Here is a 45,702-nt window from a genome sequence, read left to right as displayed (position 1 = left end):
CTCAAGCTCCAGGCCGAAGGTGTTGCTCTCCTCGACGGTGACAACACCTTCCTTACCGACCTTGTCCAGCGCCTCGGCGATCAGACCACCGATCGCCGAGTCACCGGCCGAGATCGAGGCGGTGGAGGCGATCTGCTCCTTGGTCTCGACCTCCTTGGCCTGCTTCGACAGCTCCTCGGAGACCCGNTCGACCGCGACCTCGATGCCCTTCTTCAGGCCCAGNGGGTTCGCGCCGGCGGCCACGTTGCGCAGACCCTCCCGCACCAGCGCCTGAGCCAGGATCGTCGCGGTCGTGGTGCCGTCACCCGCGACGTCGTTGGNCTTCTTCGCGACTTCCTTGACGAGCTCCGCACCGATCCGTTCGTAGGAGTTCTCCAGCTCGATCTCTCTGGCGATGCTCACCCCGTCGTTGGTGATCGTGGGGAGACCGAACTTGCTCGCCAGAACGACGTTGCGACCCTTCGGACCGAGCGTGACCTTGACCGCATCGGCCAGCTGGTTCATGCCGCGCTCCAGGNCGCGCCGAGCCTCCTCATCGAAGGCGATCATCTTTGCCATGCGTGATGGGTCCTCTCAGGGGGGCAAGCCTGCGCGGAGAGGTACCAGTCATCGATGGGGTGCCCGGCACCGCGGATGGTGCTCCCGTTTCTGCAGGCACCCGTCGCACCGAGGATTGGCACTCGACCTCGCTGAGTGCCAGCCACTGTATAGCGCGCAGAACCCCCGAAAACGAGGTCACCACCACGTCGGAGCCGGGTCCGCCGTCATCTCACCCCGAAGTGGGGCCTTCNTGCGGAGGCCGATCCGCGGCTGCGGGAAGCCTGCCTGGCCTGACCTGCCTGGCCTGACCGGCCTGGATCAGTCGCGCTGGTGGACGACCAGCACGGCGCCGGGGGCATGGGCGACGACGGAGCTGGCCACGCTGCCGAGCAGGTGGCCGGCCAGCCGGGAGTGCCGATGGGCGCCGACAACGATGAGCTCCGCCTGGCGCTCGGTGGCGGTGGCGACGATGCCCTTCCAGGTCGGTGCCGCCTGGACGGTGGCGCTCTGGGCGCGGAATCCGGCGGCGTCCGCGAGGTGGGCACCGTGCGCGGCGATGTCGGCCGCGGCCTTCTCGACCTCGGCGGCACTGTTCGCGTCGAAATGCTGCGAGCCGACCGGGGTGAATCCGACATCGGCCGGCTGCCAGGCGCACAGGATGAGCGCCTCGCGTCCGGGCGGAAGCTGCGTTGCGGCGTACTGGATGGCGTGGCCGGCGACGTCACTGCCGTCATACGCGAACAGCACCAGGCCGGTGTGGCCAGCTCGGGCATCGGGCTGCACGGCGTCAGTGTGGGGTGAGGTCATGTCAGTCGACGCTTTCCGGGACGGGGAGGGCGAGGTCCAGATCATCCAGGTGGGTTCGGCGGACTCTGGCCAGCAGCGGGGGAGAGTACCAGGCCGGACGCAGCGCACCCAGGAACGTGTCGACGTCGGGGGCCTGCGGGCGGGCACCGCTCAGGGCGTAGATCGCGACGCCGATGGCGCCGCCGACGAGGGCCAGGCCAAGGCCGATCCACAGGGCGATGTTCGTTCCCTCGTTGAGATCGCCGGTCACCGTGGCCGCGAAATGAGCGAAGATCGGTGCGATCATGAAGGCGGCGACCGCACGTAGCAGTTCGACCAGGGCGAACACGCGCTGAAGGTTGGCGGACGGCAGGGAGAAACCGGCCACGAACAACGCCGGAGCGACCGTGGCGCCGAGGGCGAGCCCGGTCAGTGCCGAGCCGACCAGCGCCAGCNGCTGGCTCGCCGGCATCGCGAACCAGAAGACCAGGATTCCGGCGGCAAGCAGGACCATGCCCACGAGCGGCATGTAGTGCACGGAACGCCGGGTGATGACGAAGCCGAACGCGATCGCGGCGATCACCGCGCCGCCGAGTTCGGGCAGGTAGAGCAGCCCGACGCGCACCGGGCCGTATTTCTCCGCGAGCACCGCGGCGGTCAGTCCCGTCGCGGACACCGACGCCGCCGCAGCGAACAGCGCGATCACCACGCCCGCGACCGGGATCGAGCTGGTGAGCATCTCCCGGACCATCAGCAGCGGCTGCGCGGCCCGGTACTGGTAGACGACGAGAATGACGATCAGTGCCAGCCCGCCGAGCAGCGGCGCGATCACCTCGACGTCCAGGAAGCTGTGGCTGGTCAGTTCGGACGCGCCCAGGAAGGCCGCCAGGCTGCCGACCGCGGACAGCGCGATCGCCGGCAGGTCGCGCGGGGCGTCGGGGTTCGCCGGCGGTGCGTCCTCGAAGGTGAGCACGACCAGCAGCAGCGCCAGCACCGAGACCCCGGTGACGACCCAGAACAGCGGTCGCCAGGCGTTGGCGTCAGCCTGCAGACCACCGATGAACGGCCCGAGCGCGACCGCGCCGAAGATACCCATATTCATGATCATGACGGTGGTNCGCAGCTTCTCGCGCGGGTAGCCGATCGCCAGCGCAGGGGCCGCAGCGATCAGCAGCATGCTGGTGGCCAGGCCCTGCAACAGGTGGCCGACGATGAACATGGCGGCGTCCTGCGCCGCCGCCGTCAGCACTGATCCGACGACGAGCACGACCGCGTAGACGAGCAGCATCCGCCGTTGCGGCAGGTGCAGACCCAGCTGGACGGCGAGCACCGTCCCCAGCGCGTAGGCCGCGTTGCCCAGGCCCGAGCTGATGCTCATCGTCTGCGCGCTCATGTGCAGTTGCTTGGCGACGATCGGCGCCAACGGCTCCAGCGCGGCCGACAGAGCCAGGTAGGGAATAAGTGCGAATATCACCATGGCTGCGGAAGCAGCGTATCTGCCAGCAAGAGGACCTTGACGCATCAATACCTTCTGATTTTAGGCGTGCGGGATCCAGGGGAAAGATCGGGATGCGAAAACGGGGACTTTCCCCCTAATACCCTTACTCGTCCTCGGCCGGACGAACAGAGGGGCGGGCGGACTGTGAGAATCGTTACCATCGGCTAAAGGCTGGCTTTGTCAGGAATACCCGACGCGCCTCCGGCATTCGCCTCTCGCCGCCGGCCCGGGCCTCGGCTTCGGTCCTCGCTCTGGTCGGTCCGGGCCTCGGTCCATGGCCCGGCTCTGGTCTCAGCTCAGGATCGGGCTGCGACCTCGGCCTTCGCTCGGCCGTGTCGTCGCTTGGCGGGACGGGGGTCGTCCGGCTGGGCGGTTGGTGGGCGGGGTGGGTGCCGTGTGCATCCGCCAGCGCGGTGACGGCGGACCGAGTGGTCCCGGCCAGCCGGGCCGTTGTCGCCCGGAGCGGAGTCCACGCACGTGGCGCACGGATGGTGGTTATTTAGTGACTTACTGAGACGGTGGTCCGTGGTGTGGAGCGACCACCGCGTCGTCGGGCAGGTCGTAGTTTGCCCAGTGCAGTGCGGCCATCGGTACAACCAGTCCCGCGAACACCGGCAGTCCCGCGAACACCGGCCGACATCAGCGGACCGCGGTTGACCTGGCCGCACGATCGGTGCCGCCTGCGCCGGTCGTGGGTCTATCNCCAAACCCCCGNCCCGCCGGGTAGGGGCGCCGGGCATTGCTGGGATGCTGAACGCCGAGGCTGATGTTCTGCATTGTGGGGTCTCGACCATTGTCTTTGCGTCCGCGGGCGGCGCCTCCGTAGCCCCGCGCTCGGGGCATCAGGTCGGTTTCGACGCGATGCCCTCGTAGGCGAAGCCGAGTTGGGCCGTCCCGCGCATCGGATAGGTGCTGGCCGACTGCAGGGCCAGTCCGGACTTCTCGACCAGGTCGTCGATCTGGCGGTTGAGGCGGCAGCCTCCGGCGATCCTGCTCCAGATGGGTGTGAGCCGGTCCTGCCAGTGGGCGACGGTGGGCCGGGGCGAGCGGCCGTGCTCGGTGAAGTGCAGGGTGCCGCCGGGCCGCAGCACGCGATGGATCTCGCGTAGTGCCCGTTCGGTGTCGGGGATGGTGCACAGTGTCCAGGTGGTCAGGACGTGGTCGACCGACGCGTCCGGAAGGTGCAGCGCCTGACCATCGTCGCCGACGAACTCGACCGTGACGGGTGCGGCGGCGATGCGGGGTGCGGCGAGTGTGCGTCCGGCGGCGGCGGGCTCGACCGCGAGCAGGCGGGTGACTGTCGCCGGAAGGTGCGCGATGTTGCGTCCCGACCCGAAGCCGATCTCCAGGATCTCGCCGGACAGCCCGGCCGTGACGCGCGCCCTGGCCTTCTCCACCGGCCGGCCGAGGACGAGATCGACGATGCGGGGCAGCACCTGGTCGTCATAGAAGCCCATCACGACTCCTTATCGGGGGCCTGGGCGGCCGTTGCGCCGAGCAGTGCCGGTAGGAGGGATCATGCCGGACCTCGCAGCTCCCGCCGGGTCGATCGTAAGAAGCCGGGTTTCGACCCGTGAGCTGGCCTTGTGTGGTCAAGGTGATCTTCTGGGGAAGTAGTCGGGCGGCGATGCGGTACTCGTCACCGAATACTTACTGCGGATTACTGGCTTCCTCTGGTGATTCGTTTCGTCTCGCCTCGGTGAGGCCCAGGCGACGGCGCACCACGCGGCGGCCCAGGTCCAGTACCGAGGGATCGTCGTACATCACGAAGCTCGCGTCGGTGGCCAGGAGCGTGCCGTTGAGCTCCAGGGCGAGCCCCNCCGGGTCCTCGTCGAGCGGCAGTTGCCGAAGTCCGATCGCCGTTCGCACGAAGTCGCGGATGAGCTGGACGAATCCGGAGTGGAACTCGGCGACCTTCTCCTGTACCGGTCCGCGGTGCGTCCCCATCTCCAGCGCGGCGCCCGCGAAGAAGCACCCGCCGGGGAAGACCCGCCGTTCGAGATGATCGAAGAAGGCGTCGCAGAACGCGAGCAGCTGCGGCACCCCCGGGTCGGCCACCACCGCCGGCGCGATGACCTCCGACTGGAAGACGGCGCCGGCCGCGTCGACGGTGGCGAGCTGCAGGTCCTGCTTGGAGTCGAAGTGGGCGTAGACGCCGCCCTTGCTCATGCCCAGGTCCTTGGCGAGGTTGCCGATGCTCAGGCCCTCGAGGCCGTCGACGGTCGACAGCCGCATCGCCGCGTCGAGGATCGCGGCGCGGGTGCGCTCCCCGTCGGCTCGCCGCTGGCGTGTGTGCGCTGCCCTCTCCGCCATGACCCACATCCTAGTTGACGTGCAAGACGATCGTTCGTACTCTAATCTAGTAAACACGAACGTTCGTTCTGACTCTTCCTGAAGGAGGGTTCGCCGATGGCGAGCAAGGCGGTTATCAGCCTGACCACGGGTCTCGAGGACCTGGAGAAGGTCACCGTCGCGTTTCTCGTGGCGGTCGGCGCCGCGGAGACCGGCAAGGAGACGCTCATGTTCCTGACCCAGGAGGCGGTCCGGCTCGCCCTGCCCGGCGACGCGAAGGGTGAGGGGTGTGCTGGCTGCCCACCGCTGGAGTCGCTTGTCGAGCGCTACCGGATCGCCGGTGGCCGCTACTTCGTGTGCCCGATCTGCGTCGACGCCCGCAAGATCGACGCCAGCGTGCTGATCGAGGGCGCGGAGCTGAACGGCACGGTCCCGATGTGGAACTGGATCGGCGACGACGGCGCGACGACCTTCAGCTACTGAGCCGTCGGCCGCGACGGCCACCTCATCGCCCTGTGGGTAGTCGGCGGCGGAGACTGGCGCGGCCTGGCCTGCGTCAGTGACCGAGGAGGCGGCGCAGGACCTGGTCGGCGCGTTGCCAGGCTTCGGGCGGGACGGCGCCGAGCCGGTGCGACAGGCCTGAGGTCGGCATCCAGGCCACGAGCTCGGGCAGCACCGTGCCCGAGACGGGAACCGTGATCCCGACGTCGGCGGCGTGGTTGTCGAACGGCAGCGGCTCACCCGGCACGACGGGGCAGACCACGACTCGGCCGGTGTTGGCGTTGTTGTACAGGTCGGCGGACACGATCAGCGCGTGCGCGGGAGCGTCGGCCCGCGCCCACACCTCACCNTGCCGCACGGCGCCGCAGTTCCTCGAGTCGGGCGAACTCGCCGTTCAGGTACTCGGCGGTGACCCCTAGGGCGGCGTTGCGTTCCTGCCGACGCGTCCGGAAGGTGCAGTGCCTGGCCGTCGTCGCCGACGAACTCGACCGTGACGGGTGCGGCGGCGATGCGGGGTGCGGCGAGTGTGCGTCCGACGGCGGCGGGCTCGACCGCGAGCAGGCGGGTGACTGTCGCTGGAAGGTGCGCGATGTTGCGTCCCGACCCGAAGCCGATCTCCAGGATCTCGCCGGACAGCCCGGCCGTGACGCGCGCCCTGGCCTGCGCCACCGGCCGGCCGAGGACGAGATCGACGATGCGGGGCAGCACCTGGTCGTCATAGAAGCCCATCACGACTCCTTATCGGGGGCCTGGGCGGCCGTTGCGCCGAGCAGCTCCCAGACGAGCAGCGTGACCGTGGCGCTCTGCCAGCGTTCCGGCGACCAGCCGAGGGTACCCGTGGCGACGATGTAGTTCTCGGCGCTGGTGATCAGGAAGGCCAGATCGGCGGCGTCCTCGACGGTGAGCCCCGGGCGGAGGGCCGCGCGGTCGGCGAGCAGGTCGGCGAGAGCGCGGAACGCGACGCGGCGCTGGCCCTCGTTCACGCCCCACTGCGCCGCGAGGTCCGGATCGGTGCCGACGGTGCCGCGAACTACGGCGAGCAGCGGCGCCACCCGCCCCATGATCTCGCGGCTGCCGTTCGTCCAGAGCTCGATCACACNGACTGGGTCGGGCTCGGCGGTCAGCTCCTCGAGCCACGGCCGGTCAAGTAGCGCGACCGGCTCGTCGTCGCCGACGGCGGCCACGTCGAGCGCTTCCTTGAGCAGCGTCGCCTTGTTCCCGAAGTGGAAGTAGACGGTCTGCACGGCGACGCCCGCGCGCGCCGCGACCTGGTCGAGCGTCGTCGCGCCGTAGCCCTGGTCGAGGAACAGGTCCGCCGCCGCGGCGATGATCCGTCGCCTGGTCAGCCTGGTCTTCTCGGCCCGACTCGGCCTGTTCTTGACCCGACTCGGCCTGTCCTTGACGGGATCACTCACTCGCTAGAGACTACTCCAGTAACTCGCTAGAGTCGGCTCTAGCTAAAGGAGGGATCATGCCCGACCTCGCACCGATCCACCACGTGAAGATCCCGATCAGCGACGTCCGCGCCAGCAGCGAGTGGTACCTACGGGTGCTCGGGCTGGAGGTGGCGATCGAGTTCACCGAGGACGGTGAGCTCCGTGGCGTCGCCCTCAAGGCCCCGGACGGCACGACCCAGATCGCGCTTCGGCACGACCCCAAGCGCGCCGCCGCCCTCGCCACCGTCCTTCCCACCCCGACCCCCACCTTCTGACCGGTCCGACCGCGCGGTGCGCGGTCCCTCGACGAGCACTCGGTGACCGCGCCTGCGCCCGCACCGCCCGCACTGCTCACTCCGTATGCAGTCCCCGCCGGCGCNCAACCGATCATGGTGCGGCTGTGCGCCCCGGATCGCTCGACCAGACCGGCTTCACGGGATTCGAACGGTTCGGGCTGGAGCATTCCGCCGTGCTACCCGGCCGAACGCCGTAGGGACCAGGATTTTCCCGCTTGGACGCCGGGTATTACCCGGCCTTTCGGGTGATCTGGCTCGCCTGCTATCATTCTTCCCGCAACGGACTCTGTGCCGGGTCCGCTGGGAGCCGGGGGAAAGCGTGAGAAGCGCGAGAACACGCCGGCATGGCCGAATGCGCCGGTACGCCCTCGTCGCTGCCGTGGCGGCGGGGCTCAGCTGTCTGTCCACGACGGCTGCCACGGCCGCGCCCACGGCGCTGGCCGGCAGCGAGACGCTGTGGCCGAGGCAGAGCATTCATTCGCCGGACGGCGTCTGGGAACTCACGATGCAGGACGACGGAAATGCCGTCCTGTTTGGCCGCGGGCACGTCGCCAGATGGTCGACCGAAACCGATGGAAATACCGGCTCCACGCTGGAGATGCAGCCGGACGGCAATCTCGTCGTCTACGCGCCGGGCCACCGGNCCATCTGGAGTACGGGTACGGACGACCACCGCGGCGGGCAGCTGGAGCTTCAGAACGACGGCAATCTCGTCCTGTACGCGCCTGGCCATGTCGCCGTCTGGGCGACCGACACGCACGCTCCTACGACCTATGTCGCCCTCGGCGACTCCTATTCCTCTGGCGAGGGCAACCCACCGTTCGACGACGGCACCGCGACCACGAAGGATGACTGCCACCGCAGCCCGCAGGCGTGGCCCCGTCTGCTCGGCGTCGACGGCTCCGGCAGCATCGCCGGGAATGGTCATCTCGCCTGCTCGGGGGCCGAGATCGACGATGTCCTGTTCCGCGGCCAGCACCCGGGCGGACTCGACTCCACCTCCCAGGTGTCCCGGCTCGAGAAGATCAACCGGGATAAGCCGGTGGGCGTGGTGACCGTGACCATCGGTGGAAACGACCTCGGATTCAGCTCCACGCTGGAGACCTGCTTCGTGTGGCAGTGCGTACAGCAGCCGGAGAAGGAGGAGCGCAAGATCGACGACGTGGCCGCCCGTGTTCAGCAGGAGGTGATTCCCGCCATCCATAAGGCCGCGCCGCAGGCCCGCGTCGTCGTGGTCGGCTATCCGCGGCTCTTTCCGCGGCTCATCGCGGACACGACGCGCTGCGGGTGGCTGACGCCCACCGAGCTGACCCATCTGAACCAGGTGCAGGACTACCTCGACGGCCGCCTTCGGGTCGCCGCGACCACCGGCGAAGCCACCTACGTCTCCGTGGCGGACGCGCTGAACGGCCACGAGCTGTGCAGCCGCGATCCGTGGATCTACGACCTCGGCCGCAACGGCGGCAACCTGCGCGGCCACCCTCTCGCGGACGGCCAGCGCGCGATAGCCGCCGTCGTGGGTGCCAGCGCCGGCGCGCCGCTCCGCCCGCCCCCGGTGGTCCCGACCTTCTAAATCGTTCGTGCCAACCCTGATCGAATCATGGTTCGAGTGAGTTCCGTGGACCAGATCGTGTCGGCGCGACGTCGCCGGCGGCCGGGACGTCCGCACCGGACTGGCGTCCGTCGACCCCTCGACATCCGAGACGGGTAGCCCGAGAGCCGTGCCAGTGGCTGGCCCGGGAAGGCCGGCGAAGATCAGCCTGGAGACGGTCGGCAGGGCCCCTTCAAGATCCCTAACGTGATGGTTGTCCGATGACGACGCCCTGGGCCCGCTCCACGGTTCGGCGTCGACGGCGAGCCCCGCCAGCCGAGGCGATCCGGACGGCCCGTCGCTCATGTCGTCCGGATAGGGATGACGACATTCGTGGGAAAGCAGCATGACAACCCCGCTGCCAGGTGTCGTTTCCCTATCTTCCGACCGCGTACGATCGGCGGGCATGGTCCGTCCGGGAGGGGCGATGGTGCGCGGCATCCACCGTCGCGGGCGTTCCACGTGACGGCCTGGTCTCGGGGGAATGGTGACGGACAGGTTGACTGAACAGGAGGTGCGGGAGCTCGCGCGTGCTTTCCACCTTCCGGAAAACGCCAGGTCCCTGCTCGAGCAGGCCGGGTTGGAGCGGTCGCAGCAACCGGTGTGGACCTCGCAGCGTCCGCTGGACTATTGGCGTGAGATCAACGTGCGCCTTGGCTGCGGGGCAGTCGTTGACGGACGGCGCCAGATCCTCCTCGCCGCCAGCCGGGTCTACCCCGCCAACAAGGTCTTCGCCGCCATAGCTGCCAAGGCCCGCGATGCCGAAGCCGGCGCCGACGGTGAACCGGCAGCCGACGCCGCNGCCACGCGGCCGGCGTCCGGTCATGCGGACGATCCTCCCGACGGCGCGCAGACAGCCGCCCCGGCGAATGTCGACGGGGTCTCCGGGCCGGTGCCGTTCCCCGGCCGGCTGTTCTCCCCGGAGGCGGTGCGAGCCGGCTCGACGAGCGCGTCGCACGGCCGCGGCCGGCCGACGCGGCGTGGCGTTCTTCTGATGGCGGGGCCCGTGGTGGCCCTGGGGGCGACCGTTGGCGCTGTGGCCCTGACCAGACAGGGTGGCTCCGGGCAGGCCGCCGACCTTCCCGACGTGCAGAACGCGGCAGTTTGGGCGGCGCCGGTGCGTGGTGCTCGCCCGCTCGGCCCGACGCTTCACGGGCATTCGGAGTCGGTGTTCTCGGTCGCGTTCTCTCCGGACGGCACGACGCTGGTCAGCGGCAGCGACGATCACAGCGTGCGGCTGTGGGACGTGCGCCACCCGGAGACCGCTCATGCGCTCGGTCGACCCCTGACCACGCACAGCGCGGCGGTGACCTCGGTTGCTTTCACTCCGGGCCGGCCGATCATGGCCAGCGGGGGAGCGGATGGAGCCGTCGAGCTGTGGAGCCTNGCCGACCCGAGCACTCCTCGGCCACTCTGGGATCCGCGCCAGCCACTGGCCGACCCGGACAATCCGCTGTTCGCGGTGGCGTTCTCGCCGAACGGGACCATCCTGGCGACCGCAGGGCAGGACCATTCGGTGCGACTGTGGGACGTCACCCGTCCTGCGCAACCCCGCCCGCTCGGCCAGCCGCTGCCCGGACACGACGACACCGTGCGGGCGCTGGCGTTCTCCCGTGACGGAAAGATCCTTGCCAGCGCCGGCGCCGACCGCACAGTGCGGCTCTGGGATCTTGACGACCGGAAGAACCCGCGGGGGTTCGACACGGCGCACATCACGCACGACGACGCAATCTGGACGGTGGCGTTCGACCCGCGGGGACGTTTTCTGGCCAGCGCCAGCGGTGACGCGACCATCCGCCTGCACGCCCTGGAATAGCCGCCGCACGCCTGGGTGGCGAACTGTCATGACCCGTCACTCGGTCTGTGTGTGGGTGCGTAGCGCATCGCGGCTGGGCGCCCGACCCATCATGAGTTCAGCCCAGCCAGCGGCCGAAGGGCTGCATCGTGTGGTGGGCGGCCATGGCGGAGCCGGCGGGGCCCATCAGGGCCTTGTAGCGCTGCCAGCGCCGGTGGAACAGGACGACGAGTTCGGCGTCGTGGCGTCCCTCGTCGGCGAGGACGAAGTTCTCCAGCGCCGTCTCGCACTCGTCCCAGTTCTTCGGCGCGTGGCCGGTGAGCCGGGCGAGGTCCTCCCGGTCGGCTTCGGTGACGGCCGCGCCGATCTGGTCGGCGCGTTCGAGGTGGCGGGCCAGGCGGAAGGCGATGCGGATCTGGTAGGTGACGTACGGATCCTCGACGGAGATCGAGCGCAGCGAGCGGGACAGGTGCTGGTGCGGGGTGGAGACGGGCGAGGACACCGGCTCGGGGATCTCGACGGGTTCGAGGTCGATGCCCAGGTATTCGGCCAGGGTCTCGACGGCGTGCAGGTTCGTCTCGCTGACCCACTGGGCGTAGGTCATGTAGTCGGTGTCCAGGGTCGGGCGGGCCAGCGGGTTGTGGAAGGACAGCTGGTTGGTGAGGGTGAAGAACAGGTGGTGCCACTGGATGGCGGCGAGGTCGACGGGCCGGCTGGTCAGCTCGGCGTACCGGTCGTACAGCGTGGTGAACTCGCCGTAGGGGATGACGGTGTCGCGCATCCGCCAGGCGGCGAGGTCCATCATCGGGTCGCCGATGTGGCCGATTTCGACGTCGACGAGGGCCACGAGGTGGCCGTCGGCGTGGTGGAACTGCCCGGAGTCCCAGACGATGGGGGCCTCGCGGTCGGAGGCAGGCAGCGGGTGGCGGCGCAGCCAGCCGAGGACGAACTCCATCAGCGGGTCGGGGCGCACCTTGCTCGATCGGTAGTGCTGCTCGAACCGGCGTACTCCGATCATCGCGGAGTCGTTCGGCGACGTTCCGGAGATGACCCCGGCGGCCTTGAACGGCTCGACCGGGAGCTGGTGCATCCGCGCCAGGGCCTGCAGGTACTCGTCGACCACCACGCGGCGCTGCTCGGTGGTCGTGTCGGCGAAGTCGGGTCGGCCGGGGACGGCGGCCATCGCGTACGACCGCGGTTCGTCGCACCAGCCGTGCACGTGCGGGACCGGGATACCGTGCTCGTCGAGAAGTCGCTGGAACAGCATCTCGTGTTCGAGAGGGAAGATCAGAGACGTGTCGGACCGTTCGCCACGCACGACGACGCGTTCGGTGGCGCCGCCGCGGTCGATGTCGACGAACCACATGGGCCGCCATCTCGGCTGCCGCTCCCACGACACGACCTGGNCGCCGAGCAGGGACTCCAGCCAGGCGATGACGCGGCCGTCGTCCTTTAACTCCGTGTCGCGGGCATCCGATGCAGCCATGATCGTCCNTCCGGTGTCCAGCAGTCCTCGGCGCGGCTCCCCTCACCCTCGCACGGGCAGTCGCGTCGGTCTCCTGACATGCGCGCCCGGCACGCGCCGGCGGCTCGCCGACGACAGTAGCCTAACGATTGTTAGGCTGCTAGCCGGAGCGGAAAGGTGCCTCCTGCCGGCCACGTACCCCGGGCGGGCCCGGAGGTGAGCCAGGTAGCGGGCCGGGTGAACAAGCGCGACGTGGTGCTGCGGGAGAGCGCCCGCCTGTTCGCCGAGCGAGGCATCGAGGCCACGACGATGCGCGTCATCGCCGATGCCTGTGGCATACAGGCCGCCAGTCTCTACCATCACTTCGCGTCGAAGGACGAACTCGTCGCCGCCATTCTGACCCGCAGCGACGCGCACATCACCGGCCTCTACGACGCCATCCTCGACGCCCCGCTGGAGCCTGCCGACCGGCTTGAGGCGATGATCCGGGCGACGCTCGACAACTTCGTCCACCACCGGGACGCCGCGCGGATCTACTACCGCGACCGGGCGTATGTCGCCCAGTCGCCGCTGCTCACCCGGGTCCGCGACAACGCGGTCGCCCATGACGAGCTCTGGGATCGGTCCATTGAGGCGGCCCTCGCCGCCGGGCGCGTCTCCCCGCGGTTCGCGGCCATCGACCTGCGGAGACTTCTGCAGGAGCTGATGTGGTCGACCGCCCGGCTGCGCGGAGACGCCGTGAGCGCCGACGACATCGTGCACGTCCTGCTCCACGGGATCCTCGCCCCGGAGCCCGGCCTATGACGGTTGGTGGTGCGGGGCGGTCAATCCTTGCCTTCGAACGGCGTTACTCGGCTCGACTCACAGACGCGGAGTTCGACCGACTCGCCAGGCAGGTGGGAAAGGCCGCCGCGGGCCGGGAGCCCGCAGCGTGCGAGCTTCTGGGGAAATGGCTCGCCGATGAACAGTCGGACACCCGCAGGGTCGTCATTCTCGACGCGATGGCCGCATCGTCGTGCCTGCAGGCGCCGAGTGACCTGTTGGTCGAACTCGTGAAGGTGCGCCATGCCGACCTCGCCTCGGCCGCCGCACGGCTCCTGGTCCTCTCGGGCGCGGAGGGCGAGGCAGCTCTGCTGCGTGCGCTCCCGNCCATAGGATCCTATGCAAGGTACCGCTGTCTTTCTACTTTGCTCTACGGCCGGGAACAGNTGGGCGAGGAGGCGGTGCGGGCAGTCGCCGACCTGACGGAGTACGGGGATCGTGATCTGAGAACGGCCGGATTGACTGTACTCGCGTTGCGGGGGGACGGTTCCTGCACCGATCGGCTGATGGGGAGTCTGCGGCGGCGAGATCCGGCCACCCGCGAAGCGGCGCTGAAGGCCCTTGCGGTGGTCGGCGACAGCCGTGCCGTCGACGCCGTGCTCGCGCGGCTCGAGAAAGATGTGGTACGTGGCTCCGATCCGCACTCGCCCATGATCGATCTGGAGTTGACCTACCTCGCGCGGCACGCGGAGCTCCACCCGGAGGCATTCGAACGCGCCTGCGCCGCAGTCGCGAAGAACTGGCGACGGCGCGACAGTGCCGAGCTCGAGTGGATCCGATCCTTCCTGCACCAGACCACGCCCGAGGGTCTGCGATCTGTCGGTATTCCTGCCGACGCCGAGCTCCAGCGGATGCGCGGCCACGTGGTGGACGGAATGCGAGTGAGGGAATTTCCTGGGACAATCGAGGAGATTGATAGCTGACGTCATCGTGGGCACCGTACCCGTGGGTTGTACGGCCGCCCAGCGGCCGGCCGCGCAACGGTCCGAGGGGTGAACCTCGCGTAGTTGCCCGACCGTACTGCCCGGCTGGATGCTGCTTACACTGATATTTTGTGATGACGAGGTTTCGCGGCCGAACCACAACAGTTATGATCACTGCCTGTGCGCTGCTGGGCGTGTTCTCGGCGGCTGGTNGCTCGGGGCTCTTNGCTTCATCACCGGAGGTCGGGTGTACGGACAGGAGCGCGCGGCTCGCCGGAAGGCTGGACGACCTCGCCGTGCTCGAGCTGCGTCCGGCTGCCGCGAGTCTGCGAGAGCAGGGCTCCGGCTGCGATGCGAGTTCCGGCAGCTCACACGCGGAGCGTGTCTACCGCTTCCCCGGCACGGCCGACGAGGTGACGAACTTCTACCACGACGCTCTGCGCGCGGCCGGCTGGAAACAGTGGGTCGCCGACGGTTCCCCGAACGACCCTCATCAACTCGCCATGGCCGGCCTGTGCTTCTCCAGGCCCATCGAAGGCACCGCCACGCTTCTGCACGTGTCGTTTCGGAGTGAATCCGGCGAGGCCGACAGGTCCGACCCGGGTATCCGCGGCCTCGCCTTGACCGCGACGGCAAACAGCGACCACGACATGCGATGCTAGTTCTTCGGCAATGGGCATCTCGCGATTCCGTCCGTCTGCGCCCAACCCGAGCGCGAAGGGTTGGGCGCCATGACGACCGGCTGGTTGTCAGCCGACGTGGGTGGGCGGTAGGCCGCGGGAGGCGACCTCGGCGCGGACGGCCGGGATGATCTCGTGGGCCACGACCTCCTGTTCGGCGACGGTCGGGATGGCCAGCAGCAGGGCGGTGAAGCCGACCGCCACGATCTGCAGGAGCTGGTCGATCACCTCCTGGACGCCGCCGGTCACCGCGCCCGAGCCCGGCTGCGGCGGCGGCCCGACGCGCACGATCACATTGCAGGCGCAGGTGATCGCGGCGGGATCGCGGCCTGCGTCGCGGGCGGCCGCCAGCACGGACTCGCGCATTCGGCGGGCGCCCTCGAGGCCGATCCGGCCCACGGACGGCAGCCAGCCGTCGGCGAGCTCACCGGTCAGCGCGAGCGCCCGCGGCCCGTACGATCCGAGCCAGATCGGGATCGGATGGTCGGGTCGAGGCTCGATGNGGGCGCCGTCGACGGAGAACTCGCGGCCGTGCACGGTGGTCGACTCGCTCGACCAGAGCCCGCGGATGATCCCGATGGCCTCGCGCTGGCCGGTGATCTTCTGTCCGGGGGTCCGTTCGGTCAGTCCGAAGGCACGGAACTCCTCGTCATATCCGCCCCCGCCCAGGCCGAGGACGAACCGGCCGCCGGAGAGCCGGTCCAGCGTCTCGGCTGTCTTCGCGACCACCGCCGGCGGCCGGTAGGGCAGCGCGAGGACGTTCGTGGCCAGCTCGATGCGGCGGGTCTGGCCGGCCAGCCAGCTCAGGGCGGCCAGCGGCTCGACGGTCCGGCTGTGACCGTGCAGGTGGTCGCTCAGGCTGAACAGGTCGTAGCCGAGCTCGTCGGCGCTCTGGGCGAGGTCCAGGGTCTGCGACGCGGACAGCCCGCTCACCGCACCGCCGGCGCCGAACACCAGTCGGGACCCGTCCAGGCCGCTCACTGTCCATTCCCCCAGACGGGGTGGTGTCGAGCTCGCATCGCGATCATTTTTGTTTGTAGCACGTATAGTATGTATCACTAATCAATAAGGTCGGCAATGCAAACTGCCGGCGGTACAGTGTCTGCACGGCGACGCGAGGGGAGATCCGCGGTGGGCGCGACGTTCACGACACCGGTGGCCCTGGTGCGGCTGTCCTACCTGGTCAACTCGATCTACGCCGACGTCTGCGCCGGTCACGGGTTGTCCGTGCCGCAGGCCCAACTGATGTGTGTGCTCAAGGACCAGTCCCGCGGCATGGGCGAGATCAGTGTGATGCTGCGGCTGGACAAGTCCAGCGTCACCGGCCTGGTCGAGCGGGTGGAGCGCCGCGGCTACCTGCGTCGCGCCATGTCGGCGACCGACCGGCGCGCCATCACCGTCTCCCTCACCCCGGACGGCAAGCGGCTCACCGACGCCTTCTACGACGAGGTCAGCCAGCGGCTGGCCGACCTCGTCGTCGAGGTCCCGGCGGCCGACCGAGCCCACCTCACCCGCATCGCCACCGGCATCGTGCTCGATGAGGCCGTCCCCGACGTCTTCGGCGCCCTCGTCTCGTAGCGCCGCGGCGCAGCCGGCCGGCTGGCGACGGAACTGCTGACCCCTACCAGGCGGGAATTCGACGGCATCGCGTTGCGCCGTCAATTCCTGTTGCCCTGTCGATTCCTGAGGGTGGCCGGCTCGAGGGACGGGGGCGCCGGGAACCGGGGACGAACCTCTCCTATTGTCGGCATGGGCACCCGTGGCCGTTGGCGCCGATCGGGGCGGATCAGCGCAGTGGAGGGCAGTGGAGGGCAGTGGTGAACACGGAGATCGGCACGGATCCGCACGGGTCCGAGGGCTCGGAGGAGACGCCGTGGTGGCGGTCCATGGCCGACGACCCGAAGCCGGTGGACCTGCGGGTGGACCTGCCTCACCCGGCTCGGATGTACGACTACTACCTGGGCGGGAAGGACAACTTCCCCGCCGATCGGGAGGCCGCCGAGCAGGCCCGGGCTGTCGCGCNGAACGCGAGCATCGCCGCCCGTGCCAACCGGGCGTTCATGGCCCGGGCGGTGCGCCACCTGGCCGGCGAGGCCGGCATCGACCAGTTCCTCGACATCGGCACGGGGATCCCGACCAGCCCGAACCTGCACGAGATCGCCCAACAGGCCGTCGAGGGCGCGCGGGTCGTCTATGTGGACAACGATCCGATCGTGCTCACCCACGCCCGCGCGCTGCTCACCGGCACCCCGGCGGGGCGGACCGCCTACCTCGACGCCGACGTGCGGGACGTCAGGCGGATCCTGACCGCCCCGGAGGTCACGGACACCCTCGACCTGTCCCGGCCGGTGGCGCTGTCGCTGCTCGCGGTGGGCCACTTCCTGCCCGACTCCGACGACCCGGGCGGCATCGTCCGCCGGTTCGTCGACGCCCTGCCGGCCGGCAGCTACCTCGTCCTGTCCCATCTCACTCCCGACCACGACCCGACGATCGAGGCCGGCGCCAAGGCCTACCGCGCGCGTGGCATCCCGTTGCGGCCCCGGACCCGGGCCGAGGTCGAGGCGCTGTTCGCCGGGCTGGAACTGCTCGACCCGGGGCTGGTCTCCGTGCACCGCTGGCGGCCCGACGCCGCCGTGCCGGCCGACCTGACCGACGCGCAGGTCAGCGCCTACGGGGCCATCGGCCGTAAGCACTAGCCCGCCTGCCGCCGGCAGCCCCGCCGCCCACGCCCGGCCCGGCTCGGGGCGCGGGGGTCAGCAGGGGCGCAGCGTGGTGAGGCCGGAGCCGCGGGGGAGGGGACGACCCGAGGGGGCGGTCGCGGTGACAGGAAGGCGGCCGCGCGGCGGGGCGGTGCCGGTGAGCACGGCGGCCAGGGCCGCGATGGAGGCCGGATCGGTGGAGTAGACGGCCAGCCACGCGGCGGCGGCGGTCGGCGGGTGGTAGGGCGTGGCGGTGGAGACGACGACCGTGCCGGGGTCGGTGCGGGCGGGCGGCCCGGCGCCTCCCGCGAGGACGATCGTCACCGGGGCGGATCCGCCGGCGCTGCCGGGCCCCGTGGCGGCGGATCCGCCGGTGGTGCCGGGGGGCGTCGCGGCGGTCCCGCCGGCGGCGCCGGGTGCCGGGGCGACGACTCCCCGGGCGGCCAGGGCCGCGCGCAGACGGGCGGCCGCGGTGGACGAGCCGGCGACCGTGACCGGGGCGCCCGCGCGCAGGGGGAGGATCCCGCAGTCCTGCGTCAGGAGGGTGACGGACCGGGACGCGACCCGGGCGGCCACGGCGGGTCCGTCGCCGGCCGGAGCCGGGGTGGCATGCGCGAGGCGCCACTTCAGACGTAGCACGCGCCGCGCCGAGTCGTCGATGCGGCTGGCCGGGATCCGGCCGCCGCGCAGCGCGGCGAGCAGGCCGTCGCGGGCCTCGACCAGCCGCGGTGGCATCAGCAGCAGGTCGTCGCCGGCGAGCACGGCGCGCACGGCGGCCTCGCCGGGCGAGTACCGCTTGGTGATCGCCGCCATGTTCAGCGCGTCGGTCACGACCACGCCGTCGAAGCCGAGCTCCCGGCGCAGCAGCGAGGTCACCACCGCCGGGGACAGCGACGCCGGGGACTCGCCGTCCAACGCGGTGGCGAGCAGATGCCCGACCATCACCATCGGCGCCCCGGCGGCGACGGCGGCCCGGAACGGCGCCAGGTCGACGGCGTCGAGCCGCTCGCGGGACGACGCGACCACCGGCAGGTCGAGGTGGCTGTCGACCGATGTCGAGCCATGCCCGGGGAAGTGCTTCGGGGCGGCGGCCACCCCCGCCGAGGCGAACCCGCTCACGGCCGCGGCGGTGAGGCGGGCGACCGCGGCCGGGTCGTCGCCGAACGACCGCTCGCCGATCACCGGGTTGGCCGGGTTGGTGTTGACGTCCGCGTCGGGGGCGAAGTCGACGTTGATCCCGAGCGCGCGCAGGTCCGTGCCGGTCACCCGGGCGGCGTCGCGGGCGTCCTCGACACGGCCGCTCGCGCCCTGCGCCATCGCGTCGGGCAGCAGGGTCACCCCGTCGCGGATCCGCATCACCGGTCCCTGCTCCTGGTCGGCGGCGACGAGCAGGGGGATGGCCGCGGCGCCCTGCAGCCCGGCGGTGAGGCCGAGGACCTGGCCGGGGGCGACGACGTTGTCAGGTAACGCGCCCGGCCCGGTGCCCCCGGCGTCGAACAGGACGACGCCGCCGAGGCCGAGATCGCGCACGGCGGCGGCGGCCGTGTCCGTGCCCGCGACCGTCCGGTTGCCGGCCAGCGCGCTCGGCGCGCGGTCATCCGCCGACGTCCCGAACACGTAGCCCATGAGCAACTGGCCGATCCGCTGTTCGGGCGTCATCCGCGCGAGCGTCGACTCCACCCACGCCGTCTCCGCATCGTCGACCGTCGGCCCCGGGGAGGGGCTCGCCGTTGCGGAGGGCGCGGGGGACGAGGTCGGCTGCGCGGCCCCGACGGCCGCGGCGAGTGCGTCCCGGGTCGGGGGCGTGGCGCCGCGGGCGCCGTCTCCGCCGGCCCGCTCCGGACTCCGCCCGAGGCAGCCGGCGACCAGCAGGAGGCAGGCCAGCAGCGCGATGACGGCCCGCGGCGGCCGGCGCTGCCGTCCGCTCACCACAGATCGGGTCACCACAGATCCGCTCAGCACAGAGCGGGCCTCGCGTCCGGCGGAGCACCGGGGCTCATCCCATCGATGAGTGATCGACCGCCTTCCTGATCATTTGGGTGAACGAGGACGGCCGTGGGCCCGCCCTGCGCGGGCCGACCCGACGTGGTGGCTCAGGTACTGGGGTACTCGGGCTGGCTCAGGTACTCGGGCTGGCTCAGGTACTCGGGCTGGCTCAGGTACTCGGGCGCAGGCCGCCGTCGACCTCGATGACGGTGCCGTTGACGAACGACGAACCCGGCGCGGCGAGGTCGCGCACCACGGTGGCTATCTCGGCGGGCGCCCCGCCGCGGCCCACCGAGATGCCCGCGACGATCCGTTCGTGCCACTCGGCCGGGATCGCCCCGGAGTACAGCTCGGTGTCCGGCACATAACCGGGGGCGACCGCGTTGACCGTCACCCCGTCGGGGCCGTAGTCGTTGGCGAGGCCGACGACGATCCGGTTGAGCGCCGCCTTGGTGGCGGCGTAGCCAGGGTCGCCGCCGGCGCTGCGCGCCGACCTGGAGCTGATCATGATGATGCGCCCGCCCGGCCGCCGGATCGCGGGGCCGAGCGCCTGCGTGACCAGCAGGGCGCTGACGACGTTCTGCAGGTAGAGGGTCGTGTGCCTTGCCGCGAGGTCGCGCAGCGAGGTCACCGGCGCGGGGTGGGTGCCGCCCGCGTTGTTGACCAGCACATCCAGGGTGCCGAACTCGCCGGTCACGAACCCGGCGAGGCGTTCGACCTGGTCGGGATCGGTGACGTCGGCGGCGAAGGGCAGGACGGGCGGCCCGCCGACCTCGGCGTTGATGTCCTTGGCCGCGGATTCCAACCGATCGGGGCGGCGCCCGACGATGACGACCCGGTCGCCGCGTTCGGCCAGCGCCCGCGCGATCGCCCGGCCGATCCCCGTCCCGCCGCCGGTCACCACGGCCGTCCCCGTCTGCTCGCTCCCCGTCTGCTCGCTCGCTGCCCGCTCGCTCATCGCAACGCCTCCTCGCGCCGGTTTGATGTCGCAATGCATCGGCTTGTACCCAGACGTCTCCAGTCTGGTCGATGCCCCGACGCGGGGCGCCCGTCACCCCCCGGCGGCCGCCGGGGTAGCGGTGCGGGTGGGGGACCGAGGTGATCCGGTAGCGCGGGCGGCGGCGATGATCTTGGCGGTGCGTGGAGGTGGCTGACGCCGCCCGCGTCGGGTGCCGTCAGGCCGAGGCGGGACGGTCCGTGTCGCCGGGGACGCGTTCGTGGAACTGCGGGGCGCGCTTCTCCCGACGGGCGGCGACGCCCTCGTCGAAGTCGAACGCGCGCAGGCCGGCGCGCATCACCGGCACGGTCGCCGCGTAGTGCGCCGCCAGGGGCGAGACGGCGGCGTCGTCGATCATGCTGCGGATCATCGCCAGCGAGTCCGGTGAACAGTTCAGGGCCAGGTCGCGGGCGTAGTCCAGGGCGGCTGGCAGCACCTCGGCGGCGGGCAGGACCCGCTGGGCGAGGCCCAGCTCGCCCGCCTCGGCGCCGAGGAAGACGCGGCCGGACAGCAGCAGGTCCGCGGCGGCGCCGGCACCGATCAACNGGGGCAGCAGCCAGGCCGACCCGTACTCCGAGTACAGGCCCAGCCGGGAGAACGGCAGCGACAGCTTCGCGTCCACGGCGACGAACCGGACGTCGGCCGCCAGGCTGACCGCGAACGCCAGCCCGGCCGCCGGACCGTTGATCGCCGCGATCACCGGAAGGCGCAGCGAGCGGATCATCGCGGGGCCGTTCTCCGGCGAGACGATCAACGAATCCCGACCCTCGACCGGCGTGTGTGCCAGCATGGCGAGGTCCGCGCCGGCGGAGAACGCCCGCCCCGCCCCGGTGATCACCACGGCCCGGACCCGGGGGTCGGCGTCGGCCCGCCGCAGCAGCGCGAACAGCCGGTCGCCCATCGCCACGGTCAGCGCGTTCAGCTTGTCCGGACGGTCGAAGGTGATCGTCGCGACCTGGTCGGTCACGTCGTACCGGACCGGGGCATCGTCATGCTCGAGGGTCGTCNGGGTGTCCACCGGCATCGTCCACCTGTCTCTGTCGCTTCTCTGTGACTCGGTCGCGTTGTCGCTCCGGTCACATCGGGCTGCCGTCCCTTCATACCGCCCGCGATGTTCGCGTGCGCGCTGTCCCGGGGTGCCCGCGAAGCGGTCGCGGTCGGCGTCCAGTGTGAGATGTAGCGCCTGCGGCGCCCGAACGGGGACGGATGAACGACCGCTGACCGCCATCTGGCCACCGGCATGACACCCTGTGGGGAACCGGCCGCCGATGCGGCCGGGCACACGCCGGGGGCCGGCGCCACGAGGCGACGGACGGACCGTCGCCGACGGGCGCGACGGGACCACGGCGGGATCGAGGAGGAGTGGCGACCTATCTGCTCGGCCTGGGAGCCGCCGTGTGCTTCGGGGTGGCCGCCGTCATCCAGCAGCGGGTGGCCTTCCGTGCGCCACCCGGTGACGTTCTGCGGCTGCGGCTGCTGCTGTGGCTGGTCCGCCGGCCGCTGTGGGACTTCGGCGTCGCCATCGGCGCCCTGGGTAGCCTGCTGGCCGGGGCCGCGCTGACCCACGGCGCCGTCGCGCTCGTCGAACCCCTGCAGATCTGCCAGCTCCTGTTCGCCCTGCCGCTCGCCGCGTTGCTCGCGCGCCGCGTGGTGCCGCGGCGGGACTGGTTGGCCGCCGCCGCGACCGCCGTCGGGCTCGCCCTGTTCGTGTTCGCCGGCAACCCGGACGCGGGCGATTCCGAGACCGCGACCTCCGGCGGCTGGGTCCTGACGGGAGTCCTCGTCGGGCTGATTGTGTTCGGCGCGGTCTGGGGGACGCGGGGGCTCGCGGCCGTGCGGCGCGCGCCGCTGCTGGCCGGCGCCGCGGGCCTGCTCTCCGCGCTGCAGGCTGCGCTCGTCAGTGCCGCCGGCCACCTGCTGACCGCCGACGGCGTCAACGCCCTGGCCCGGTCCTGGCTGCCCTGGGCGGTCGCGGCCGTGGCAGTGATCAGTGCGTTGCTCGCGCAGAGCGCCTACGAGATGGCCCCGCTGCCCGCGTCGCTGCCGGCGTCGGTCAGCGTCGAGCCGCTCGCCGGCGTCGCCATCGGTGTGGGGCTGCTCGGGGGCGGGCTGCGGCTGACCCCGCTTGCGATCGCCGGCGAGCTGCTCGGCCTGATCGTGATGACGGTCGGCGTCCGGGCGCTGGCGCGCTCGCCGTTGATCACCGGTCAGCTCTCGCGGCTCGCGGCGCGGCAGGCGCAGGGCCGGTTGTCCCGGCTGGAGGAGCAGGTGCACCACGACCTGGAGCGGCTGCGCCACGATCTGCGGCGCAGCCGGCAGGCTGGAACGAGCGGCCCGGCGGTACGACGCCTGCGCCGGCGACTACAGCGCGACCTGGACCGCATCGGCGAGGAGCTCGCGAGCCTCGCCGACGAACGGGACCGCTTCGAGGAACAGCTACGGCCGCGACGGCCGGCGCGGGCGGTCGCCGCGGTCCGGGCCGTGAGCCCCGAGTCCCACCGGCGGCGCCCGATGCCGCGCGCCGCCGGTGCCGCCGATGCCACCGATGCCGCCGGTGCCGCCGATCTGGCCGGCGCCGGCGTTGCCTGGGCCGGCGCCGGCGCCGTCCTGACGGATCTCGACGGCCGGACCGTGAGCGCCGATGCCCACTCGCCGATGCCGGGTGCCGCGGTTCCGACGGGCTGGGCGGACGCCGACGGGCCGGCCCGCGGCAGCGGACTTCCGACCGAAGCGACCGCGGCCGCCGCCGGGCCGGGCGCGCTCCCGTCCGGTTCGAGCGTGCCCGTTTCCGTGCCCGTTTCCGTGCCTATGCCCGTGCCGGGGCGGCCGCGGGACGCGCTCGGCGGCGATGCGGTGCCGCCGGAGGGCCTGATCGCGGCGCGGCGCGAGCTCGACGCGAGGGCTGAGGAACTGCGGCGGCAGGCCGACCGGCTGCGTCGCGCCACCCGCCGGATCCTCGCCGCCGACGCCGGTGGCCTGAGCCCCGGCCGGTCGCGTCATCGTCTGCAGGGAGCGCGTCGCTAGAGGGTGCTGGTGGCACGGTGGTGCAGGTGCACCACGCCGCTGGCGAACCGGCGCTCCCCGAGCAGCTCCAGCCGGACCCGGACGCCGTCCGGCAGCGCGCGCACGCCCCCGCCGACCACAACCGGCGTGAGGAACAGGTGAAAGTCGTCGACCAGGCCGGCCCGGATGGCGTGGCCGGCGAGGGTGGGCCCGCCGATGGAGACGTCGCCGTCGGCCGACGCGACCAGCCGGCGGACCACGTCCGGGTCGAACCGCCGCTCGATCCGGGTCCGCGACGTGGACGCGCCGTCGAGAGTCGTCGAGTACACCACCTTGTCGGCCGCCTGCCAGATCCGCGCGTAGTCCAGCATGACGGGACGCCGATCGCCGTCGGTGGGGCGGGTGTCGGTAGGGCGGGNGTCGGTGGGCATCGCCTCCCAGGCCGCCATCACCTCGTACAGGCGGCGCCCGTACAGGTAGGTGCCGATCGTCCGCTCCAGATCGTTGACGAAGGCGTGCACCTCCTCGTCGGGTACCGCCCAGTCGAAGCGTCCGTCGGCGTCGACCACGTAGCCGTCGAGCGACGTGATCACCGAGTAGATCAACCTGCCCATCATGCGCTCCCTCGGTTCACCCGGCCGTCGGCAGCGGGTGCAGGACGACGTCGTCGGGGCGACCGCGGGCGACCACCGCGGTCAGGTATGTGGCCGCGGGCTGGCGGCGACGGTCGGTGGGGGAGCCGGGATTGAGCAGGCGCAGCGTGCTCGGCGCCGCCGAGGGCGTCCGCGCTGCCGGGCCGGCCGCGCTCGCCGGCCCGGCAGCGCGCGCGACCGTCGAGTCCCACGGCACGTGCGAATGACCGAAGACCAGCACGTCGGCCTCGGGGTAGGCGGCGGCCATCCGACGTTCCCGTCCCCGGGCCGGGCCGGTCTCGTGGACGACCACGAAGCGCAGGCCGCCGAGCGTGGCCCGGGCGACCTCCGGCAGGACCGCGCGGACGTCCGGGCCGTCGTTGTTGCCGTAGCAGCCGATCAGCCGTCCCGCCCGCGCCGCGAGCTCGTCGACGGCGTCCCGGCTGATCCAGTCGCCGGCGTGCAGCACCACGTCCGCCTCCGCGATCGCGGTCCAGATCTCGGCGGGCAGTGCGCGTGCCCGCGCCGGAAGATGCGTGTCGGACAGCATGACCAGCCGCATCCGGCCAGTATCCGATGCGGCGTCGGAGCCGNCCGGGTGACCCCGCGGGCGGGCGACCGGCTGGAGACCGGGTGACCGGATGGGGCGTGCGGCCGTGACCGGCGGGACCGGCCCGTCGCGGCGTCGGAGCCTGGGCCGAGCTCGGGCGGCGACCATGATTGCGCTGTTCGTCCTGGCCCTGGTGTTCGCGAGCTGGGCGCCGCGGGTGCCACAGATCAAGACCGACCTGCGCCTCGGTGACGGGCGGCTCGGGTTGGCCCTGCTCGGCGCGCCGGTCGGTGCCGTCCTGACACTGTGGCTTGTCGGCCTCGCGGTGTCCCGTTTCGGCAGCGTCCGGGTGGTGCGTGCGGCCCTGCCCAGCTACTGCGCCGTCGGGGCGTTGTTCCCGCTGGTGGCCGGACAGTGGTCGCTGTTCGCCCTGCTCTTCCTGTGGGGTGCCACCAGCAGCGGCCTCGACATCGCCGCGAACGCCCAGGCCATCGGGGTCGAGCGCGGCTACGGTCGGCCGATCATGGCCACGGCGCACGCGGCCTGGACGGCCGGCGCGCTGAGCGGCGCCGGAATCGGTACCGTCGCCGCGGCGCTGGCGGTGCCCGTCGGCGCCCAGTTCGCCGTGCTCGGCGGGATCGGCCTGGCCGTTGCCCTGCCGGCCACCTGGTGGATGCTGCCGGACCCGGCGGGGCCGATGGCCGAAGCGTCCGGCGAGCGGTCGGGGGCGCAACCCGCGGCCGGGTGGTCGGCGCCGGCCGCGGTGGCCGAGCAGTCGCGCGCGCGGGGCCGTCGCCGGTGGTCGGCGCGGTTCGCCGCGCTGTGCGCCGTCTCGTTCGGGAGCTTCCTGTGCGAGGGGGTGGCCGCGGACTGGAGCGCCGTCTACCTCGCCGAGGTGACGGGGGCGGCCGCCGGGGTCGCCGGTGCGGGTTTCGTGGCGTTCACGGTGTGCATGTTCGCCGTACGCCTGGTCGGCGATCGCGCGATGGCGCAGTACGGGCCGCCGCGGACGGTGCGAGGCTGCACGGCGGTCGCGGGCGTGGGGTTCGCGGGCGCGCTCGCGGTCGGCACCCTGTCGTTCGGTTCCGCCGCCGGTGTGATCGGGTTCGGCGCCCTGGGCGTCGGCACCGCCTGCGTGGCGCCGGCTGTGTTCTCCACCGCCGGCCGGCTCGGCGAGTCGGCGGGAACCTCGATCGCCGTGGTGAGCACGGTCGGCTACACCGGCTGGCTGGCCGGACCGCCCGTCGTGGGCGGGCTCGCCGAGCTCGTCGGCCTCCACCGTGCCCTGACGATCGTGCTCCTCCTGCTCGCGACGATCGCCGCCTTCGCGCCCGCGCTGCGCTCTCCCCGTGCCGACCCCGCGGCGGACGAGCGAGTCTCCGGCCCGCCAGCGACCGACACCGGCGGGCCGGAGACCGACGTTGGCAGGCCGGGAACCGACGTCGGCAGGCCGGGAACCCCGTGATCCGCCTGCGCCTTACTTCCGCGCGCGCCTGAACCCGGGCAGCAACGTCTGGACCAGCGCATCCGTCTCGGCCTCGGCCCGGCCCCCCCGGCGTCCCCCACCGGCGCCGATGGTCCGGTACATCTCCGTGGTCACCGCCTCCAACGTGCGGCGATCGCCTCGGGCCGACACGGTACGCAGCAGGTCGCGCCACAGCACCTCGGATGCCGGCACCGCCCGTAGGCCGGTGCGGCAGGCGGCCATGGCCGTCATCGTGTCGCCGAAGCCCAGCGTGAGCTCGGCGAGGCGGTGGGCCACGTCGACGACGCCGGCCCGGGTGCTGCGCGCGATGGGGCCGGTGGTCGCCCACCGGTACCGGCCGGCGGGCAGGTTCGTCCACAGCGGCCCGCTGACCATCCGCAGGGCCGTCGTCAGGTCCGCCTCGGTGTCGCCCCCGGGCATGCCGGCCCGATGGGTGTAGGCGACGAACAGCTCCCAGTCACAGCGCACGTCCGGGCTCAGCCGCCACCGACCCTGCGGATCGACGGACAGCCGGGGCCGCCCCTCGGCGTCGGCTCCCAGCCAGCGACGGACCTCCCCCAGCGCCGCGTCCACGGCGATGTCGTCGGCCTCGGCGTCGGTGGGCCAGATCTCCTCGGCGAGCAGCCGGCGGTGCGCGCCCTCACGGTGCAGGGCAAGGTATACGGCAATGTCGGTGAGGAGATCGAGGTCGTCCGTCGGTTGCCGGCCGGGTCCCTCGACGGTGGGCACCCCCAGGACGCGGACCTGGGCCTCCCCCGTGGCCATCGGCTCGTCGGGCCGCGGCTCACGCACGGGCGGGAGTCCCATGGCAGGTGGCGGTTCTGGCGCTACGGTCGGTGGCGCCGCGGTCGGTGGCGCTGGTGACGGTGGCGCTGGTGACGGTGGGGCCGTCCCGGGCGACGGCGGGACCAGGCCGGCTGGCCACATGCGGCCGCGCGGAATGGTCGTTTCCCCGTCGGAATAGGCGGCCGGCGCCTGCGGGCGCGAGGTCTGCGCGGGTGGCGGTCCGGGGGGTTCGGGCGCTGTCGATGATGGTTCCCGGGGCGGCGAGGCGGCGGGATACCGCCCGCTCGGCACCTCGTTGGGCGGCGGAATCGGCGGGCGTGGCGGGGGCGCCGGGTGCGGTGGAGGCGCTGGGCGTGGCGGGGTCGGTACCCGCTCAGGAGGTACCGCGAACCGCGCGGACCCGGGCGGCAGGCCTGGCATCGCGGCGGCCGGCGCTGGCGCCGCGGGCTGCGGCGCCGTGGTGGGCGGCGCCGTGGTGGGCGGCGTTGTCGCGGCCGGCGTTGTTGCGGCCAGCGGTGGTGGGGGCGGCGCTGCGGCCGGAGCGGCGTGCGCCGGGGCCTGGGGCTGGGATTGGGCCGCACGGTTGGCCCGCATCCGTGGGGTCTCGAAGTAGAGCACGGGCGGCACGCGGGGAAGGTCGGTCGGCCGGATCAGCGGACTGCTCGGATGGGACAGCAGCGTGGAGTCGGTGTCGTCCGGGCCGGCATCGCCGGGTGCTGCCAGGTACGGCGTGGGCGCCGGGGCGGATGCCGGTGCCCTCCCGGGCGCCGGCTCGGCGCCGGAGGCTGCGGAGTCCGATGGTGCCGTCGGTCCGGACGCCCCCGGACCGCTCGGGGAGGTGAGGGGAACGGGCGGCGGTCCGAGCGGCGCCCGGCGACCGTTCGCCGGCGGCCGGGTGCGATCCTCGTCCGTCGCCGACGGCGGAGCGGAAGCCTGCGGGCCGGTCGGGGGTGGGATCGCTGCGAGCTGCGGCGTCCACGGCAGGACGCCGGGAACCGAGTCGGCTCGGGCCGGCGGTCGGGTGATCTCGTCGTCCGGCGTGAGGTGTCCCGGCGCGAGCTCCGCCTCGCCGGGCTCCGCCTGCGCCGCCCCGACGGCGTGTGCAGGATCGGTCGTCGCCCGTGGCGGTAGGGGCGGCGGCGACGGCGGGGCCGCGATGGACGAGGCAGGCGCAGGCGTGGCCGGCGGCGGCGGGTCGTCATCGGCCGGTCTGGCGGGAGTCGGAACGGCCGTCGCGTCGGCCGCGCGGAACAGGGCCGCGATCGCCCGGTACTCCGGCCCGGTGATGGACTGTGCCCACACCTCGACACCCAGCACGCCCAGCGACATCCGGCGATCCGGTCCGACCGTGAACCGCCACCGGGCGGCCGGGGAGTCGCCCACGGTGAGGACGCCGACCGCATGTCGGCGTCCCTGCGCCATTCTCATCAGCCGAGCGGTGTCGGCCTCGGCCGGCGGCGCCGCGAGGACGAGCAGGTCCGGGGCTAGTGCCCCGGGGTTGCCGGCGATCCGCTGACCCGCTTCGAGTGGAAAGTCGTCCCCGTCGGCTCCGACTTCGTAGACCGCATCCTCGTCGTCGGGACCGGACAGCTCGTCGAGAGCTTCCGCGACGCTGACCGCGGTCCACAGCCGTTCCGGAGCGATCGTCAGCAGCTCGTCGAGGTCGTCGTCGGCGGGAAAACCGATCAGGCAGACGCGCAGGTCGTCCGACCAGACGTTGGTGGCCAGCTCGAGCGCGACGGCGATCACCACCTGCGTCGCGATGGTGCGGTCGCCGAGGAGGCTGATCACACCGGGCGCGCCCTCGAGGTCGACGAGAATGCGCGAGCCGGCGTCGTCGTGGCCGAAACTGACCAGCGCCGGGAACGGCGCGGGTACCCCGGGGGCCGGCTGGGCGAAGGAGCCGCCGCTCGCCTCCGCCAGGAGTCCCGGTGTGCGCTCGATCCACCAGGATCCGGGAACCTCACCGACCGCCCAGGGCGGCGGTGGCGGCTCCTCCTGCGCCGGCGCCATGTGCAGGATCAGCGCCTCCTCGGTGAGGATGGCCGCGTAGACCGCGGGAAGCAGACGCGCCTGATCCGTGAGCGAGGCGGACAGCACCCGCAGTGACCGGTCGATGAAGCGGGCCGCCTCGGTGTCCGCGGCGAGCAGCAGCGCTCGTTCCGTGGCGTCCTGGGGTGGCTGCGCCGGACCGCTCCGGCGCCCGGCCAGCGCCACCATCACCCCGGCCGCGAGCAGGCTGGCGGCCGCGACTCCCAGGAAGTCCTGTGGCGGCGCGAGGGAGGCGGCCAGCACCTGACCCGCCGCCTGTTCCGGTTCATCCGGCACCGCCGGCAGGCGCGATGCCTCGTACCGGTCGTCTTCTGCGTACTGGTCATCGGCTGCGTACTGGTCATCGGCTGTGGACCGGTCATCGGCTGTGGACCGGTCATCGGCTGTGCCGGGCCCGGCGTCGAAAACGGCGTCGTCGGCGTCCGCGGCGTCGCCGAAGCTGTCGTGATCGAAAAGGTCGTCCAGGTCATCGTCGCCGTCGGCGCCCGCCGAGGTCTGCGGCCAACCGGGGGNGCCTTCGGGCATCCGCAGGACGCGCAGCCCGTCGCCCTGGGCGTCGGCGGGCAGTAGCAGGACCCACCCGGCGTGGATGAGGGACGGCTTTGACAACGTTCGGCCGTCCGGTTGGGTGCGGCCCTCGTTCAGATCGAAGATCTCGCGGTACCGCAGCCCATCGCCGAGAAAGCGCTCGGCGATGCCCCAGAGAGTGTCGTGATGACGCCCCTCCGCCGGGCGCACCTCGTACAGCTTCACCACGCGCTCGCCGAGGACCAGGCGGCTGTGCTGGTCCGCGGCCGGACTGATCAGCTCCGGGCGGTCGGCATGCCAGGGCGGCGACAGCTCGTCCTGGCCGGCGACAGGCTCCTGCGCCGGGGGAACCGACCCCGCGAACTCCGCCGTCCGCACCCCGTCCGAGCCGCCGCCGCTGTCCGGGGTGACGCTGTCCAGGCCGACTCCACCCAGGCCGACTCCACCCAGGCCGTCGACGCCGGCATACCGGTCGCCGGGATAGGGAGCGTGCTCATATCCACCGTCGCCCAGGGGCTCGTCAGGAGCCGAGATGCCATCACGCGGCGAGGCTCGATCGGAGGCCCAGGCGGGGCGCGCGCCTGACGGGACGGGCAGAGCGGCCCATCCACGGGGGGCCTGGGCCGGTGGACCCGCGCCGTCGGGCGTGCCCGCGCCGTCGGGTGTATCCGTACGGTTGGGCGTATCCGTGTGGTCGGGGGCGCCGAGGCCGTCTCTGCCGTTCGTGGCGCCGCCCCGCGGGTCGGCGCCGTCCGCGACCCGGGGAGGCGCCAGCTCTGGGCGCGGATCTGGCGCAGGAATCCCTCGCGGCATCTCGGCCGGCCCCGGGCGCTGTCCGCGGGCCGCCTCCTGGCCATAGGTCACCGGAACAACGAAGGCTGTGGTGCCCGAGAGCAGCAACGCGGTGACGACGAGGCGGCGGGCGAGCATCTGCGGGGCGCCGCCGAAGGGAATGCGCGGAGCCAGACCGCTGCCGCGAACCTCCGCGCGCCACTCCGCGACGAGGCAGGCGATGAAGTGCGCCCACGCCGCCCAGAACAGCAGGGAAAGGACCGCCCGGACGACCCCGCCCGCCCCGCCACCGCTCCGGATCGGCGGACCGAGCACCAGCGCGAGAATCACGGGGATGCCGAGGACAGCCACGGCAATCGCCGCGAGCGCGCCCGCTGCCTGCAGCCGCTCTCGCGCGCGATCCTCCGGCGGGACCGTCGGCACTGCCTGCCGGGTCGGCACGGCCTCGCCGCCGGTGGCGCGCCCGCCGCCCGCCGCCCGGCCGCCCGCAGCCCTGGTGACCGGGCCGCGCCGCCGCTTCGCAGCCGGCCGCGGTGTGCCTGGCCGCGGTGCGGATTCCGGCGCGGCCGGCGGAGTCCCCGTGGGGTCAGGCGGATGCGAGGNCGATGGTGCCGAGGGCAACGGTGTGGTCGACATGGTTCGTCCCCGATCAGGCGCAGGGTCGGGCGCACGTGCGTGCCGGGCGAGGGGCGGCGTCGGTCCGCGGGGCACGTCGCGTGGCGCTCATGCTAGGTCGACTGGCGCGGNGACCCGGGGCGAAGTGAGAGTTTTCTGGCCTTCTTGTGACGATTAACCAGATCGCGATCCTGGGTGCCCGGATCGATGGACGCACAGGCCCTCCGGAGCGACGGACGGGAAACGCGGCGCGGCCGTCTCGACTACCAGNCGACGTCCGGGGCTCCCCACGCGGGCGGCGCGCNGTGGGCATCCGGCCTCCTCACGCTGCTGCGCCGAGACGGCGACAGCGGGACGAACCCGGTGTAACCGTACCAGTGCGATCGCGGAGCGGGAACGTAGGGATGACAGATCCGGGATCTCTCACGCACGATGAGCATTCGGTACCCGATCCAACGCTAAATGTCCGGATTCAACCTTGCGCTGAGCAATCTCCGCATCCTGCGGCTGCGGTATTGATCGGCGCGTGTCGAGTACAGGGATGTGGCTTGAGTGGATACGCGGCGGCGAGCCGGCGAGCTCCGGATCGTTTCGCCATCACGATGCCGGAGAGCTGGTTCANGTTGGATCTGAGGTCCGNCACGGCCATGCGTTCGATCGATCCTCTCGTTCACGCCCGTAGTCGCGGCACGCCGATGCTGGCCGGCCGCCGGGCGGTCATGTCCGCAGTGCTGCGCGACGCGGCACGGAGCGCGACGGCAAGCGGCGCGGTCTACTGCGGCGTGATGGTGGAGGCCATCGACGACGCCGGCCTGTCGGCCACTGTGTCGGTCTCCTCTTTCCGTCATGACGCGGGGCCGGGGGAGTCGGTCCCCACGGTGAGTGCGCTCGTGTTGGGGTTACAGGAGGAGCCCCTGCCGTCCTTGTCGGGCACTTGGCGCAAGGTGCAGATCGTGGATCTTCCTGCCGTCGGCCTGGCCGCCCGCGTGCTCGGCGTGCTGNCCTCCGGCGGTGGATTGGACATCGAGCCGACCCTGGTCGCGAGCATGCGCACGCTGATCCCCGTGCCGGGTGCGCCACGCGTGGCCCAGGTTGAATGCCGGAGCCCGAACATCGCGGTGACCAACGCGCTGCACCGCCTGTTCGACGCCGTGACCGCGACGTTCCGCTTCGTTCCCGACGGCCCCGACTTCCGGGCACCCGTCTGACTGGCTGGCGACGACACAGATCGGCGGAGGCGTGGCCAGATTCCGGTGCCTCCAGGGCCGCCGTCCGTGGCGCGGGAGCGCCGGTCCGGGAGGGAACGGTCCAGAAGGATGCAAAGCGTGACCGTCAGCTTATGGTGCGAGTCCCTGAACTGGCGAGGTCCCTGAACCGGCCGGCCTGGCATCGGTCATCCGGCGCTCTGGATCTCGTTCTGGATCTCGGCAAGCCGGGTGCGTAGCTGGTCGAGTCNGGCGTGCAGCTCGGTGAGCGTGCGTTCGTAGCCGGGCCAGACGGTCGTCCGGAACTCGGTCGCGCCGCGCCCGTCCCAGCTCTCCGGGTCGGTGAGGGTTCTCGCGGTGGACCGCAGTTCGTCGAAGTGGGTGAGCAGCGGTCCGTTCACGATCGAGGCGAGGTCCGAGATCGCGGCCAGGGCCTGCGGGGTGCTGCGAACGGTGACGTCGGACGACGGGGTCACGGTGTCCTCCAGGGGGATTTCGGTCGACAGGCGAACGGCGGCCGAGGGTGACGCGGGTCCGGGAACGGTGATCAGCTTCCCGCTGCGGCGGTCCGCCTGTTGATCTCGGTGATGCCGCGGGCCAGCTCGGTGAGGTTGGCGTGCAGGTCCGTGAGCGCGTGCTGCACCTCCGGCCAGATCTGCGCGCGGAAGACCTGGGCCTTCGGGCCCTCCCAGTTGCGCGGGTCAGCGAGGGTGTTGCCGTGGTCGATGAGGTTCACCGCCGTCGTCTGCAGGCCGGGCAGTAGCTGACTCATCCGGGCGGCGGCCTGCAGGGCCGCCGGCGTCGTGACAGTTCTCATGCGATTCCCTTTCTCATGCGATTCCCTTAGCGCTGTGTCGCGGCTGGAGCGGATGTCGAGGGTGGGGCTGGTGTCGGGGGTGGAGCAGGACGGGAACGGTGGCTGGTGGGCAGGCGACCTGGACGGGCAGCGGGATTCCACGCCGGATGAGCACTCCCCGACCCGCCGGCACGGGGCCGGGGCTCGTCCGGGGGAGCCGGACGCCGAGGAGCTCTCCGTCGCCCGGCCGTCTCGGGGCGAGGAGCAGCCCGTGCCCCTCACGACGGACGTCGACGACGACGCCGCGGTACTGCAGCACCAGCTCCTCCGTCGAGCCGGCGATGACGAGCGCGCCCCCGGTGCCGCGCGCCTGCTGCCAGAAGCTCGCCAGCTCGGTGGCCGCGTGCTCGCCGATCAGCTCGGCGTCGTCGACGAGGACGACCGGCGGCCGTCTCCCCGGCGTGACGGCCCAGGGCGCGGTCACGCCGCCGAGGTGGGCAGTCCCGGGAGGTAGGACCGGCCGGCCCGGGCCGCTCACGCTGCCGGCTTCGGCAAGGTGGCCCAGAACGGAATCCACCACGGCCAGAACACCCGGATGGNCCGCAAGCGCGCGTAGCGCTGAGGGACGCGGTGTCACCGCGACGACGTAGGCACCACCGGCCAGCAGTGACAGTGCGATGGTGAGCAGTGCCGAGCTGCGTCCCGAGCGCGGCGGCCCGCCCACGACGAAGCCGGGCTCCTCGTCAAGGTCAAGGTCGACGATGTCCAGTTCGTCCCCGCCGAGTCCGAGAGCGGCCCGCAGCCGGGGCGCGGGTGAGCGGCGGGGGGCGGTGGCGGGCCGGCGAGCCTGGGCGGTCGCCATCCGGGCGCTGGTGACGCACTCCGGGAGCGCTTCGACGCGGAAGGGGCGGTTGCCGCCCCGATCCGGTCCGATCGCGTCGGCGCCGGTCCGCAACCGTGCACCTACGGCTCGTAATGCCGCCACCTGCGCCCGGCCGGCCGCTTCCGCGGCGAGCACGGCGACCTGGATCTCGACGGGAGTCGGAAATCGGCCTCCGACCGCGACTCCCCGCCCGGGAGACAGCCGCTCGGGCATGTCCGCGACGGAGATGCCGGCCAGCGCGTAGTCGCCGGGATCGGCCAGCCGCAGGATCAGCCGCTCGTCGATGAGGGAGGCCAGCCGGCCGGTCAGCCCGCGCCGGTCCGTGGAGAGGATCACCCGCAGCCCGGCCGCCGGGCCCTCCCGCAGCAGCCGGAGGAGGCACTCGACGAGGTCCCCACCGTCGGCGTCCTCGGACGCGGCGAGCAGAGCCTCGAAGCCGTCGACGAGGAGCACGAGGTAGGGCGGGCGGACCGCGGCACTGCCTTCGGCCAGGGTGACACTGCGCCGTGCCTCCCGCAGATCCGCCACCCCGTCCGCGGCGAGTCGCCGGCGGCGTTGCTCGACGGCGACGGTCAGCCGGGCGAGCATCCGTCCGACCCGCTCGGGATCATCCCGCCCGACGAGTGCGCCGGTGTGCGGCAGGCTGGTCAGGGCGGCCAGCGCGCCGCCGCCGTAGTCCAGCCCGTAGATGTGGACGTCGTGCGGGGACATCGCGCCGGCGATCGCGCCCGCGGCGGTCCGCAGGACCGTGGAACGACCCGACCGTGGCGCGCCGACGACCATCAGGTGGCCGCCGTCCTCCAGGTCCAACGCAAAGGGCTGTTGCAACTGGCGGTCACAGCGGTCGGACAGGCCGATGGCGACCGGGGTGAGCGCCGTGTCGGGAAGGTGGGGCCCGCCCCGGCGGGGCCCGGGACGGCGCCCCGGCGGACCCACCGGGTGCGTGTCCAGCTCGTCGGAGCCGGTGACGGCCGGTAGGGCGGAGAGGTCGATGCGCTCTGGCAACGGTGGAAGCCAGGGACTCGGCTGGGCGGGGATCCCCATGGCCGCGGCGGCCTCGCGGACCGCCCGCACCAGAACGGTCAGCTCGGTGTCGCCGGGTGCGATATCTCGCGACGCGGCGCCGGGATGTGGCCGGCCCGGTCCCGACTCCGGGGCGTCCGGCCAGGGCCACGCCAGCAGGCTCACGCGCGGCGCGACCTCGCCGATGTCGTCACCCTCCGCGTGGGCCGGGCCGCCCACCCAGGCGGTCTGCACGGTCGTGACCCGCTCGGGCCCGGTGCGCACCACTGCCCGGCCGGGGGTGGCGGCGACGATCGCGGCGGCGTCCGGACACCCGACGACGTCCTCACTTTCGGCCACATCGGTCACTCGCAGCGCGATGCGCAGGTTCGTGTTCGCCCGGATCTCGGGGGAGACGACGCCGCTCGGACGCTGGGTGGCCAGGAGCAGGTGAATACCGAGGGAGCGCCCGCGCTGGGCGAGGCTGACCAGGCCGGTCACGAAGTCGGGTAGCTCCCGGGCGAGGGTGGCGAACTCGTCGACGACGAGTACCAGCCGGGGCGGGACCGTCAGCTCGCCCGGACCTGTACTCGGCGCCGCACGACGCAGGGCATCGAGATCCTTGGCGCCGAACCGGGCGAGGAGCGCCTCCCGTCGGTGCAGCTCGGCGGACAAGGAGATCAGGGCCCGGCGTACCAGGTGCGGGTCGAGATCCGTGACGAGACCCACAGTGTGCGGCAGGGCGGCGCATTCGGCGAACGCGCTGCCCCCCTTGTAGTCGACGAGCACGAATACCAGCTCGTCCGGCCGGTAGGTCACGGCATGTGCAGCGATGATCGTCTGCAGCAGCTCCGACTTGCCCGATCCGGTCGTGCCCGCGATCAGCCCGTGTGGGCCGTCGCGAGGAAGATCGATAGTGAACGTCCCGCCGCCGGCGACTCCCACCGGGACGGGACGGCTTGTCTGCGGGGTCCCCGAACCCGGGGCGAATGACCATGCCCGCCGGATCGCCGATGCGGCCTGCCGGCCCCCGCCGGTGATGTCCGACAGCCTCACGGCCACGGGGAGATCGGCGTCGTCATCCGCCGCCAGGCGAAGCGGCGCGAGTGCCCGCGCCACCGACTCGTACCAGCGAGCCGCTCCGGACGGCGCGTCGCCGCCGTCCCCGGCCGGACCGACGAGGTCGGGGTGGACGTGTCTGATCACCCCCGCCTGATCCCGATGCACCGTGAGACAGCCGCCATCGGGTGCGACGACGGCCCGGCATTCGGCCGGGAGATCCCGGACGTCGGACTCCAGGCAGATCGCGTGGATGCCCACGGCCGGGCCTGCGCGCAGCACCGGGATCAGGCCGGGAACGGATCGCAGCGAGCGTGCACCGTCCAGTACGAGCAGGATGTCGGGGCCGGCGGGGCGGCGGTCGGACGGCAGACTCTGGCGGCGTTGCATCAGGGACCGGAGTTCGGCGACGCGGGCGACCCGGCCCGCCGCGTCCCCCGCGAACCATGCCGCCGCGTCGGCGGCAGCGGAACGGCAGTGCGGCAACCAGCGAAGCCAGCGCCACCTGGCGGCGCGGCCGGCATCGGCGGCCAGCACGCAGATCGCCAGCTCCTCGGGGCTGTGCAGAACGGCGGCCTGGGCGAGGAGCCAACAGCCGAGTTCCTGGGACCGGGCGCCCGCGACCCCGACGACGCCGTCCTCGCTCAGGGCGACCACGGCGGGCAGATCCGCGCGCATCGGGTCGGCCGGGTGGTCGGCGCGGGTGATCATGACCGCGCTCGGCTGGTTCGCGATTCCGACGCGCAGCCGCAGGTAGTCGGCGTCGCCTCGGCGGCGCCGCCAGAGCCCGGAGTCNCGCTGCCAGGCCGTGGCGAACAGGCTTGCCGGGTCGGGCTGGTCAGCGTGGCGCTCGGCACACTCCGTCTCGAGCGCCGCCTGCGCCGCGTGTTCCACCTCGTCACGCAGCCGTCGATGGCGCGCGGTGGCCTCGCGGAACTCGCGGCGGTCCCGCCGACGCCCGCTCGCCATGGACAGGGCCAGATTCAGCGGTCCGAGGACGGCGAACAGCAGGACGTAGACCGTCCGCAGCACCGCGGCCATGCCCAGGGCGGCGAGCAGGGGGAGGAGCGTGGCCAGCACGGGGACGGGCGTTCGGCGAGGCTCCTCGGGCGCCGCAGGCAGAGCGAAGGCGGCCGCCCGCTGGGGTGGGCGCAGCCGAGGCGGCCGGTTGACGTCGAGCCTTCCCGTAACGGCGGTGGAGGGAAGCGCCAGGGGGGCAACCGCCGCAGGACGCAGGAGCCGCAACGCCGTGCTGGGAGTGTGCACGGAGGCGAGGATCGAGCCGTCGCCCTTCACTCGGTCCCACCCGACGATCCTTGCGCCGGGGCCGGGAGTGACCGAACAGCTTCCATCGGCGGCGACCCGCACCGTCAGCACAGGTTCATCGGTGGTGGCAGGGCCGGCAAGCAGGATGGCGCTGCCGGGAGCCGAACCGATGGTGTGCTCGCCGACCGGCAGCGGATGGATGACGCCGGCGCCGGGACCAGCAGTGATCATCAGCTGGACCATGCCCGCGCCAGTGGCCCGCCGGGCCGGCGGCGCGTCGAGGATCACGACCGCGCCCTCGGTCAACGGCGAGCGGGCGAGCGGCAGACTCGGGTTGAGCGGGCGGCCACGGCCGGCGAGGGTCAGCGAGGGGCTGGCCCTCGCCGAGGCACGGCCCGGGTGGGGCGGCCGGACGACGGTCGCCAGCGCGTCGGCCACGACGCCGAGCGGAGTTTCGGCACCGGCGCGCAGAAGCACGTCGACGTTCTTTCCGGTGCGGAAATCGCGAATGGTGAATGCGAGCTGCATGGGCCGAAGATACGACCCGAAACGCCCCCCGTCGACATCGGACGACGCTGCGTATACGAATTTGGCCTTGTGGTCGTCAACCTATACTTTCGACGACCGGAAAGCCGAATTACTGACCGGAGCGGGATCGGCGGTCGTGGCCGGCCCGTAGCCTGGAGCGGGCGCGGGTCACTTCCGCTCCGGCTCGTGCGACCAGAACGTCCCCGTCCTCGGTCGGGGCGCCGGCGGCCCCCCGATTTCCCGGCTGGCGTCCCTGTTCGCGCTGCTCAGGATGGTTGTCGCCGGAGTGGGGCGGAGCTGCGCCCACCAGGGCGACCCCCACGCTTACCGACAGCCGGATTCGGTGNCCGTGCACGTCGAGCGGTTCGTCGAGGGCCGCCACCAGCCGCTCGGCGAGGTCGGCGACATCCGGCGCGGCCCCGGAGCCGGCGAGCACGACGAACTCGTCGCCATCCCATCGCCCGAGGACGTCGGCGGCGCCGAGTACGCTCGAAAAGCGGCGGGCGACGGCACGTAGGGCGGCATCACCGGTCGGATAACCGAAGGAGTTGTTGATTCGACGAAATGCGTCCAGATCCAGGAAAAGAACGGCGGTCCCGGCCCGTTCCGGGGAAGGAGGCGTCAGTGCGGATGAGGCCGCGCTTCCGGCCCGTGCTCTGGTGGCGTCCGACGCGCCGGATCCGCTGGGGGTGAGTCTGGCCGCGAGCAGGGCTCGCAGTGCTGTCCGGTTCGCCAGACCGGTGATCGGATCCGTTGTGGCCTGACGGCGGAGGTCCTCTTCGCGATGGCGCCGTTCGGTCACGTCCTCGACGACGACGATCAGCCCGTCGCCGCGGATGAGGGCGCTCAGACGGACGTCAAGCCAGCGGTGACCGCGCGGCGCTGGCTGCGGCAGCTCGATGCGGGCCCAGGTCCGCCGTCGGTCGATCAACTGCCGCGAGAGAAACGCCAGGGTCCGGACCGGCGTGACCGGATCGAACGCGGTGAGGTCGACCGGGCCGGCGGGCGAGGAGCGGGCCTGGTCCACAGAGGTGCCCGCCGCCCGCGCCGCAGCCTCGGCCGCGTGGTCGCAGGCCGCCAGCCAGCTCATGCCGGGCCGCACGGGGAGCAGGGCCACCCCGGTCGCGGCGCTGCGGCGCCATGCCTCGTTCAGGCGGGCCACCGTGCCGTCCGGGCCGAGTACCGCAACGGGCGAGGGGAGGGAGTCGAACACGGCCGCCGCGATGTCATCGGTGGGCACGGAGTTGGAATCCTTCCGGCTGCCGCACCGTGGTGTCGGTTGGGCGCGGGACGCGTCCTCGACCCGCACGGCGCGGGTGATGTGCCGTGGGACCGCCCCGGGCGGGTGTGTCTCCCGCGCCGAGNAGGGCTGCCGCGGCGGTGCCTTTCCGATCCTCGGGCGGCTACCGACGGGTGGATTCCGTTTTGTCGAACGGTGTGCAGTGAAAGGTGGTGGCGAGAGCAGTGGATGCGTGGGGGTAGTGAATTCCCTGGTGGGCTGGCGCCGCCCGTCGCTCGATGCAGGCTCGAGGGAAACTGGGTGCGGGCTCGGCGCGGCGGGATGGTGGCCGGCGTCGCAGCCACCATCCCGTCCTGCACCGGGCCGGTCAGATCCTGGTAAGCAGGTCCTGCATGCTGACGATCTCGGCCGCCTGAGCGCGTTGAATGTCCTCGGCAAGGTGTTTCGCCGGCGTATGGCGGCCGTCACGGATCTCGGCCTTCGCCATGGCGACGGCGCCCTGGTGATGCTCGATCATCATGGCGAGAAACATCTCGTCGAAGGCCGGTCCGGTCGCGTTCCTCAGGGCGGTCATGTCCGCGCTGGACATCATTCCTTCCATGGCGGCGTCCGGCGCCTCGGTCTGCATCCCGTGATCGCCCATGCCGTCATCGCCCATGCCAGTGCCGGCCGTGCCGTGGTCACCGGTGCCGTGGTCACTCGTGCCGTGGCCGGAGACGCCCGCGTCGGCCGGGGGAGCGGTGGGCTGCCCCCATTCGGTGAGCCAATCCGCCATGGTCGCGATCTCCGGTGCCTGCGCGGCCCGGATCTGCTGCGCGAGGGATCTGACCTGCGGGTTCTGTGTGTGGGACGGGGCCAGCTCGGCCATCTCGATGGCCTGCCGGTGATGGGGGATCATCTTCTGGGCGAAGGTGATGTCGGCCGCGTTGTGGCTGCCGGTCGCCGCTGTCGTCGTGGTCGTTGCCGTGCTGGTAGGTGCGCCGGTGCTGCTCCCGCTGCCGCAGGCGCCGACGGTGACCACGGCGAGAAGCGCCGGGATGAGCAGGATGAGTCGTCTCATGCTGAAGTTCCTCGTCGTCCAGATGCGTGCGGACTCCGGATGCGTGCGCAGCCGAATACCGGTCCGCCGGGCGGGAGTCGTCGAGAACCCACGTCGGCGGAACGGTCGGTCTACACGCGCAGCACGCAGAGGCGGGCGAGTGAGGGCGCGCGGGGGCGAGGTAGTCCCCCAGGTGGTGACCGCTCGGGGCGGAAGAGCGCCGGGCGCGAGTGGGCTCGTGCGCCGACGGCCGTCCGGACGGCGCGGGCGAGCAACAGGGCGACGAGCAGGATGCCTGTCACGCGAAGGAACGCCAGGCACAGCTCGCCGACGTGCCCACCGTGATGACCAGCGGTCGGGTCCGGCGTCAGGATCGCGGACGCGCCCTCGAGGCTGCCCGGGTGGCCGGGGGTGGACTGCTGGCGTGGTGCCCCGTCGTGCGGCGTCCCGTCGTGCGGCGCGCCCGGCCGGCTCCTGGCCGCGACCAGCAGCCCGTCAGAGCCGCAGAGTCCGCCCGGGTGGCCGTGACGGCCGTGATGGCCGGCATGCGCGGACAGGCCGCCGTGCATGAGCAGAATGCCGAGGAGCATGGGCACGAGGAGCACCAGATACGGCCCCCGAGCGGAGATCTGTCCGCGGGTCCCGACACTCACCGCGCCATGATGCCTGAGGGGGCGTGCGGCGACGGGATCCGACGCCACCTCCGATCCGCGCCCCCGTGATGGTCCGAGGGTCCGGCCTGGTCATCGGCACCGAGCGTGCCGGCCGGCCAAATGATCGACGTGGTGGGATGCGTCACGAGATCAGTCGCCACTCGCCGGTGCATAGGGGGACGGGACCCGAGGACGCCAGGTCCGCGGGCCCCGCCATCAGTCCGGCTACCGGCGCCGCGGCCGGCGGGCGGCCGCCTGGCCGGCGTGCGGCCATGGCCCGTCGGCCTGCGTGGCACCGCAGGCTGCCGTCAAGGGGATGAAGTTTCCGTCTCGGGATGCAGCCGCCGTCAACCGGATGACATCGTCAGGCCGCGACCCAGCGCCAGCCGTTGTCGTCCGCGCAGACGATTGCCCTGCCGTCACCCGCGACCCCCTGCACGCCATGGTCGACATTGCGGCAGATCTGGCCGGGCTTGTAGCAGTTTCCGCTGGCGGCCAGTGGGTGACAGGCGGGAGCAGCCGCGGCCGGCGGGGCAGCTGCGGCGGGTGGCGCTGCTGCCGGTTGATGGTTGGCCGGCGGCTGTGCGGCCGGTGCTTGTGCTGTTGGTGGTTGCGCGGCTGGTGGTTGCGCGGCTGGTGGCGCTGCCGCACGGGTCGCGGGCGGTGGGGCCGGGAGCTGGGTGGGGCCTGAGGCGGTGACCCTACGTGTGCTGGGCGCGGCGTGCTCCACCGAAGCCGCTGTCGCCCGAGGCGCCGGAATAGCCGTCGTCGAGGCCGGAATAGCCGTCGTCGAGGGAGGCATCGCCAACACCGGTGCCGCGGATGACGTCGGGACTGCCGACGGCGTCGCTGTCGGTGTGGCGATCGTCAGCGACGCCGGCCGCATCGACGCGGTCTGCTTCTTGGGCGGATCCGAGGTCGCACCGATGATGATGAACAAGGCGAGCAGGACGGTGACCGCCCCGCTGGTCTTGGGATGGCGCCGGCACCAAAGCCAGGCGCGCCGAAAAAAGACCACCGTTCCCCCCGAATGTGGCTCCCAGTCAAACCGGGGTGGGACGTTACGCTCTTCCCTGAAGGAAGTAGAAGAAAAGGCGCACCGGATCCCCTCGCGAGGGAAAATTTGGTGTGTCCATTGAGATGGGAGGCAGGCTGTTGTGCCGTGCGGCGCTCACTCTTCGTGCGGTGACTCCGTCCGGCCCCACGACGCCGGGCGTGTAATCCAGGTCGGCAACCGCGTCGATCTGTCCCGCGGGCGGCGTCTACCTGTTCCTGCGACAGCGCGCCCACGTGGGTGAGGTCGGTTCGACTGAGCCGGGTGTTGGTGAGGTCTGCCTCGTCGAGCCAGGCGCCGCTCAGATTCGCGTCGCGCAGCCGGGCGTCGGAAAGGTCCGCCCCGCTCAGTACGGCGCCGGTGAGGTCCGCCTTGCTGAGCATGGCACCGGCGAGGTGGGCGCCGGCAAGGCTGAGGTTGGCCAGGCTGGCGGGTCCGCTGAGCTCAGCGCCGTTGAGGTCGGAGCGTGGACGGAACAGGTGACCCGTGCAGGTCCAGGTTCCCACGATCGTGGTTGTGACGGCGAGCGGTCCGCGAATCCACATGCCCGGCGAAGTCCCGGGCGTCGTGCAGCCTGGCCGCGGCGGGCCGGCTGACGGATGCCGATGACGGATGCCGATGCAGCTGGCGCAGGTTGGCGCGGCATGAGTCCGGCCCGATCACCGTGGCCCGTGTCCATCCGACCAGGGTGGCGCTCCATCGATACTCGAGAGGTATCGCCGGTGTACCCGGACAGTGTTGGTCCATGGCCGGGGCAAGGGCACGATCGAGGCATGAACGAACTGACCTGGTCCGCGGACGCCTTGNAGCGGATCGACGCGGCCCGCGAACTGGAGATCGCGGTCAGGCGCGCCGACGGGGCCCTGCGACAGCCGCTGCCGATCTGGGTCGTCCGCGTCGGTGACCAGGTGTACGTGCGGACCTGGTACCGGCGCGACACCGGCTGGTTCGGTCACGCCCTCGCCTCACGCCGGGCCCGCATCCACGTCCCCGGCCTCGACGCCGACGTTACCGTCGAGGACGTCGGTGAAGGCACCGCCCAGCAGCGCGCGGACATCGACGCCGCCTACCGCACCAAGTACGGCGACGCGGGCGCCGAATCCATGGTCACGGACTCCGCCGCGATCACGACCCTGCGGCTCGGTCCCGCGTAGGAGGCCCGGCGAGCAGGAGCGACAGGCCGGCCCAGGATCGCCACCCAACGCCCGCTGCCGCCGAGAAGGGCACACGGCTCCTGGAAATTCTGGCCAGCCTGCCGGTCGGACCCGACGCGCCTGGGCTGCCTGCTGCTGACCGGGTCTACCCCCGGCTTCACCAGCCACCGTGGAGCCGCGTCGCGCGGCGAAGCGGCTCCTCATCGGAAGGAGTTCTCGACGAGGAGGTAAGGACAATCAAGAAGGCTGATCTGATCTGGTCAGCGGGCCAGCCTGAGAGGCTGGCCGCGCGGACGAGGGGCGGAGGCTCCGGGATTTGAACCCGGGCAGGAGCCGAGCGGGGACAGTCGGGGATAGCCGAAATCCCTTATGCCGCAGCGCCTTTCGGAACGCCGATGATCGCTGACAGTCGGCCGGAAACGGAAGTTTCGCCGCGCGGCGCGGGCACCACGCGGGCACCAGCGCCGTGAGCCGGGCAGGGTTCCGTGCCTGGTCCGTTCTTCTTGGCAGCGGCCGCCGCCCGCCGGTCTGACGCGCCGGCCGCCTGGTGCCGCAGCCGGCCCCGGGCTGTCTCTTTTTTTCGCCGGCTCGTATAGACGTCCCTCTCTTCCCGCCCGGTGCGTACCCCCGCCTACAACCGTCCTGACCTGCGGAAACGGGGGGTACGCGGGAGTGCGTACCCCCTGGGCGGTGAGCGGGCGGCCGGCACTGTCGTGGGGCGTCCGGTGTAGTGATCGGACCGGCGAGGATGGCACCCGTGGGGCTTGCCGGTGCTGGTGTAGCCCACAGTNGGCGGATGCCCGTCTCACCCGGCTCAGCCGGCTCACGGGCTGGCGAGGATGGTGCGGCGGGCCCCTGCTGGGGCATCCCCGAAAGACCCGGAACCCGCAGGTCGGACCGCCCTAAGCGTCGTTTACCCCGCTGCCCGCCGGCTTGGGTCGCAGGTCGGTCCGCTTGCCCTGGCCGGGCCTGCCGGTGAGCCACTGGTCGATGGTGGACTGCCGCCAGCGGGGCCGGTCGGGGACGGTGGTGTCGTCGGGTTCGGGGAGTAGGCCGCGGTGGCGGTAGTTCCGGACGGTCTGCGCCTTCATGGCCTGCCCGCGGCTGGTGGCGTGGTCGGCGATCTGGGCGTAGCCGAGTAGGGGGTCATCACTCATAGAACGTGAGTATGCCGCATCCCCAAGTTGTTGGACTGTTGGGCGGAAACGGAAGACTTAGGGTTACAGCAACCCTAAGTTAGGTGGTGTCGGAACACCGGACGCCAGGGGGCCAAGATGACCATCACCGCAGACACCGCCACCAGCATCACCACCGTCGCCCCGGTCCCCCCGACCGTCTCCGACCACACCATCTCCGTCGCCACCGCAGCCGCCGAACTGGCCGTCAAGGAAGACACCGTCCGCCGGTACGCCCGCGCAGGCCGCCTGGTCCCACTCGCCGGCGGCATCAGCGCCAACTCGGTCGCCACCTACGCTGCGGCCCGCACCGTGAACATCACCCGCACCCGCTTCAAGCCCGCCCACACCTACCAGCCGGCAACCCCGATCGAAGCGGCGTGCGTCGCCTACAACGCCGGCGTCGAGGCGCGGCGGGCAGCCGACCGGACACTCCGCCCGGCGCAGAAGACGCTGAAGGCTGTTGGCCCCGGCGAGTACGGCCCGTGGGCGGTTGAGATGGTGCCGTCCGGCCGGGAGACCGTGGACCTTGACGCGGTCACCCGCATCTTGACCGGCCTCGGCATGGACGTGCCGATGAAGGCGGTCGCGGACACGCTCCGGGTGACCTGGACCGGCTGACCTGCGGGCCGCTGTTGACCTTCGCGGCGCCGCGAAGGTCAACCCGTCAACAGTTCTGGTCAACATGACCATATGGCGGTGGCGGCAAAGCGAAGGGCCCGCGGACGTGATGTCCGCGGGCCCTTGCCCATCTGACGTCCGACCGGCAGCCGGCCGGGTGTCGCCTGCGGCGGGTCGGTTAGGACCAGCGGCCGACCTGGAACGGGACGGCGTCCGGGTACGTCCCGCAACGGTCGATCCAAATCTCGCCGTTGGCCTTGACGATGACCTCGTGCGGCTGGAGCCGGTCGGCCTGGTAGTCCTGGCAGACCTGGGCTGCGATCCGCTGCCTTCTCGCGGGATCGACGGCGTCCGCCTTGGCGGCGGGCTTCTTCGGTGCGGTGGGCGCCGGCGCCGGGTGCACAACCGTCGGGGACGCGGCCGCCTTCCTTCCCCTGCGGGCGGCGGGAGCCGTCGGTGCGGCGGTGGTCGCGGCCTTCTTCTTCCGCGTGGCGGGAGCCGGCGGGGCGGCGGCGGCGGGCTTCCTGCGCGCGGTGGGGGCGGCGGCGGTGGTCTTCTTTCCTTTCTTGGCTGGGGGTGCCGGCTGGTCGGGGCATCCGTCGGTTTCGGGCTGGTTCAGGGGGGCCGCCGCCTACTTGCGGCGGCGTACCAACTCGCTGTCGATGACCTCGATCGCCATCTCGTTGACAGCCACGGCGTCATCGCTGATCTTGCCTGCGTCAAGGGCGGCGGCGATCTCACCCTTGATGCGACTCAGACTCGCCGTCTTGTTCCGCTTCACGCTGTTCTCGAGCTGCTTCTTCGAGGGGAGGNCCATGGGCTTCGTCCTTTCAGGGGGTGGCCGGCGGGTAGCCGTCGGTGCAGACCGCACCGCGGCTGGTGACGGTCAGCGGGCCGCGGGTGCCGCATCGGTCGCAGCCCGGCATCAGCGGCACCCGGGCGGTGGGCTTCTTCCTCGCCGCGGTCGTCTTCTTCGACCGTGGCGCCCTAGTAGACCGTCGCCACTAATGTTTGGGGTATAGGTGGCGGAGTTTGGTGCGGGCGTCGGCGGTGGTGAAGTGCCAGTGGACTTGGCGCTGGTCGGTGTTGACGGCTGTCTGCCAGGCGGCGAGTTCGGTGTTGAGCACGTCGAGGTCGTCGATGCGGCGGTCGAGGCATTGGCGGGTCAGTGCGGCCAGTTCGATCTCGGCGATGTTGAGCCAGGAGCCGTGTTTGGGGGTGTGGTGGATCTCGAGGCGCCCGGCGAGAGCGAACGCGACGGCGGGGTCGAAGGCCT

The 45,702-nt window shown here is 72.0% G+C and carries 32 protein-coding genes and 18 pseudogenes; 18 read left to right on the top strand and 32 right to left on the bottom strand.

Going from position 1 to position 45,702, the window contains the following annotated elements:
• From groEL to FF86_RS68335, 9 genes and pseudogenes are all read right to left on the bottom strand, one after another.
• Positions 1 to 186: pseudogene (gene groEL, locus FF86_RS57655) on the bottom strand (chaperonin GroEL); the annotation flags it as partial.
• Between the two features lie 37 nt (positions 187 to 223).
• Positions 224 to 320, bottom strand: a pseudogene (locus FF86_RS57645) (hypothetical protein); the annotation flags it as partial.
• A 1-nt stretch (position 321) separates the two neighbouring features.
• Positions 322 to 517: pseudogene (locus FF86_RS57640) on the bottom strand (TCP-1/cpn60 chaperonin family protein); the annotation flags it as partial.
• A 341-nt stretch (positions 518 to 858) separates the two neighbouring features.
• A complete protein-coding gene (locus FF86_RS25510) occupies positions 859 to 1,347 on the bottom strand; it encodes a universal stress protein (protein ID WP_044887621.1) in 489 nt (162 codons plus the stop codon).
• Positions 1,348 to 1,782: 435 nt separating this feature from the next.
• Positions 1,783 to 2,443: pseudogene (locus tag FF86_RS57635) on the bottom strand (MFS transporter); the annotation flags it as partial.
• Between the two features lies 1 nt (position 2,444).
• Positions 2,445 to 2,848 (bottom strand): annotated as a pseudogene (locus FF86_RS57630) (MFS transporter); the annotation flags it as partial.
• An 818-nt stretch (positions 2,849 to 3,666) separates the two neighbouring features.
• The gene (locus tag FF86_RS25500; RefSeq protein WP_044887623.1) at positions 3,667 to 4,281 is read right to left on the bottom strand and encodes a class I SAM-dependent methyltransferase; all 615 of its coding nucleotides are present in this window, start codon (positions 4,279 to 4,281) and stop codon (positions 3,667 to 3,669) included.
• Between the two features lie 193 nt (positions 4,282 to 4,474).
• Positions 4,475 to 4,643 (bottom strand): annotated as a pseudogene (locus FF86_RS68340) (hypothetical protein); the annotation flags it as partial.
• 1 nt (position 4,644) lies between these two features.
• On the bottom strand, positions 4,645 to 5,137 hold a 493-nt coding region (locus FF86_RS68335), incomplete at its 3' end, for a TetR/AcrR family transcriptional regulator (protein ID WP_396230083.1).
• Positions 5,138 to 5,233: 96 nt separating this feature from the next.
• Between FF86_RS68335 and FF86_RS25490 the strand changes: the two genes are divergently transcribed.
• Positions 5,234 to 5,599 carry a DsrE family protein gene (locus FF86_RS25490; protein ID WP_044887624.1) on the top strand — a complete coding sequence of 122 codons (366 nt, stop codon included), beginning with the start codon at positions 5,234 to 5,236 and terminating at the stop codon, positions 5,597 to 5,599.
• Between the two features lie 456 nt (positions 5,600 to 6,055).
• Here FF86_RS25490 and FF86_RS57625 read toward each other — a convergent pair.
• A pseudogene (locus tag FF86_RS57625) lies at positions 6,056 to 6,346 on the bottom strand (class I SAM-dependent methyltransferase); the annotation flags it as partial.
• A 371-nt stretch (positions 6,347 to 6,717) separates the two neighbouring features.
• Positions 6,718 to 7,032 (bottom strand): TetR/AcrR family transcriptional regulator (locus tag FF86_RS57620; RefSeq protein ID WP_242419577.1); only part of this gene is annotated, 315 nt, incomplete at its 3' end.
• 56 nt (positions 7,033 to 7,088) lie between these two features.
• On the opposite strand from FF86_RS57620, the gene FF86_RS25470 reads away from it, so the two are divergent.
• From FF86_RS25470 to FF86_RS36445, 5 genes and pseudogenes are all read left to right on the top strand, one after another.
• A complete protein-coding gene (locus FF86_RS25470) occupies positions 7,089 to 7,328 on the top strand; it encodes a VOC family protein (protein WP_082122200.1) in 240 nt (79 codons plus the stop codon).
• A 667-nt stretch (positions 7,329 to 7,995) separates the two neighbouring features.
• Entirely contained in the window at positions 7,996 to 8,922 is a 927-nt protein-coding gene (locus tag FF86_RS68330) for a GDSL-type esterase/lipase family protein (protein WP_396230082.1), read from the top strand.
• Positions 8,923 to 9,424: 502 nt separating this feature from the next.
• Positions 9,425 to 9,741, top strand: a pseudogene (locus FF86_RS57615) (effector-associated domain EAD1-containing protein); the annotation flags it as partial.
• Between the two features lie 193 nt (positions 9,742 to 9,934).
• Positions 9,935 to 10,326 (top strand): annotated as a pseudogene (locus tag FF86_RS57610) (WD40 repeat domain-containing protein); the annotation flags it as partial.
• Position 10,327: 1 nt separating this feature from the next.
• A partial coding sequence (locus FF86_RS36445) for a WD40 repeat domain-containing protein (protein ID WP_396230081.1) occupies positions 10,328 to 10,756 on the top strand: 429 nt, incomplete at its 5' end.
• Between the two features lie 97 nt (positions 10,757 to 10,853).
• Here the strand turns inward: FF86_RS36445 and FF86_RS57605 are convergent.
• Complete coding sequence (locus FF86_RS57605) at positions 10,854 to 12,101, bottom strand: phosphotransferase (RefSeq protein WP_242419588.1); 1,248 nt, start codon at positions 12,099 to 12,101, stop codon at positions 10,854 to 10,856.
• A 315-nt stretch (positions 12,102 to 12,416) separates the two neighbouring features.
• Between FF86_RS57605 and FF86_RS25450 the strand changes: the two genes are divergently transcribed.
• The 3 genes from FF86_RS25450 (at position 12,417) to FF86_RS25440 (ending at position 14,607) form a co-directional block, all read left to right on the top strand.
• Positions 12,417 to 13,004: a TetR/AcrR family transcriptional regulator gene (locus FF86_RS25450; protein WP_161849188.1), complete on the top strand. Its 588-nt coding sequence runs from the start codon at positions 12,417 to 12,419 to the stop codon at positions 13,002 to 13,004.
• A 419-nt stretch (positions 13,005 to 13,423) separates the two neighbouring features.
• A complete protein-coding gene (locus tag FF86_RS68325; RefSeq protein WP_396230085.1) occupies positions 13,424 to 13,945 on the top strand; it encodes a HEAT repeat domain-containing protein in 522 nt (173 codons plus the stop codon).
• A 296-nt stretch (positions 13,946 to 14,241) separates the two neighbouring features.
• Positions 14,242 to 14,607 carry a hypothetical protein gene (locus FF86_RS25440; RefSeq protein WP_128423385.1) on the top strand — a complete coding sequence of 122 codons (366 nt, stop codon included), beginning with the start codon at positions 14,242 to 14,244 and terminating at the stop codon, positions 14,605 to 14,607.
• Positions 14,608 to 14,694: 87 nt separating this feature from the next.
• Here FF86_RS25440 and FF86_RS68320 read toward each other — a convergent pair.
• Together FF86_RS68320 and FF86_RS68315 are read right to left on the bottom strand one after the other, a co-directional pair.
• Positions 14,695 to 15,127 (bottom strand): annotated as a pseudogene (locus tag FF86_RS68320) (LLM class flavin-dependent oxidoreductase); the annotation flags it as partial.
• Between the two features lies 1 nt (position 15,128).
• The coding region (locus FF86_RS68315) for an LLM class flavin-dependent oxidoreductase (RefSeq protein WP_396230084.1) at positions 15,129 to 15,558 on the bottom strand (430 nt) is incomplete at its 3' end.
• A gap of 198 nt (positions 15,559 to 15,756) precedes the next feature.
• Between FF86_RS68315 and FF86_RS25430 the strand changes: the two genes are divergently transcribed.
• The 3 genes and pseudogenes from FF86_RS25430 to FF86_RS25425 all read left to right on the top strand — a co-directional run.
• On the top strand, positions 15,757 to 16,203 hold the full coding sequence (locus tag FF86_RS25430; protein WP_052681408.1) for a MarR family winged helix-turn-helix transcriptional regulator: 447 nt from the start codon (positions 15,757 to 15,759) through the stop codon (positions 16,201 to 16,203).
• A gap of 251 nt (positions 16,204 to 16,454) precedes the next feature.
• Positions 16,455 to 16,647: pseudogene (locus FF86_RS57600) on the top strand (SAM-dependent methyltransferase); the annotation flags it as partial.
• A gap of 1 nt (position 16,648) precedes the next feature.
• Positions 16,649 to 17,321 (top strand): SAM-dependent methyltransferase (locus FF86_RS25425; protein WP_242419575.1); only part of this gene is annotated, 673 nt, incomplete at its 5' end.
• Between the two features lie 57 nt (positions 17,322 to 17,378).
• Here the strand turns inward: FF86_RS25425 and FF86_RS25420 are convergent.
• The 4 genes and pseudogenes from FF86_RS25420 to FF86_RS57590 form a co-directional block, all read right to left on the bottom strand.
• A complete protein-coding gene (locus FF86_RS25420; protein ID WP_242419573.1) occupies positions 17,379 to 19,268 on the bottom strand; it encodes a glycoside hydrolase family 3 protein in 1,890 nt (629 codons plus the stop codon).
• A gap of 211 nt (positions 19,269 to 19,479) precedes the next feature.
• Positions 19,480 to 20,268 (bottom strand): SDR family NAD(P)-dependent oxidoreductase, encoded by a 789-nt coding sequence (locus FF86_RS25415; protein ID WP_044887631.1) that lies wholly within the window; start codon positions 20,266 to 20,268, stop codon positions 19,480 to 19,482.
• A 217-nt stretch (positions 20,269 to 20,485) separates the two neighbouring features.
• Positions 20,486 to 20,852 (bottom strand): annotated as a pseudogene (locus FF86_RS57595) (enoyl-CoA hydratase-related protein); the annotation flags it as partial.
• A 1-nt stretch (position 20,853) separates the two neighbouring features.
• Positions 20,854 to 21,208: enoyl-CoA hydratase/isomerase family protein (locus FF86_RS57590; protein WP_242419586.1), on the bottom strand; the 355-nt coding region annotated here is incomplete at its 3' end.
• Positions 21,209 to 21,669: 461 nt separating this feature from the next.
• Between FF86_RS57590 and FF86_RS34370 the strand changes: the two genes are divergently transcribed.
• Complete coding sequence (locus FF86_RS34370; RefSeq protein ID WP_157866987.1) at positions 21,670 to 23,331, top strand: DMT family transporter; 1,662 nt, start codon at positions 21,670 to 21,672, stop codon at positions 23,329 to 23,331.
• Here FF86_RS34370 and FF86_RS25400 read toward each other — a convergent pair.
• The 3 genes and pseudogenes from FF86_RS25400 to FF86_RS25395 all read right to left on the bottom strand — a co-directional run.
• Positions 23,328 to 23,728, bottom strand: a pseudogene (locus FF86_RS25400) (dihydrofolate reductase family protein); the annotation flags it as partial. The gene FF86_RS34370 and the pseudogene FF86_RS25400 overlap by 4 nt on opposite strands.
• Before the next feature lies 1 nt (position 23,729).
• Positions 23,730 to 23,924, bottom strand: a pseudogene (locus FF86_RS57585) (dihydrofolate reductase family protein); the annotation flags it as partial.
• Positions 23,925 to 23,940: 16 nt separating this feature from the next.
• Positions 23,941 to 24,504 (bottom strand): metallophosphoesterase, encoded by a 564-nt coding sequence (locus FF86_RS25395; protein ID WP_044887634.1) that lies wholly within the window; start codon positions 24,502 to 24,504, stop codon positions 23,941 to 23,943.
• Between the two features lie 154 nt (positions 24,505 to 24,658).
• On the opposite strand from FF86_RS25395, the gene FF86_RS25390 reads away from it, so the two are divergent.
• Entirely contained in the window at positions 24,659 to 25,957 is a 1,299-nt protein-coding gene (locus tag FF86_RS25390) for an MFS transporter (RefSeq protein WP_242419570.1), read from the top strand.
• A gap of 3,372 nt (positions 25,958 to 29,329) precedes the next feature.
• Here FF86_RS25390 and FF86_RS57580 read toward each other — a convergent pair.
• From FF86_RS57580 to FF86_RS25350, 8 genes and pseudogenes are all read right to left on the bottom strand, one after another.
• Positions 29,330 to 30,577, bottom strand: a pseudogene (locus FF86_RS57580) (peptidoglycan-binding protein LysM); the annotation flags it as partial.
• Between the two features lie 1,630 nt (positions 30,578 to 32,207).
• Positions 32,208 to 32,432, bottom strand: a 225-nt coding sequence (locus FF86_RS25375) for a hypothetical protein (protein WP_242419567.1), incomplete at its 3' end; no start/stop codon positions are given.
• A gap of 71 nt (positions 32,433 to 32,503) precedes the next feature.
• Positions 32,504 to 32,773 carry a hypothetical protein gene (locus FF86_RS25370; RefSeq protein ID WP_044887639.1) on the bottom strand — a complete coding sequence of 90 codons (270 nt, stop codon included), beginning with the start codon at positions 32,771 to 32,773 and terminating at the stop codon, positions 32,504 to 32,506.
• A gap of 579 nt (positions 32,774 to 33,352) precedes the next feature.
• Positions 33,353 to 36,086: FtsK/SpoIIIE domain-containing protein (locus tag FF86_RS57575; protein ID WP_255355922.1), on the bottom strand; the 2,734-nt coding region annotated here is incomplete at its 3' end.
• 1,513 nt (positions 36,087 to 37,599) lie between these two features.
• Positions 37,600 to 37,836, bottom strand: a pseudogene (locus tag FF86_RS63135) (GGDEF domain-containing protein); the annotation flags it as partial.
• 1 nt (position 37,837) lies between these two features.
• Positions 37,838 to 38,652, bottom strand: an 815-nt coding sequence (locus tag FF86_RS25360; protein WP_242419584.1) for a GGDEF domain-containing protein, incomplete at its 3' end; no start/stop codon positions are given.
• A 445-nt stretch (positions 38,653 to 39,097) separates the two neighbouring features.
• The gene (locus FF86_RS25355; protein WP_242419565.1) at positions 39,098 to 39,751 is read right to left on the bottom strand and encodes a DUF305 domain-containing protein; all 654 of its coding nucleotides are present in this window, start codon (positions 39,749 to 39,751) and stop codon (positions 39,098 to 39,100) included.
• Between the two features lie 149 nt (positions 39,752 to 39,900).
• Positions 39,901 to 40,422, bottom strand: coding sequence for a hypothetical protein (locus tag FF86_RS25350; protein WP_083507067.1), 522 nt, complete (start codon positions 40,420 to 40,422; stop codon positions 39,901 to 39,903).
• A 695-nt stretch (positions 40,423 to 41,117) separates the two neighbouring features.
• Here FF86_RS25350 and FF86_RS57570 point away from each other — a divergent pair.
• Positions 41,118 to 41,561, top strand: coding sequence for a hypothetical protein (locus FF86_RS57570; protein ID WP_236705544.1), 444 nt, complete (start codon positions 41,118 to 41,120; stop codon positions 41,559 to 41,561).
• A 193-nt stretch (positions 41,562 to 41,754) separates the two neighbouring features.
• On the opposite strand, the pseudogene FF86_RS68310 reads toward FF86_RS57570, so the two are convergent.
• Positions 41,755 to 41,859 (bottom strand): annotated as a pseudogene (locus FF86_RS68310) (pentapeptide repeat-containing protein); the annotation flags it as partial.
• Positions 41,860 to 42,288: 429 nt separating this feature from the next.
• Here FF86_RS68310 and FF86_RS25335 point away from each other — a divergent pair.
• Positions 42,289 to 42,630, top strand: a complete 342-nt coding sequence (locus tag FF86_RS25335) for a DUF2255 family protein (RefSeq protein ID WP_255355920.1) — start codon at positions 42,289 to 42,291, stop codon at positions 42,628 to 42,630.
• Positions 42,631 to 43,532: 902 nt separating this feature from the next.
• Here the strand turns inward: FF86_RS25335 and FF86_RS25330 are convergent.
• Positions 43,533 to 43,787 (bottom strand): hypothetical protein, encoded by a 255-nt coding sequence (locus tag FF86_RS25330; protein ID WP_044887645.1) that lies wholly within the window; start codon positions 43,785 to 43,787, stop codon positions 43,533 to 43,535.
• Between the two features lie 117 nt (positions 43,788 to 43,904).
• Between FF86_RS25330 and FF86_RS25325 the strand changes: the two genes are divergently transcribed.
• The gene (locus FF86_RS25325; protein ID WP_052681413.1) at positions 43,905 to 44,426 is read left to right on the top strand and encodes a hypothetical protein; all 522 of its coding nucleotides are present in this window, start codon (positions 43,905 to 43,907) and stop codon (positions 44,424 to 44,426) included.
• An 858-nt stretch (positions 44,427 to 45,284) separates the two neighbouring features.
• The gene (locus FF86_RS34360) at positions 45,285 to 45,434 is read left to right on the top strand and encodes a hypothetical protein (RefSeq protein ID WP_157866986.1); all 150 of its coding nucleotides are present in this window, start codon (positions 45,285 to 45,287) and stop codon (positions 45,432 to 45,434) included.
• On the opposite strand, the pseudogene FF86_RS25310 reads toward FF86_RS34360, so the two are convergent.
• Positions 45,431 to 45,702 (bottom strand): annotated as a pseudogene (locus FF86_RS25310) (IS630 family transposase); the annotation flags it as partial. The gene FF86_RS34360 and the pseudogene FF86_RS25310 overlap by 4 nt on opposite strands.

Origin of the sequence: Frankia sp. CpI1-P, from assembly GCF_001421075.1 — a bacterium.
Classification (GTDB): Bacteria; Actinomycetota; Actinomycetes; order Frankiales; family Frankiaceae; genus Frankia; species Frankia torreyi.
This window is presented reverse-complemented; position numbering and strand designations above follow the sequence as displayed.

What these genes read in the sequence shown, in the direction of transcription:
- FF86_RS25510 (WP_044887621.1), bottom strand. Translation starts at nt 1,347, where the DNA reads ATGACCTCACCCCACACTGACGCCGTGCAGCCCGATGCCCGAGCTGGC.
- FF86_RS25500 (WP_044887623.1), bottom strand. Translation starts at nt 4,281, where the DNA reads ATGGGCTTCTATGACGACCAGGTGCTGCCCCGCATCGTCGATCTCGTC.
- FF86_RS25490 (WP_044887624.1), top strand. Translation starts at nt 5,234, where the DNA reads ATGGCGAGCAAGGCGGTTATCAGCCTGACCACGGGTCTCGAGGACCTG.
- FF86_RS25470 (WP_082122200.1), top strand. Translation starts at nt 7,089, where the DNA reads ATGCCCGACCTCGCACCGATCCACCACGTGAAGATCCCGATCAGCGAC.
- FF86_RS57605 (WP_242419588.1), bottom strand. Translation starts at nt 12,101, where the DNA reads ATGTGGTTCGTCGACATCGACCGCGGCGGCGCCACCGAACGCGTCGTC.
- FF86_RS25415 (WP_044887631.1), bottom strand. Translation starts at nt 20,268, where the DNA reads ATGAGCGAGCGGGCAGCGAGCGAGCAGACGGGGAGCGAGCAGACGGGG.
- FF86_RS25395 (WP_044887634.1), bottom strand. Translation starts at nt 24,504, where the DNA reads ATGCGGCTGGTCATGCTGTCCGACACGCATCTTCCGGCGCGGGCACGC.
- FF86_RS25390 (WP_242419570.1), top strand. Translation starts at nt 24,659, where the DNA reads ATGATTGCGCTGTTCGTCCTGGCCCTGGTGTTCGCGAGCTGGGCGCCG.
- FF86_RS25370 (WP_044887639.1), bottom strand. Translation starts at nt 32,773, where the DNA reads ATGAGAACTGTCACGACGCCGGCGGCCCTGCAGGCCGCCGCCCGGATG.
- FF86_RS25330 (WP_044887645.1), bottom strand. Translation starts at nt 43,787, where the DNA reads ATGAGTGATGACCCCCTACTCGGCTACGCCCAGATCGCCGACCACGCC.
- FF86_RS25325 (WP_052681413.1), top strand. Translation starts at nt 43,905, where the DNA reads ATGACCATCACCGCAGACACCGCCACCAGCATCACCACCGTCGCCCCG.